This window comes from Pantoea sp. X-Soil-YNGN-785, from assembly GCF_059730585.1.
This window is the reverse complement of record NZ_AP035942.1, coordinates 230,685-288,355: the sequence shown is the minus strand read 5'-3', so window position 1 is coordinate 288,355 and position 57,671 is coordinate 230,685. Positions and strand designations below refer to the sequence as shown.

Genomic DNA, 57,671 nt, shown 5'->3' with positions numbered 1-57,671 from the left:
CACTTTGCGCGCGCGGCAGGGCTGACGACAGCGGCGGCGGCCTACCACTGGGTAAGTGAGCTTTATAACCGCACACCGTTCGTTCCGGCGCGCGATCGTCATACCGACGCGCCGGACCTGCCGATTCAGTATGGTCATTTTTATTCTGACGATAGCTATCCTGACTCACATCTGTTTGAGGATGCAGAGAGCCTGCGGCTGCGTCACGATCCCGATTTCCTGCTGATCCACCCGATGAATATCGACGATGCCGGTCATAAGTCGGGGCTCTCCTCGCCGCAGTACCGCAACCGGGCGCGCATCGCTGACGGCCTGCTGTCGCAGTGGATGCCGCTGTGGCTGGCCGAAGGCTACCAGGTGATGGTGACGGCCGATCACGGCATGAATGACGATCGCTCCCACGGCGGAATTCTGCCGGAGGAGACAACGGTGCCGCTGTTTGTCTTTGGCCACGCTTTCTCGCTGCAGCCTGACCTTGCGCCGCAGCAGACGGATCTGTGCGGCACGCTGTGTGAACTGCTGGAAGTGGCGCATGACAAACCGGTCTGTCGCGGGCTGCTGGCGGAGCCGCAAAGATGAAGGGAAAAGGATTCGCGTTGCTGATGCTGTTGCCTTTCACCCTATTCTGGGTCGCCTTTCAGCTGGCCCCACTGCTGTGGATCGCCATCAACAGCTTCTGGAGTGACATGAACAGCCAGTGGGGCTGGGATAACTATCACGACATCATCACCTCACCGTTCTACCAGCAGGCATTTCGCTTCTCACTGGATATCTCGCTCTGGTCCAGCGTCTGGGGACTGCTGATTGCGCTGATCACCGGCTATTCATTGCATCAGCTCGGCGGCGGACGACTGCAGCGCTTCCTTATCTCTTTTACCAACATGACCAGCAACTTTGCCGGTGTCCCGCTGGCGTTTGCCTTTGTGATTCTGCTGGGGCTGAACGGCTGCCTGACGCTGCTGCTGCGCCATTATGGTGTGATTGAGAGCTTCCGACTCTTCTCGCGCAACGGGATGGTGCTGGTTTACACCTGGTTTCAGATCCCGCTGGGTGTGCTGCTGCTCTACCCGGCGTTCGACGGGCTGAAAAAAGAGTGGCAGGAGTCTGCTGCGCTGCTGGGTGCCAGCCGCTGGCGCTACGTCTGGCACATCGCCCTGCCGATTCTGTTCCCGGCACTGCTCGGAACCTTTGTGATCCTGCTGGCGAATGCGCTGGGGGCTTACGCCACGATTTACGCGCTGACCACCGGTAATTTCAACGTGGTGCCGGTGCGCATCGCAGCGCTGGTCTCCGGAGATATTTCGCTCGATCCCAACACCGGCAGCGCGCTGGCGATGCTGCTGGTGGCAATCATGGCGCTGATCACCCTGGTGCAGCAGTATCTGGTGCGCCGCAGCTATCTCAATGCGAAACAGCCATGAAAGGAGCCGTCATGTCACGTGCTGAGCATCTCTATCACCGGATCATGGTCGGGTTACTCTTTACTCTGCTGGCGCTGCCGTTGCTGGCGACGCTGCTCTATGCGATTTCGTCCGACTGGAGCAATACCATTCTGCCGCAGGGATATAGCCTGAAGTGGTTCATTCAGCTCTGGAGCGATTCACGTTTTCTGACAGCGCTGGGCCATTCGCTGCTGATTTGCTTCGGTGCGCTGCTCTTCTCTCTGGTGCTGGTGCTGCCTGCCATGTTTGTAATCGCTTACTACTTTCCCCGACTGGATGCGGTGATGAACATCCTGATCCTGATGCCTTTTGCCGTGCCGCCGGTGGTGTCATCTGTGGGATTACTCCAGCTCTACTCTTCGTCACCGCTGATGCTCACCGGCACGCCGTGGATCTTAATCGGCTGCTACTTCACTATCGCACTGCCCTTTATCTATCGGGCGCTGGCGAACAATATGCAGGCGATCAACCTTAAAGAGCTGATTGATGCTGCACAGCTGCTGGGTGCCAGCACCTGGCAGGCGGCGCTGTGGGTGGTGCTGCCTAACCTGCGTAAAGGGATGCTGATCGCCGTGCTGCTCTCGTTCTCCTTTCTGATTGGTGAGTTTGTCTTCGCTAACCTGCTGGTCGGCAACCGCTATGAAACCCTGCAGGTTTACCTCTTCAACATGCGTAACGGCAGCGGTCACTTCACCAGCGCGCTGGTGATCTCCTACTTCTTTGTGGTGTTGCTGGTCACCTGGCTGGCCAATGCCCTGAATCCTGAACGAGGCTGAATATGAGTTACCTTGAGGTCAGAGAGCTGAACAAGTCTTATGGACCGACGCCGATTTTTGAGCAGATCGATTTCAGCGCCGCCGAAGGAGAGTTTGTCACCCTGCTCGGCCCCAGCGGCTGCGGCAAATCGACGCTGCTGCGCTGTCTGGCGGGATTAACCGGCGTCGACAGCGGTGAAATCAGGCTGGAGGGCAAGGATATCGTGCCGCTGGCCCCGCAGAAACGCGCCATTGGCATGGTGTTCCAGAGCTATGCGCTGTTTCCCAACATGACGGTGGAGAAGAACGTCGCGTTTGGCCTGAAGATGCAGAAGCTGCCCGAGGCACAGATCCGCCAGCGGGTGCTGGAGGTGCTGGAACTGGTGGAACTCAGTGACTATGCGCGTCGTTATCCGCATCAGCTGTCAGGCGGCCAGTGTCAGCGCGTGGCGCTGGCGCGTTCGCTGGTGACGCGTCCGCGTCTGCTGCTGCTGGATGAGCCGCTGTCGGCGCTGGATGCGCGCATCCGTCGCCATCTGCGCGATCAAATCCGGCGCATTCAGCGCGAGCTGAATCTCACCACCCTCTTCGTCACCCACGATCAGGAGGAGGCGCTGACGCTCTCCGACCGCATTGTGCTGATGAACCGGGGCAAAATTGTGCAGAACGGCGATGCCGAAGCGCTCTATACCCAGCCGGTCGATCTCTTTGCTGCCGGATTTATCGGCAACTACAACTTGCTGAGTGCCGAGCAGGCGACGCGGCTGACCGGCCAGCCTTTCCACAGCCAGGTCGCCATTCGCCCGGAATCAATGCTGTTTACCGCGCCGGGCCAGGGGATTCCTGCAGAAATCCTCAGCCACAGCCTGCTGGGTAACGTCATCCGCTACCGTATCCGGGCGCATGACGTGGAGCTTTCGGTCGATGTGCTGAACCGATCGGCGGCGGATTTGCACCCCACTGGCAGGCAGATTGGTCTACAATTAGAGCTGTCGACTTTGCGCCAGGTGGCTTAAAACACAGGAAAAAATCACGCATAGCACGGCAATCCCCTTCACAGATTGCTCTTGCTGTCAGGCTGGCAGTCTGTGCTGTTTGAAGCCTGACAAACGAGGAGCGATACCCCGTGTTAACTCTGCTTAATCTGCTTTCTGCAGTGGCCCTGCTGGTCTGGGGCACACATATCGTGCGAACCGGCATCATGCGGGTTTACGGTGCCGATCTGCGCCGCGTGCTGAGCCGCAGTATAGAAAAAAAACCGATGGCGTTTCTGGCGGGTCTCGGCGTGACTACGCTGGTACAGAGCAGCAATGCCACGACGTTGCTGGTCACCTCGTTTGTGGCACAGAATCTGGTCAGCCTGACGCCTGCGCTGGTGGTGATCCTGGGCGCGGATGTTGGTACCGCCATCATGGCGCGCATCCTGACCTTTGACCTCTCCTGGCTCTCACCGCTGTTTATCTTCTTTGGTGTGGTGTTCTTCCTCAGCCGCAAGCAGACCCGCGCCGGTCAGTTAGGCCGTGCCAGTATCGGCCTGGGCCTGATATTGCTGGCGCTGCAGCTGATTGTCGAAGCGGCGCGTCCGATTACTCAGGCCGCGGGCGTGCAGGTACTCTTCTCCAGCCTGACCGGCGACGTGATGCTTGATGCGCTGCTGGGCGCAGTGTTTGCCATTATCAGTTACTCCAGTCTGGCCGCGGTGCTGATCACCGCGACACTGACTGCCACCGGCGTGATTTCGTTCAAGGTCGCGCTCTGTCTGGTGATTGGTGCCAATCTCGGTAGCGGCCTGCTGGCGATGATCAACGCCAGCGGCTCGAATGCCGCCGGTAAGCGCGTTGCGCTCGGCAGCCTGCTGTTCAAGTTCATTGGCTGCGTCCTGATCCTGCCGTTTGTCGATATTGTGGCGACCTGGCTCGATAAGCTGCCGGTCAACGATGAAGAGTTAGTGATTTTCTTCCATGTGTTTTACAACCTGATCCGCTGCGTGGCGATGGTGCCGTTTGCGGACCTGATGGCGCGCCTTTGCCGTCGACTCATTGCTGACGACGTCGACAACGCGCTGCAGCTTAAGCCAAAGCATCTCGATCGCAGCGCGCTGGACACCCCGGCGCTGGCGCTGGTGAATGCCGCCCGCGAAGCGCTGCGCATGGGTGACGTGCTGGAACAGATGCTGGAGGCGTTTAATAAAGTCGTGCATGGTGAGTCCCGCGAGGAGCGCACGGTGCGTCGGCTGGATGATGATGTCGATGTGCTTTATACCGCCATCAAACTCTATCTGGCGCGGATGCCCAAAGAGGATTTGCCCGAAGAGGATTCGCGCCGCTGGGGCGAAATTATTGAGATGTCGCTGAATCTGGAGCAGGCCGGTGACATTATTGAGCGGATGAGCGGCGATGTCGCTGACAAGTCGCTGGCAGCGGGCCGCGCGTTTTCTGCCGAGGGATTAAAGGAGCTGCAGGAGTTGCAGGAATTGTTGATCGCCAACCTCAGAATGAGCCTGTCAGTCTTTCTTTCGCACGATGTCACCAGCGCCAGACGTCTGCGCCGCGCAAAACATCGCTTCCGCCTGATGATTCGTCGCTACTCTCACGCCCACGTTGATCGCCTGCATCAGCAGAATGTGCAGAGCATTGAAACCAGCTCGCTGCACCTCGGTTTACTCGGCGACATGAAGCGCCTGAATTCGCTGTTCTGCAGCGTGGCCTATACCGTGCTGGACCAGCCCGACGATGAACGGGATTATGAATAAGGGGTGTGAACAGACAGTTACGCCGGAGCACTCGTCCGGCGCAACAGCAGTGAGAAGCGGCGCATCGCAATAATGCGCCGCCACGGTTACTTCTTCTTAATCGGCTTTCCGGACCAGTAACCCGCCAGCAACGAACCTGACAGGTTGTGCCACACCGAGAAGAGTGCGCCCGGCAATGCCGCCAGCGGCGAGAAGTAGAGTTTGCCCAGCGTCGCCGCCAGACCGGAGTTCTGCATGCCGACCTCCAGCGCCAGCGTACGGCAGGTTGACTCATCAAAGCCAAACAGTTTGCCGCCCCAGTAGCCGCCAAGCAGACCAATCGCGTTATGCAGGATCACCGCCGCGATCACCATCAGACCCACCGACCCGATAAAGCCCTGACTGCCCGCCACTACCGCGCTGATGATCAGCAGAATGCAGACCATCGAAAACGCAGGCAGCCACGGCTCCACCCGGCGAACCACGCTGTTCATGCTGTGATGAATGATCAGTCCAAGACTAATCGGGATCACGACGATCTTCACGATGCTCAGCAGCATGCCCACCACATCAACCTGAATGTGGGTATCCACATAAAAGCGGGTTAACAGCGGCGTAGCGAACACGCCCACCAGCGCAGAGACGGAAGAAATGGTTACCGACAGCGCCACATCGCCTTTCGCCAGATAGATCATCACGTTGCTGGCGGTGCCGCTGGCAACTGAGCCGACCAGAATCATGCCGGCGGCCAGATCGGGCGGCATATGAAACAGTTTTGCCAGCCCCCAGGCAGCTAACGGCATCACCAGATAGTGCAGAAAAGTGCCGGCAATCACCGGCGCAGGCCGGGTCAGCACCCGTTTGAAATCGTCGATATTCAGGGTCACGCCCATGCCGAACATAATCAGCATCAGCAGATAAGTGACCCAGGGTCCGATGCCGAGAAAGGTACCTGGAGAGTAATAAGCGGCGACAGACAGCAGCACGGCCCAGAGCGGGAACAGGCGGGTTAACGTGGCGAGCATAGCCAGACTTCCTTATAAGAATGTTATGTTTAGTGCAGATTTGCCATAGAGCGTCATCATGCAGGAACGACTGTCGTGACGAGGCCGGGATCATAACATTTCATTATCATGGCGTAAGGCGAAGATGGGGCGAGGCAGGAAAATGCGGATCGACTGCTGCCGATCCGCTGAATATCGACGAAATTACGCTGCTTTATCCTCTAAACCGCGGTAGATCAAACCACCAATCACGGCGCCGATAATCGGCATCAACCAGAACATCCACAGCTGAGCGATCGCCCAGTCGCCCTGGAAGAGGGCTGCTGCGGTGCTGCGTGCCGGGTTAACAGAAGTGTTAGTCACCGGAATGCTGATCAGGTGGATTAGGGTTAACGCCAGCCCAATCGCGATCGGCGCAAAGCCTTTTGGCGCGCGTTCGCTGGTCGCGCCCATGATCACAATCAGGAAGATAGCCGTCATCACGACCTCAGTGATCATGCCTGCCTGCAAACTGAAGCCGCCCGGCGAGTGTTCGCCGTAGCCGTTCGCCGCAAAGCCGCTGGCCGCTGCGCTGAAGTCGCCTTTACCGCTGGCGATCAGATAAAGCACCGCGCCAGCAGCAATGCCGCCTACCAGTTGCGCGATGATGTAAGGAATGGCCTGCGAGGCGGAGAAACGTCCGCCTGCCACTAATCCCAGAGTGACCGCCGGATTAAAATGACCGCCTGAGATATGACCAACTGCATACGCCATGACCAGTACACTCAGACCGAAAGCCAGCGCGACGCCCATGAAGCCAATGCCCAGTTCCGGGAACGCCGCTGACAGTACGGCACTACCACAACCGCCTGCGACCAGTACAAAAGTCCCCAGCGCCTCTGCGACTAACCTTTTCATGATATTTCCTAAATTTGGGTGAATTGATTCAGCGGCGGGATTATAAATCTGAGGAAAGGGAGCGCAACGCCGGTACACGAAATGCGCAAAGAAAGGGGTTGCCATTTGGCAATAGTGGGCAATAAGTCGTTGGATTAATTTAATTATCTGAAAGAAGGAAACCAGCGGAGGATCAGAACGAAGTGAAGTTTTTTTGCCGCTGTTCAGGCCGCGCAGACGCGGCCTGAACAGCAGATAAATTTACTCGAACAGATTGCGGTGCAGCGTACGGACTACGCTTTCCGCGTCGTTGCCCGGCACCAGGAAGCAGAGATTGTAGCTGCTGGCCCCATAGCAAATCATCCGCAGGTTGAACGGGTCGAGCACACCAAACACCTCTTTGCCGACACCGCAGGCTTTTGACAGCTCATTGCCGATAATGGCCACCAGCGCCAGATCTTCCTCCACTTCTACCCGGCACAGCGACGAGAGTTCAGTCAGCAGCGCCTGCGTCAGCAGACTGGCGCTGGTTGAGGTCGATCCGGTGGTGTCCAGCGTCAGCGCCACGCTCACTTCGGAGGTGGTGATCAGGTCAACGGAGACGTTATGACGCGCCAGAATGTTAAACAGTTCGGCGAGGAAACCAAACGTATGCAGCATGTTAAGGCTGTGCAGCGTTAACAGCGTCTGCTTACGACGTAACGCCAGCGCCCGGAACAGCGGCGGATTGCGGGTTTCGTTGCAGACGCGGGTACCGCCTGCGGCCGGATCCTTGCTGGAACCGACGAAGACCGGAATACCCCGGCGCACGGCGGGCAGCAGCGTCGCCGGATGCAATACTTTGGCACCAAACGTCGCCATCTCAGCGGCTTCTTCGAAGGTGATTTCATCAATACGCTTCGCCGTCGGCACCACGCGTGGATCGGTGGTATAGATACCTGGCACATCCGTCCAGATATCGACTCGCGCCGCATTCAGCGCTTCGCCCAGCAGCGCGGCGGTGTAATCACTGCCGCCACGCCCTAAAGTGGTGGTACGCCCTTCGCTTTCACTGCCGATGAAGCCCTGGGTAATCACCAGCGCCTGCTCAATGCGCGGCTGCAACTGTGCCGTCGCCTGCTCCGCCAGCACCTGAACATCCGGGACTGCGCGGCCAAAATGATCGTCGGTGCGCATCACTTTACGAACATCAAACCACTCTGCATTCACCTGACGTTCACGCAGAATTTCAACAAACAGCAGTGAAGACATCAGCTCGCCGTGGCTGACCAGTTCATCGGTCAGGGCATTTGAGGTGGCGAGTGACGCCGCTTCTGAGAGCATGCTGATATTGTCGATCATCCGATCGATTTCATCGCGGATCACGTCCGGACGCTGCAGGCGATCGACGATGGCGTACTGGATACGGCGGATATCATCAAGCAGAGCAGCGCGCTGGGGTGCCTGCTGGCCTTCAGCCAGCGCAACCAGAAGATTGGTAATGCCTGCCGAGGCAGAGAGCACCACCAGACGCGTGCTGGCGTCCTGCAACACCACATCGGCGCTGCGGTTCATCGCTTCAAAATCGGCTACGCTGGTGCCGCCAAATTTTGCCACTATCAGAGTTTGAGACATGTAGGACCTCGTGTCAGGTTATCTTGTTCTCGCCGATGAAAGGGTCGAGAAACATGCTTTCAGCCAGGCACAAGGAAAGAGCAGAAACGGGCGGACAAGATCGGATAGACGAGTCACCCAGAAGCGCCCCACCTTGCAAAACGTCGACTGCAGACGTTTCTGGTGACAACCCAGAGGATTCAGCCCCTGTAGCCGACAGGCAACACACCGCATGCTGACCCACCTCGGCGTCGCTCCCCATGATGTGTTTTCACCGGATACGGTTCCTCCAACACACTGCCTGGGCGACGCGCCTCTTCTGGCTTGCACACAGGTGCGCAAGTAGGCGCATAGATCTAGCCTTTTCTGGACCTGCTGTCAATGTCAGCGATGGCCGGAGAGCCGCATCAGAAAACAAATGATCCTGCGCCGCAGCGACTACAGTGCTTAATGGGTTCAGCCCCTGCAACAATCCCTGACACGGCACAACGTTTTGCGCAGACTTTCGCGTCACACTTTAGCGCGTGATACTGCTGCCATCCGCAGGCTGTTCGCGCCAGTGAATGTTGACGTCAGATCGCAGCGTTCACCTCGCCTGCGCGGCGTACGCTGACAAAATTTTTCCTTTCAGTTACAAGTGTGGTCATACTGAAACGCTAAACGGGCATGATGTGCCTCCGATGGAATGACGGTTCTTAATATCAACAAGAGTGTTGCCATGAAAAATATCAATCCGACACAAACCGCAGCCTGGAAAGCGCTGCAACAGCATTTTGAGCAGATGAAATCGGTAGAAATTGCCGATCTGTTCGCTCAGGATGCCGATCGTTTTGCCAAATTCTCTGCCACCTTTGATGATCAGATGCTGGTGGATTTCTCCAAAAACCGCATCACCCAGGAAACCCTCGATAAGTTACAGGCGCTGGCCAAAGAGACCGATCTCAGCGGTGCCATTAAGTCTATGTTCTCGGGTGAGAAGATTAACCGTACCGAAGATCGTGCGGTGCTGCACGTCGCACTGCGTAACCGGAGTAACACGCCGATTCTGGTGGATGGCAAAGATGTGATGCCAGAGGTCAACGCGGTGCTGGACAAGATGAAAGGCTTCTCAGAGCGCATCATCAGCGGCGAATGGAAAGGCTATACCGGTAAAGCGATCACCGACGTAGTGAACATCGGTATCGGCGGCTCCGACCTTGGCCCGTTTATGGTGACGGAAGCGCTGCGCCCGTACAAAAATCATCTGAATATGCATTTTGTCTCCAACGTTGACGGCACTCACATCGCCGAAACGCTGAAAGATCTCAGCCCGGAAACCACCCTGTTCCTGGTTGCATCCAAGACCTTCACGACTCAGGAAACTATGACCAACGCCCACAGCGCGCGTGACTGGTTCCTGAAAACCGCAGACGATCAGCAGCATGTAGCGAAACACTTTGCTGCACTGTCGACCAATGCCAAAGCAGTGGGTGAATTCGGTATCGACACCAATAACATGTTTGAATTCTGGGACTGGGTTGGCGGCCGCTATTCACTGTGGTCAGCGATCGGCCTGTCGATCATTCTCTCGATTGGTTTCGATAACTTCGAGCAGCTGCTGAGCGGCGCACATGCCATGGACCAGCACTTCGCCTCCACCCCGGCTGAACAGAACCTGCCGGTGCTGCTGGCGCTGATTGGTATCTGGTACAACAATTTCTTTGGTGCCGAAACCGAAGCGATTCTGCCTTACGACCAGTACATGCACCGCTTTGCCGCCTATTTCCAGCAGGGAAATATGGAGTCAAACGGCAAGTATGTGGATCGCGACGGTCACCCGGTGGACTACCAGACTGGCCCTATTATCTGGGGCGAACCCGGCACTAACGGTCAGCATGCGTTTTATCAGCTGATCCATCAGGGTACTAAACTGGTTCCGTGTGACTTTATTGCGCCGGCTATTACTCATAACGCGCTGGCGGACCACCATCCAAAACTGCTCTCTAACTTCTTTGCCCAGACCGAAGCGCTGGCGTTTGGTAAGTCACGCGACGTCGTGGAGAAAGAGTTTACCGATGCCGGCAAATCTGCAGAATCTGTGGCCCACATTGTGCCGTTCAAGGTGTTTGAAGGTAATCGCCCGACTAACTCCATCCTGCTGCGTGAGATTACGCCGTACAGCCTGGGCGCGCTGATTGCGCTGTACGAGCACAAAATCTTCACGCAGGGTGCCATCCTGAATATCTTCACCTTTGATCAGTGGGGTGTGGAATTAGGTAAGCAGCTGGCGAACCGTATTCTGCCGGAACTGGAAAATGAGGACGAAATTACCTCTCATGACAGTTCCACTAATGCCTTAATTAACCGCTATAAATCCTGGCGTTAATCGGCGTTAATTTCATCGGGCGGCAACGTTGCCGCCCTTTTTTTGTCTCTTTTTCCATCCGGATGACCTGATTATCGATTCTGTCATTCACGCCAGCGCGGGAAAAGTCTTAAAATACCCTAAGATAATTCTGAACATCTGGTGATAAAACAGAGTGGCGTCCAGTATAAAATGGATCTGAAAACAGGCGGCACGCAGGGTTAACTATTGATTTATAGTCATATTTAATTTAAGCTCTTCTGAGTAAATTCTGATTATTCTTATTCCGTACCAGATATAACTAAAAAAGAACATTCCGCTTTGCAATTACCTCACCCGTAGCGAAATATAGGGTATCAACCAGAAAAACTCCGATTTAAAAAGTAGTTATCCCCAATCCAGCTGATTAAATCACGCAATCACCCCGCTATTTGCCCTGGTTTTTATGGCACTGAACTCTGATATTTTGTTGCCCTATAATGAACGCGCCCGCAATGGGACTGTCCGTCGCTCTGGTTGCAGCCTGTCTGTATAGCCCTTGTCGCCGGTCAGAGATCCTTCATTCACTCAATGCAGGAAACGTTGTTATGAAAAAAACTATGGTTGCCGGTGCAGCCCTGATCCTCGTTGCCGCTTCTTCCAGCGCATTTGCTGCGCCGCAGGAAGCAGGTGAAGCAGGTACTGCAGCTGGCGCGCAGGCGGGAGCAATCTCTGCTGGCACGTCCACGGCTGTGGGTATCGGCGCACTTGGCGCGCTGGTCGGGCTCGGCATTGCTGCTTCTGGCGGTGGTGACGGCGCAAATACCGGTACAACAACCACGACCACGACGAGCACCACTCGTTGATGGATGCCCGACTCCCGTCTGATTGCTGATGTGCAGCAAACGGGCCGAGGCTGAATCACTGACTTCGTTAAGTGATGACGCTGAGCCTTGTAACCTGTATCTCTGCAGCCAGCCGTGACGGGCAGAGCACCTTTAAACATAACCACACGCCTGTGTGGTTATTTTTTACTTTGGCATGACTTATCAGGGACACACAGTGCGCCGACTTCCTCTGCTGCTCGCTTGCCTGCTGCTGCAGGCCTGTACACAAACGCAAAAAGGTCTTGAACAGACCCTGCTGCTCGCGGTTAACGGTCCGGATGACGTGACCGTCACCGATCAACAGGTCAACAATCTTCCCTATGCCAGTCTCTATGCTCGTCTGAATGACGGTCCGCGCATTTTTGTGGTGCTGGGCTACAGCGAGAAGGGGCAGCAGAAATGGGTGACGCAGGATCAGGCGATGCTGGTGACACAGCACGGCCGCCTGGTTAAAACCCTGGGCTTACCGGATAACCTGCTGAGCGTCAGCAATCTGCAACAGGATCCGCTTGCTGACAGCCTGCATATCAGCAATGGCGCAGGCTGGACCCGCATCGTGCAGTGGACCGAGCAGGGCAAGGTTCGCGGCGCGACCGTGCGTTCCACCTTCCAGCGCGGCACCGACGAAGTGCTGACCGTGGCGGGCAACCGTATCCCGTGCCGTGTCTGGCATGAGCAGGTAAGCATCGACAGCAGTAACCGCGAGTGGGAAAACACCTTCTGGATCGACAACAGCAGCGGTGATGTGGTGCAGGCCCATCAGATGCTGGCGGCCGATGCCTTCCCTGTCGATATCACTATTCTGAAGCCGGCGAAATCATGAAAAAAATCACTATTTTGCTGGCCGGGCTGAGCCTGCTCAGCGCCGCAGAAGCGCAGGCGACTGCGCAGGTTATCGTTCATGCACCGCACAACGGCGGTCAGGCTGAGCTGAGCCAGATCGCGGATCTCTCACAGTTGGCGACACTGCCTCCGCTGCAGGCCAACACGGACTGGCGCCGTACCGTTATTGCCGAGCGCGGTGCCAGCGCCGTCGCACAGCAGCAATATCAACAGACGCTGGGTGCTTTACGTGCCTGGCGTGCTGACAGCAGCGGCGATCGGGCGGCGGCTATTGATGAGGTCATCCGCCAGATGAGCGCCATCAACGTGACAGGTCGTCAGTTCACCCCGCTTGACCCGGACTGGATCCGTCTCCATCCGGCGGACAACCGTCGACTTGAAGGCAGCTATGACCTCTGGCTGCAGACGCCATCCGATTCAGTGCTGCTGCTCGGCGCACTAAGCGGCGCAGGCAAAGTGAGCTGGCAGCCGGGTAAATCAGTACGCGACTATCTGGAGGGACACCCGTCACTCTCCGGCGCAGAACGCAATTTTGTCACGGTGATTGCGCCTTCCGGCGCCACACAGCAGGTGCCGGTTGCTTACTGGAATCATCGCCACGCGGAAGTGGAGCCAGGCAGCGTTATCTGGCTCGGCTTTTCCTCATGGAGCCTGCCAGGCAGCTATGAAGATCTGAACGATCGCATTCTTTCCGTACTGACTCACCGGATACCAGACTGATGAAAAAACGTTATCTCTTCAGCCTGTTGGCTGTTTCCGTGGCGGCAGCCTGTCAGGCGCAGGCCGACACCTTCCCCGCGCCGGTGGGCCCGTCACAATCTGATTTCGGTGGTGTGGGCCTGATGCAGGTGCCGACGGCGCGCATGGCCAAAGAAGGCGAGTTCAGCCTCAATGCGCGCGACAACGATCAGTACCGCTATTACTCTGCGTCACTGCAGCTCTTCCCCTGGCTGGAGACGACCGTGCGTTATACCGACGTGCGCACCCGGCAGTACAGTGCAGTGTCAGAATTCAGCGGCACGCAGAGCTATAAGGATAAAGCCTTCGACCTGAAACTGCGTCTGTGGCAGGAAGGCTTCTGGCTGCCGGAAGTGGCGGTGGGAACCCGCGATCTCGGCGGTACCGGCCTGTTTGACAGTGAATATGTGGTGGGAACCAAAGCCTGGGGACCGTTCGACTTCACCCTGGGCCTCGGCTGGGGCTATCTCGGCAACAGCGGCACTGTGAAGAACCCGTTCTGCTCCTATAGCGACAGCTATTGCCAGCGTCCACGGGTGGGCGAAGCGGGTTCCATCAATGGCTCGCAGATGTTCCACGGTCCGACAGCATTTTTCGGCGGCGTGGAGTATCAGACGCCCTGGCAGCCGCTGCGTCTCAAGATGGAGTATGAGGGCAACGACTACCAGAATGACTTTGCTGGCCGCCTTGATCAGCGCAGCAAGCTCAATGTCGGCGCGATTTATCGTGTGACCGACTGGGCTGACATCAACGCCAGCTACGAGCGCGGCAACACCTTTATGTTTGGTGTCACCATCCGTACCAACTTCAACGATCTGCGTCAGGCGCACATCGACAGCGAGAAGCCGGCCTACAATCCGCAGCCGCAGCCTCAGTTGCTGGAACCGACGGTAGTCGGGACTCAGCTGACCGATCTGAAATACAACGCTGGTCTTGATGGTCCGCGGATTCAGACTCAGGGCCACACGTTGTATGTGTCAGGCGAGCAGACGAAGTATCGTGATACCCGTGAAGGGGTGGATCGCGCTAACCGCATCATCATGAACCACTTGCCGGACGGCATCGACACCATCAATGTGACCGAGTCGCGCTTTAACATGCCGCAGGTGACCACTGAAACGAAAGTTGCCAGTCTGCGTAACGATCTGGAAGGCTACCCGCTCGGCCACGAACAGCCGCTGCAACAGACCCGCAAAGAACCGGTCGATCCGGGTAATACCGAGCAGGGGATGTTCATCCGCCAGGATCGCCTGAACTACAGCCTGTCACCAGTGCTGAATCAGTCGGTGGGCGGCCCCGAAAGCTTCTACATGTATCAGGTTGGCGTGATGGCCAGCGCGGATTACTGGCTGACGGATCACCTGCTGGTGGGCGGCAGTCTGTTTGGTAACCTCGCCAACAACTACGATAAGTTCAACTACAACGGCGCACCGGCGGACTCTTCGCTGCCGCGCGTGCGTACCCATATCCGCGACTACGTTGAGAACAACGTCTACGTCAACGATCTGCAGGCGAACTATATGGGCCACCTCGGTAACGGCTTCTATGGTCAGGTCTACGGCGGCTATCTGGAGACGATGTACGGCGGCGTGGGCGGCGAGTTGCTTTATCGTCCGGTCGATGCGAACTGGGCGGTGGGCGTCGATGCCAACTACGTCCGTCAGCGTGACTGGGACAATATGATGCAGTTTAACCGCTACAAAGCGTCAACGGGCAACCTGACCGGTTACTGGCGTCCGTGGTTCATGCAGGATGTGCTGGTGAAAACCAGCGTCGGTCAGTATCTGGCAAAAGATAAAGGCGTGACGGTCGATGTGTCGAAGCGCTTCGACAGCGGCGTGATGGTCGGTGTTTATGCCACCAAAACCAACGTGTCGTCTGAAGAGTATGGCGAAGGCGACTTCACCAAAGGCTTCTATATCTCTATCCCGATGGATCTGTTCACCGTGACGCCAACACGCGGTCGCGCGCAGGTGAACTGGGTGCCGCTGACGCGTGATGGCGGTCAGATGCTGGGTCGTAAGTACCAGCTGTATGATCTGACGTCGGATCGCGACGCTCGCTTCAACTAAGCAGAGGCGGCCTCCGGGCCGCTCAACGCTGTTTACAGAAGCAGGCTCAGGGAGCAAACGCCCTGCGTAAAGACGCAAAAACGCCATCCGCGGCATGCTCAGCGCGGGCCATCTGTGGCCCGCGATGCTTTACTCCTGGCGTATGCTCCCATCGCTTTGACTTTGGCACGCGTTTCAGGAAGTCACCTGTATGCATGAGTTGGCTGACAGGCCCGGTCAGGGTGACTCTCAGCAATGAAGAAGCCTGATGCGCAGGGAACACGGGCAGAAGAGGAAAGCGTCCCGCGCCAGGGACGGCGCGGGCCGAGCGGCCAGGGACTGGCTTTAGCGCCTTTCCGATCTGACCGTGTTTCCTGTGCTGGCTCGATATTACAGCTGACCAGTACGGTGCGGCTGATCTCCCTTCAGGCGGCCCTCAGGCCGCTTTTTTTATTTAGTCCGCATCGTAGCCGAGATTGGGTGCCAGCCAGCGCTCCACCTCACTCACCGACATCCCTTTGCGTGTCGCATAATCTTCCACCTGATCACGCTTAATCTGCGCCACGGCGAAATAGCGGCTGTCAGGATGGCTGAAATACCAGCCGGACACCGCCGCACCCGGCCACATGGCAAAGGATTCGGTCAGTTTCATGCCGGTCTGCTCTTCAACCGCCAGCAGACGCCAGATGGCAGCTTTTTCAGTGTGATCCGGGCAGGCCGGATAGCCTGGCGCCGGACGTATCCCCTGATAATTTTCGCGAATCAGCTCTTCATTGCTGAGGTTTTCGTTGGGCGCAAAGCCCCAGATCACCTTACGCACCCGCTCGTGCAGGTATTCAGCAAAGGCTTCCGCCAGACGGTCCGCCAGCGCTTTGACCATGATCTTGTTGTAGTCATCGTGCTGACGATCATAGGCCTCCGCCAGCGCATCCTCTTCCAGTCCGCCGGTCACCGCGAACGCGCCAAGGTAATCCGCTTTTCCCGCTGACTTCGGGGCAACGAAATCCGCCAGGCAGTAGTTGGCGAAGTCCGTTTTCTCGGTCTGCTGACGTAAGTGATGACTCACACACAAAATTTCATCGCGTCGCTCATCGCGGTAAACATGGATATCATCGCCAACCCGGTTAGCCGGGAAAATACCGACCACGCCACGCGGCTTCAGCAGCGACTCCTCACTTAATCTGTCGAGCATCGCACTGGCATCGGCAAACAGACGCTGCGCTTCTTCACCCACCACCTCATCTTCAAGAATGCGGGGATATTTACCCGCCAGCGACCAGGTCATAAAGAACGGCGTCCAGTCGATGTAGTTGCGTAGCGTCGCAATGCTGGCCTCCACCTGACTGACACCAGCGCGATGCGGTACCGGCGGCGTGTAGCTTTCCCAGTCAATTGAGGTGGCGTTGTGGCGCGCCGCCTGCAGCGGGACCGGCGGCGTGCGTGGCTTTTTACGCGCATGCTGGATGCGAACGGTTTCGTACTCTTTGCGCGTTCGGGCAACGAAGTCGTCTTTCAGCGTGGCGGAGAGCAGCGACGACACCACGCCGACGGTGCGTGAGGCGTTCTGCACATAGACCGTCGGGCCGCTGTAGTGCTGTTCAATTTTGACGGCAGTATGCGCCTTCGAGGTGGTCGCGCCGCCAATCAGCAGCGGTAAGGTAAAGCCCTGCCGCTCCATCTCTTTCGCCATATTGACCATCTCATCCAGCGACGGCGTAATCAGGCCAGACAAGCCGATGATGTCCGCCTTCACTTCACGCGCCGTTTTGAGGATTTTCTCGCCCGGCACCATCACGCCAAGGTCGATAATTTCGTAGTTATTACACTGCAGCACCACGCCGACGATATTCTTGCCGATGTCATGCACGTCGCCTTTAACCGTGGCCAGCACGATTTTACCGTTGCTGCGCCCCGCCTCTTTGCTGGCTTCGATAAACGGCTCCAGATACGCTACCGCCTGCTTCATCACGCGCGCCGATTTCACCACCTGTGGCAGGAACATTTTGCCTTCGCCGAACAGGTCGCCGACCACGTTCATCCCGGACATCAGCGGCCCTTCAATCACCTCTATCGGGCGTGGCACCTGCTGACGCGCCTCTTCGGTATCCTGCTCGATGAACTCCGTGATGCCTTTGACCAGCGAATATTCCAGCCGCTTCACCACGTCCCAGCTGCGCCACTCGGCGAGTTGCTTGTCCTGCGCACCATCACTTTTGCCGCCACGGTATTTTTCCGCCAGCGCCAGCAGCCGCTCAGTGCCATCATCCCGTCGGTTGAGGATCACATCCTCCACCGCCTCGCGCAGTTCTGCCGGTAGATCGTCATAGATGGCCAGCTGGCCTGCGTTGACGATGCCCATATCCATGCCGTTACGGATAGCGTAGTAGAGAAACACCGCATGTATCGCTTCACGCACCGGGTCGTTGCCACGGAAGGAAAACGACACGTTTGAGACGCCGCCGGAGATCAGCGCATGGGGCAGTTCACGCTTGATGTCTTCACAGGCACCGATGAAATCCATGGCGTAGTTGTTGTGCTCGTCGATGCCGGTGGCGACCGCAAAGATGTTGGGATCGAAAATGATATCTTCCGGCGGGAAGCCGACCTGTTCGGTCAGAATCCGGTAAGCGCGACGACAGATTTCGATTTTACGGGCGCGGGTATCTGCCTGGCCCACTTCGTCAAACGCCATGACCACCATCGCCGCGCCGTAACGCCGGACCTGGCGCGCATGATGGATAAAGGCCGCTTCCCCCTCTTTCATCGAAATCGAGTTCACAATCCCTTTGCCCTGAATGCACTGCAGCCCTTTCTCAATCACCGCCCATTTCGAGGAGTCGATCATAATCGGCACGCGGGCAATATCCGGTTCGCCCGCAATCAGATTCAGAAACCGCACCATCGCCGCTTCGGCGTCGAGCATTCCTTCATCCATGTTGATGTCGATGATCTGCGCGCCGCTCTGCACCTGCTGCAGTGCCACTTCCAGCGCGTCGTTGTACTTCTCTTCTTTGATCAGCCGCTTAAATTTTGCTGAGCCGGTGACGTTGGTGCGCTCACCGACGTTAACAAACAGCGACTCTGCGGTGACGTTCAGCGGCTCCAGACCGGAGAGGCGACAGGCCACCGGAATCACCGGCAACCTGCGCGGCGCGATGCCGTCAACCGCCGCGACCATGGCCGCAATATGTTGCGGCGTAGTGCCACAGCAGCCGCCAATAATGTTCAGGAAGCCCGAGGTGGCCCATTCACCAATCTGCTCCGCCATCAGTTCTGCATCGAGATCGTATTCGCCAAAGGCGTTCGGCAGTCCGGCGTTGGGATGGGCAGTGACGTAGCCCTCGGCGATGCGCGACAGCTCCGCCACATACTGACGCAGCTCATCCGGCCCCAGCGCGCAGTTCAAGCCAAAAGAGAGCGGTTCGGCATGACGCAACGAGTTGTAAAACGCTTCGGTGGTCTGGCCGGAGAGCGTCCGGCCGGACGCATCGGTGATGGTGCCGGAGATCATCAGCGGCAGTTTCACACCCAGCGCGTCCATCTCGGTCTTCACCGCATAGACAGCCGCTTTGGCATTCAGCGTATCGAACACCGTTTCGATCATGATGAGGTCAGCACCGCCCTCCACCAGCGCACGGGTCGATTCACGGTAGGCTTCCATCAGCTGATTAAAGGTGACGTTGCGATAAGCAGGATCGTTGACGTCGGGTGAGATCGAGCAGGTGCGGTTAGTCGGGCCGAGCACACCCGCAACGTAACGCGGACGATCCGGCGTTTTCGCCGTCCACGCATCGGCGCAGGCGCGCGCCAGCCGGGCTGCTTCGAAATTGATCTCCGCCGACAAGCTTTCCATCTGGTAATCTGCCATCGCAATCGACGTGGCGTTGAAGGTGTTGGTTTCGAGGATATCTGCACCGGCAGCCAGATAAGCGTCGTGGATCTCGCGGATCACCGACGGTTTGCTCAGCACCAGCAGATCGTTGTTGCCTTTGAGATCGCAGGGCCAGTCAGCAAAACGGCTGCCGCGATAATCCTCTTCCGCCAGTCGGTAGCTCTGGATCATGGTGCCCATGCCGCCATCCAACACCATAATGCGTTGTGCGAGCTGCTGATGTAGCGCGTCGATTTTAGTGCTCACTGTTGCCCCATTCACGTCAGTCTGCTGGCGGAAAACCCTGTTTTTCATTCTGGCACAAGCCTGTCTGGCGACAAAGTAACCTCTTCTGCGACAGGTTCCATCCATGGCCATACAGGTCTGACCAGAAAACCAGCGTTTGCAAACGGTGTGATTAAAACGAAAATGATTTCCACAATGCAAAAGGAGAGACAACGATGGCAACGCCCGTTCCTGTTAAGCGCGGTAAGAAACCCCGCGGCACCCCTGTCGCCGCACCGGCGGGCGGTCAGGTTCAATCGCTGACGCGCGGCCTGACGCTGCTGGAGCTGATTGCGGATTCACATGGCAGCGTGGCGCTGACCGAGCTGGCACAGCAGGCGGGCCTGCCTAACTCCACCACGCATCGCCTGCTCAGCACCATGCAACAGCAGGGCTTTGTCCGTCAGGTGGGCGATCTCGGGCTGTGGACAATTGGCGCACACGCCTTTGTGGTCGGCAGCAGTTTCCTGCAAAGCCGGAATCTGCTGGCGCTGGTCCACCCGGTGCTGCGCAGCCTGATGGAGCAGTCCGGTGAGACGGTGAATCTGGCGGTGCTGGATCTCAGCGACCACCAGGCGGTGATCATTGATCAGGTACAGTGCACCCAGCTGATGAGGATGTCTGCGCCGATTGGCGGCAAACTGCCGATGCACGCGTCAGGCGCAGGCAAAGCCTTTCTGGCCCATCTGGGTGATGAGCAGGTCACCGCCCTGCTGCATCAGAAAGGATTGCATTACTACACGCCGAAAACCCTGATGTCGCCACAGAGTCTGAAAGAGAATCTGGCGCAGGTGCGCAAAGCGGGTTTTTCGCTGGATGATGAAGAGCATGCGCTCGGACTGCGCTGTGTCGCCGCGCCCATTTATGATGAACATGGCGAGGCGTTTGCCGCTCTTTCGATTTCCGGCCCCATCGCGCGCATGACAGACGATCGGATTACGGAATTAGGTGCGCTGGTCATCCGCGAAGCGCGTCAGGTTACGCTGGCGTATAGCGGCCGTTGACCGTCTCCGCCGCATAGCAGACGCTGAAACGCTGCGTCTGCCGCCAGGCGATCACCTCCTCCACATGACCCAGGGCGAGGCGTTGCTGCTGCGCGCGCCACCAGCGGGCGTCGAATATCTCGGGATGCAGTTGCAGCAGCAAGGCACCGGTCGCGGCTTCACTGCATAACGCATAGCGGAAGGTTTCCGGGAAGACATCGTCCGGCCCGACGCTGTACCACGGTTCGGCGCTGAGTTCATCCTCCTCATAGCGCGCCGCGGGCACCTCGCGAAAATTCAGCTCCTGCATCGGGCGGATCTCATCGTAGTCGTAGAAAATCACGCGCCCATGGCGGGTTATGCCGAAGTTTTTAAACAGCATGTCGCCAGGAAAGATGTTGGCGGCTACCAGCTGTTTAATGGCATTACCATACTCCTCAATGGCGTGTCGTCGCTCAGCGTCGCTGGCCTGAGCCAGATAGAGATTAAGCGGCTGCATACGACGCTCCAGCCACAGGTGACGGATGACCAGGCGATCGCCTTCGATATGCAGCTTCTCTGCCACGCAGGCGTGAAGTTCCGCCAGCAGCGCCGGTGAGATACGCGACAGTGGCAGCGCAAACTGCTCGAACGCCTGCGTATCCGCCATCCGTCCCACGCGATCGTGCTCTTTGACCTGCTGATAACAGGCGCGGACCTGCGCTTCCGTCACCTCTTTTTGCGGTGCGAAGCGATCCTTTATTACCTTGAACACCCAGTCAAAGCCCGGCAGCGTGAAGACCAGCATCACCATGCCGCGCACGCCAGGCGCGATCTCAAAAGCGGTGTCACTCTCTGCCAGCGCCTGAAGATATTCACGATAGCTTTCAGTTTTACCGTGCTTCTGACAGCCAATCGCCATATAGCGCTCCGCCAGGGTTTTACCGGGCAGAATCGGTTGCAGCCAGGCGACCAGCGCTGCAGGCACCGGGGCATACACCATGAAATAGGCACGGGCAAAACCAAACACAATGCTGGCGTCATTCACATCAGTCAGGCAGGTGTCGATCCACAGTTCGCCAGCTTCCGTGCGCTGGATCGGCAGCAGACAGGGAAAAATGCCTTCCGGCAGCTGCAGGCGCGCCACCAGCCAGGCGGTTTTGTTGCGATAGAAGAGTTCACTGTTGACCTCCAGCCAGCCCTGATCAAGCCGGGGGAAATGCGACGCCAGATGGCGGATAATCCACCCGACATCACGCGCGCGGTGCTGCCAGGGCAGCGTCAGCGGTAAATCTCCCAGCACCTGATCCACCAATGCCTGCCAGCCCCGCTCCGGCTGATAATGGCGCGACAACGGTCGCAAAGGTGTCACCGGCGCAGTCTGGGCCTGAGAGCTGAAAATAAACAGCCGGTCCGGCTGCAGGTCGGTATGTCCATGCAACCGGCAGTAAACCGAGTTAAAGAAGCTTTCAGCAATTTCATGCCGGGGATAGCCGGGCAGCAGGCTTTGATAGTGTTCCTTGACCCGCAGCCAGAAAATCTCATCCCAGCTGGCCGCGCCATTCAGCACCCGCAGTTGATCGGCGACAAGACTGACGTGATGATCATAGAGATGAATGCGGGCCTTCATCGCATGCTGCACTGCCTGCCATTCTGCCTGCTCGAACCGCTGCTGCGCCCCGGCGGTAATATCCAGAAAACGGCCATACTGAGCATCAAAACCCTGCAGGATAGTGTGGGCGATCAGGGATTCACGTGGCGGCATAGTCAGCTCCGGTCAATGCCCGCCCGCGTGGTGCGGGCGGGGAATCCGTCATAGGAGAAGCGTCAGAACTGATGCTCTTCGGTCGAACCGGTGAGCGCGGTGACCGAAGACTTACCGCCCTGAATGATGTTGGTCACCTGATCGAAATAGCCGGTGCCCACTTCCTGCTGATGTGACGAGAAGCTGTAACCGCGATCGCGGGCGGCGAACTCAGGCTGCTGCACCTTTTCCACGTAGTGACGCATGCCTTCGCCCTGGGCATAGGCATGCGCCAGATCGAACATGTTGAACCACATGCTGTGGATGCCCGCCAGCGTGATGAACTGGAAGCGATAGCCCATGTCGCTGAGCGCCTGCTGGAACTTCGCGATGGTGCGGTCGTCGAGGTTCTTCTTCCAGTTGAACGATGGCGAGCAGTTGTAGGCCAACAGTTTGCCGGGGAAGCGCGCATGGATGGCATCGGCAAAGCGCTGCGCCATCGCCAGATCCGGCGTTGAGGTTTCACACCACAGGATGTCAGCATAAGGGGCATAAGCCAGCCCGCGACTGATCGCCTGTTCAATGCCAGCGTGTGTGCGGAAGAAGCCTTCTGCCGTCCGGTCGCCACGGATAAAGGGACGATCGTATTCATCGCAGTCTGAGGTAATCAGGTCCGCGGCGTCGGCATCGGTGCGGGCCAGCAGTACCGTTGGCACGCCCATGACATCCGCAGCCAGCCGCGCCGCCACCAGTTTCTGAATCGCTTCCTGAGTCGGTACCAGCACTTTGCCGCCCATGTGACCGCATTTTTTTACCGCCGCCAGCTGATCTTCGAAGTGAACCGCAGCCGCGCCCGCCTGAATCATCGCCTTCATCAGCTCATACGCATTGAGTACGCCGCCAAAACCGGCTTCCGCATCAGCGACAATCGGCAGAAAGAAATCGGTGTATCGGCTGTCACCCTTTTCGATACCGCTGGACCACTGAATCTGATCGGCGCGCTGAAAGGTCTGATTGATGCGCGTCACCACTTCCGGCACCGAGTTCACCGGGTAAAGCGACTGATCGGGATACATCTGCCCCGCTACGTTGGCATCCGCAGCCACCTGCCAGCCAGAAAGGTAAATTGCTTCAATGCCCGCTTTGGCCTGCTGCAGTGCCTGCCCGCCGCTGAGCGCCCCCAGACTGTTGATATACCCTTTCTTCGCTTCGCCGTTCAGCAGCGCCCATAACTTCTCCGCACCGCGCTCTGCCAGCGTACAGGCGGGCAGGACCGAGCCGCGCAGATTGACGACCTCTGCGGCGCTATAAGGACGGGTAATGCCCTCCCAGCGTGCGGTCTGCCAGAGTTGTTCCAGTTGATCGATCTGTTGAGTACGTGTCATGGCAATAGCTCCTCTGTTCAGGGGATCAGGCGGTAGCCTGGCAGGGTAAGAAAGGAAACCAGCTCGCGCTCGGTGGTGATCTGCGCCATCAGCTGCGCCGCGTCATCATAGCGACCGGCACTAAAGCGGGCTTCACCCAGCGCGTTTTGCAGCAGATGCAGCTCTTCGTTCAGCCAGCGCAGAAACAGTTCGGCCGTGACCCGCTGGCCACTGTTCAGCATTTGCTGGTGACGAATCCATTGCCAGATTGAGGTGCGTGCAATCTCAGCGGTAGCGGCATCCTCCATCAGCCCGTCAATCGGCACACAGCCGTTACCGCTGATCCAGGCTTCAAGGTATTGCAGGGCGACGCGGATGTTGGCGCGCATCCCCGCTTCGGTGCGCTCACCCTGACAGGGTGCGAGTAATTGCTCCGCCGTGATCGGGGCATCTTCTTCACGCATGACATGCAGCTGATTCGGCCGGTCGTCCAGCGCAGCATCGAAGACCGCCATAGCGGTATCTGCCAGGCCCGGATGCGCAATCCATGTGCCGTCATGCCCGTTGCCCGCCTCCCGTTGTTTATCTTCCGTCACGCGCTGCAGCACCCAGGCATTGCGCGTCGGATCTTTAGCGGGGATCAGCGCTGACATACCGCCCATCGCGAATGCTCCCCGGCGATGACAGGTTTTAATCAGCAGACGCGAGTAAGCATCCAGAAACGGCTGAGACATGGTGACGGACTGGCGATCCGGTAGTACGCGATCCGGATGCTGTTTCAGGGTTTTGATGTAGCTGAAGATGTAATCCCAGCGGCCACAGTTGAGTCCAACGATGTGATCGCGCAGATTCCACAGGATCTCATCCATCTGAAACACGGCGGGTAAGGTTTCAATCAGCACTGTTGCTTTGATCGTGCCGCGCGGCAGATCGAACTGATCCTCGCTGAAGCTGAAGATCTCACGCCACCATGCGATCTCCTGCCAGCTCTCGGTCTTAGGCAGATAGAAGTAAGGTCCGCTGCCCTTAGCCAGCAAAGGCCGGACGTTGTGGAAGAAATAGAGTGCGAAATCAAACAGCCCGCCCGGAATCGCCTCACCCTGCCAGCTGACATGTTTTTCTGACAGATGCAGGCCGCGAACCCGGCACATCAGCACCGCTGGATTAGCGCCGAGCTGATAAATTTTGCCCGTGTCGCTGGTGTAACTCAGGGTGCCCTGCACCGCTTCGCGCAGTGTCAGCTGCCCGTCAATCAGTTTTGACCACTCCGGTGACAGCGAATCCTCAAAGTCGGCCATAAAAACTTTTGCGTTTGCGTTCAGGGCATTAATCACCATTTTTCGCTCGGGTGGCCCCGTGATCTCGACCCGACGATCTTCTAAGTCTGCCGGAATGGATTGAATACGCCATTCGCTGGCTCTTATGGAAGCGGTTTCCATATCGAAGTCTGGCAGATAGCCCTGGTCATATTGCTGCTGACGCTGCTGGCGATCTGATAACAGCACGTCGCGTTGCGGTGCAAAGCGCGCAACCAGCGCCTCCAGAAAAGAGACGGCCTCGAGGGTTAATAACTGCTGTTCGGCATGGTTAAAGGGCTGGCTGAAAGAGAGGGTATGGCTGATCACTGAGTCTGTCATGCTGGTTTTCTCCTGTATTCAAAGGATCGAATGCAGCGGATCCACACGGTGTTCGTTTTGTGAGCGACAGGATCAGAGCATAAGCATTTATTTTTCTAAATCAAAAACTATTTCCATTTTTGTATATAAATTATTCTATCCCGATGTTTTACATGCAATTAAAGTTATTTTTATTAAAGGAACGGATTTCATTAGCGTTTTACAGACGAAAAAAAACCGTGTTGCCTTTGGCTAACACGGTTCAGTTGATCGTCAGGTGGGACTATTCCAGCGTTGGATTCATGCGGCGCAGATCGAACGGAGTGATCTGGTAAACATAGTAGTTGAGCCAGTTCGAGAACAGCAGATTGCCGTGACTTCGCCAGGTGGCGCGCGGTGGCAGAGCCGGATTATCCTGCGGGAAGTAGTTATACGGAACTTCCGGGCTGACTCCCGCTTCATAATCGCGATGATACTCACCCGACAACGTCAGCGCATCATACTCCGGGTGACCGGTAACAAACACCAGACGTTTGTCTTTACTCGCCATCAGATAGGCGCCGGTTTGTTCCGATTCAGCAAACAGCTCAAGATCGGTGTAATCCGTTATCAGCTGAGTAGGAAAATCAGCATAGCGTGAGTGTGGCGCAAGGAAATTATCATCAAAACCCCGGGTCAGTAACGCATGGGGATGCAGAATCTGGTGCTCATAGACGCCAGACAGCTTGTTATGCCGGGTTTGCTTGGGAATGCCATACAGAATATTAAGCGCAGCCTGCACGGCCCAGCAGACAAACAGGGTGGAGGTGACGTGCTCATTGGCCCAGTGCAGTACGCGCTGAATCTGGGGCCAGTAGGCGACATCATTAAAATCAACCAGTCCCAGTGGTGCACCTGTCACGATTAAGCCATCGTAGTTGTCGTGCTGGATATCTTCAAAATTGCAGTAGAAATTGTTGAGGTGCTCAGTGGGCGTATTACGTGACTCGCGGCTGTCGATGCGCAGCAGCTGAATATCGATCTGCAAGGGCGAGTTGGAAAGCAGACGCAGAAACTGATTCTCCGTTTCGATCTTTTTCGGCATCAGATTCAGTATGAGCACTTTAAGCGGTCGGATCTCCTGAACACTGGCGCGCGACGATGTCATGACAAAGACATTTTCGTCACGCAAAAAATTCACTGCCGGTAATTCGTCGGGAACCCTGATTGGCATAGCCTGCTCACCTCTCGCAACCATATAAACGTTTAGACATCTGGATGCCCAACATTAGCCTGATCGTTGTAAGATGTCGAGGTTTCATGCAGAAAATGAAAATGTTTCAGCTTAAAGTGGCAAACAACAGACGTAAAAGCCCCGCACTCGCGTGCGGGGCTTCTTCACTTATTTAATGCCTGGCAGTTCCCTACTCTCGCATGGGGAGGCCCCACACTACCATCGGCGCTACGGCGTTTCACTTCTGAGTTCGGCATGGGGTCAGGTGGGACCACCGCGCTAAAGCCGCCAGGCAAATTCTGTCTCCGCGCCGCCACAGGGGCCGCGCAGAATATCCGGTACAAGGCTGAAAATCGTGTCTCTCAAAAACGCCTCTGGCGTTGTAAGGTTAAGCCTCACGGGTCATTAGTACCGGTTAGCTCAACGCATCGCTGCGCTTACACACCCGGCCTATCAACGTCGTAGTCTTCAACGTCCCTTCAGGACCCTCAAGGGGTCAGGGAGAACTCATCTCGGGGCAAGTTTCGTGCTTAGATGCTTTCAGCACTTATCTTTTCCGCACTTAGCTACCGGGCAATGCCATTGGCATGACAACCCGAACACCAGTGGTGCGTTCACTCCGGTCCTCTCGTACTAGGAGCAACCCCCCTCAATTCTCCAGCGCCCACGGCAGATAGGGACCGAACTGTCTCACGACGTTCTAAACCCAGCTCGCGTACCACTTTAAACGGCGAACAGCCGTACCCTTGGGACCTACTTCAGCCCCAGGATGTGATGAGCCGACATCGAGGTGCCAAACACCGCCGTCGATATGAACTCTTGGGCGGTATCAGCCTGTTATCCCCGGAGTACCTTTTATCCGTTGAGCGATGGCCCTTCCATTCAGAACCACCGGATCACTATGACCTGCTTTCGCACCTGCTCGAGCCGTCACTCTCGCAGTCAAGCCAGCTTATGCCATTGCACTAACCTCACGATGTCCGACCGTGATTAGCTGACCTTCGTGCTCCTCCGTTACTCTTTAGGAGGAGACCGCCCCAGTCAAACTACCCACCAGACACTGTCCGCAGCCCGGATCACGGGCCTACGTTAGAACATCAAACATTAAAGGGTGGTATTTCAAGGTTGGCTCCACGCAGACTGGCGTCCGCGCTTCAAAGCCTCCCACCTATCCTACACATCAAGGCTCAATGTTCAGTGTCAAGCTGTAGTAAAGGTTCACGGGGTCTTTCCGTCTTGCCGCGGGTACACTGCATCTTCACAGCGAGTTCAATTTCACTGAGTCTCGGGTGGAGACAGCCTGGCCATCATTACGCCATTCGTGCAGGTCGGAACTTACCCGACAAGGAATTTCGCTACCTTAGGACCGTTATAGTTACGGCCGCCGTTTACCGGGGCTTCGATCAAGAGCTTCTCCTTGCGGATAACCCCATCAATTAACCTTCCGGCACCGGGCAGGCGTCACACCGTATACGTCCACTTTCGTGTTTGCACAGTGCTGTGTTTTTAATAAACAGTTGCAGCCAGCTGGTATCTTCGACTGGCTTCGGCTCGGGGAGTAAATCCCTCCACCTACGCGCCAGCGTGCCTTCTCCCGAAGTTACGGCACCATTTTGCCTAGTTCCTTCACCCGAGTTCTCTCAAGCGCCTTGGTATTCTCTACCTGACCACCTGTGTCGGTTTGGGGTACGATTCTGTGTTACCTGATGCTTAGAGGCTTTTCCTGGAAGCAGGGCATTTATCACTTCAGCACCGTAGTGCCTCGTCGTCACGCCTCAGCGTTAATAAGGGACCGGATTTACCTGGACCCTCCGCCTACACGCTTAAACCGGGACAACCGTCGCCCGGCTGATATAGCCTTCTCCGTCCCCCCTTCGCAGTAACACCGAGTACAGGAATATTAACCTGTTTCCCATCGACTACGCCTTTCGGCCTCGCCTTAGGGGTCGACTCACCCTGCTCCGATTAACGTTGAACAGGAACCCTTGGTCTTCCGGCGAGCGGGCTTTTCACCCGCTTTATCGTTACTTATGTCAGCATTCGCACTTCTGATACCTCCAGCATGCCTCACAGCACACCTTCAACGGCTTACAGAACGCTCCCCTACCCAACAACACATAGTGTCGCTGCCGCAGCTTCGGTGCATGGTTTAGCCCCGTTACATCTTCCGCGCAGGCCGACTCGACCAGTGAGCTATTACGCTTTCTTTAAATGATGGCTGCTTCTAAGCCAACATCCTGGCTGTCTGTGCCTTCCCACATCGTTTCCCACTTAACCATGACTTTGGGACCTTAGCTGGCGGTCTGGGTTGTTTCCCTCTTCACGACGGACGTTAGCACCCGCCGTGTGTCTCCCGTGATAACATTCTTCGGTATTCGCAGTTTGCATCGGGTTGGTAAGCCGGGATGGCCCCCTAGCCGAAACAGTGCTCTACCCCCGAAGATGAGTTCACGAGGCGCTACCTAAATAGCTTTCGGGGAGAACCAGCTATCTCCCGGTTTGATTGGCCTTTCACCCCCAGCCACAGGTCATCCGCTAATTTTTCAACATTAGTCGGTTCGGTCCTCCAGTTAGTGTTACCCAACCTTCAACCTGCCCATGGCTAGATCACCGGGTTTCGGGTCTATACCCTGCAACTTAACGCCCAGTTAAGACTCGGTTTCCCTGCGGCTCCCCTATACGGTTAACCTTGCTACAGAATATAAGTCGCTGACCCATTATACAAAAGGTACGCAGTCACCCCCATAAAGAAGGCTCCCACTGCTTGTACGTACACGGTTTCAGGTTCTGTTTCACTCCCCTCGCCGGGGTTCTTTTCGCCTTTCCCTCACGGTACTGGTTCACTATCGGTCAGTCAGGAGTATTTAGCCTTGGAGGATGGTCCCCCCATATTCAGACAGGATACCACGTGTCCCGCCTTACTCATCGAGCTCACAGCATATGCGCTTTTGTGTACGGGAGTATCACCCTGTACCCTGCGACTTTCCAGACGCTTCCACTAACACACATGCTGATTCAGGCTCTGGGCTGCTCCCCGTTCGCTCGCCGCTACTGGGGGAATCTCGGTTGATTTCTTTTCCTCGGGGTACTTAGATGTTTCAGTTCCCCCGGTTCGCCTTGCAGCACTATGTATTCATGCTGCAATGATGCACAGAGTGCACCGGGTTTCCCCATTCGGACATCGACGGCTGTAGCGGTTCATATCACCTTACCGTCGCTTTACGCAGATTAGCACGTCCTTCATCGCCTCTGACTGCCTGGGCATCCACCGTGTACGCTTAGTCGCTTAACCTCACAACCCACAGGCGTTTTTCAACGCTGCGAGCTGCAAGCATTTGAGAGACTCGAACGCATCGTATTTTTCATTCTTATTACGGAGAATGAAAACGACACGTCGTTTCAATTTTCAGCTTGTTCCGGATTGTTAAAGAGCAATATCTTAAACATGACTCGTAAGTCATCTTTAAGATATGTGGGTAACATCTTTCACCTGTCACCAAGCTTTGGCGTCCCCTAGGGGATTCGAACCCCTGTTACCGCCGTGAAAGGGCGGTGTCCTGGGCCTCTAGACGAAGGGGACAATTAAGTCTGTCTTCGAAAGACACTTTGCTCGTTATTTTCTATCAGACAATCTGTGTGGACACTGCGCCGGAAGGTATCTTCATGTAAGGAGGTGATCCAACCGCAGGTTCCCCTACGGTTACCTTGTTACGACTTCACCCCAGTCATGAATCACAAAGTGGTAAGCGCCCTCCCGAAGGTTAAGCTACCTACTTCTTTTGCAACCCACTCCCATGGTGTGACGGGCGGTGTGTACAAGGCCCGGGAACGTATTCACCGTGGCATTCTGATCCACGATTACTAGCGATTCCGACTTCACGGAGTCGAGTTGCAGACTCCGATCCGGACTACGACGCACTTTGTGAGGTCCGCTTGCTCTCGCGAGGTCGCTTCTCTTTGTATGCGCCATTGTAGCACGTGTGTAGCCCTACTCGTAAGGGCCATGATGACTTGACGTCATCCCCACCTTCCTCCGGTTTATCACCGGCAGTCTCCTTTGAGTTCCCGACCGAATCGCTGGCAACAAAGGATAAGGGTTGCGCTCGTTGCGGGACTTAACCCAACATTTCACAACACGAGCTGACGACAGCCATGCAGCACCTGTCTCAGAGTTCCCGAAGGCACCAATCCATCTCTGGAAAGTTCTCTGGATGTCAAGAGTAGGTAAGGTTCTTCGCGTTGCATCGAATTAAACCACATGCTCCACCGCTTGTGCGGGCCCCCGTCAATTCATTTGAGTTTTAACCTTGCGGCCGTACTCCCCAGGCGGTCGACTTAACGCGTTAGCTCCGGAAGCCACTCCTCAAGGGAACAACCTCCAAGTCGACATCGTTTACGGCGTGGACTACCAGGGTATCTAATCCTGTTTGCTCCCCACGCTTTCGCACCTGAGCGTCAGTCTTTGTCCAGGGGGCCGCCTTCGCCACCGGTATTCCTCCAGATCTCTACGCATTTCACCGCTACACCTGGAATTCTACCCCCCTCTACAAGACTCAAGCCTGCCAGTTTCAAATGCAGTTCCCAGGTTAAGCCCGGGGATTTCACATCTGACTTAACAGACCGCCTGCGTGCGCTTTACGCCCAGTAATTCCGATTAACGCTTGCACCCTCCGTATTACCGCGGCTGCTGGCACGGAGTTAGCCGGTGCTTCTTCTGCGGGTAACGTCAATCGACGCGGTTATTAACCGCACCGCCTTCCTCCCCGCTGAAAGTACTTTACAACCCGAAGGCCTTCTTCATACACGCGGCATGGCTGCATCAGGCTTGCGCCCATTGTGCAATATTCCCCACTGCTGCCTCCCGTAGGAGTCTGGACCGTGTCTCAGTTCCAGTGTGGCTGGTCATCCTCTCAGACCAGCTAGGGATCGTCGCCTAGGTGGGCCATTACCCCGCCTACTAGCTAATCCCATCTGGGTTCATCCGATAGTGAGAGGCCCGAAGGTCCCCCTCTTTGGTCTTGCGACGTTATGCGGTATTAGCCACCGTTTCCAGTGGTTATCCCCCTCTATCGGGCAGATCCCCAGACATTACTCACCCGTCCGCCACTCGTCACCCGAGAGCAAGCTCTCTGTGCTACCGTCCGACTTGCATGTGTTAGGCCTGCCGCCAGCGTTCAATCTGAGCCATGATCAAACTCTTCAATTTAAGTTTGATTTGCTTAAACAAGTTAAGCGGTGCTCATCTGTAAAACGTCATAATGAATTTCATTATGTGTTCACTCGTGAGGCTTTGATATTTTGTTGCGTCCTAAGACGCTGATATCAATCCTGCGAGTGCCCACACAGATTGTCTGATAAATTGTTAAAGAGCAGTGCGAACAGTGCGTTAGCGTCCTGTCGCGAGGTGGCGTATATTACGCTTTCCTCCTGCAGAGTCAACCTCTTTCTCAGAAGTTTTTCTCCGGCGGCGCAGTCTCCTGTGCCTCTCAACCCGTTTCCCGTTGCCGGTGTTCCGTGTTGATGGATGCGCATTATAGGGAGTTCGCACAGAGGCGCAACCCATAAAATGCATAAAAAAGCGCGTTCGCTGCATTCCACAGCAAAAGCCGCTGTTATACGCAGTTACGCACAATGTTATCCACACAGAGCGGGCTAATCAAATTTAGGCGAGCATCACGCAAACGTTTTCGCTACAATGCCGGGCAATATTCCGGACCCCCTTATCGGGGCGTTACCTGAGGTTTTTGATCTTTTCTTCTTATATAGAAGAGAAAACCGCGATAAAACCTGATGTAACGCTCTTATATACGCGAAACAAAGCCAAGGGATAAACCACCATGCAACAACCTCGTCCTGTACGCCGCGCATTGCTCAGTGTCTCTGACAAAGCCGGTATCCTCGAATTTGCTCAGGCGCTCTCCCATCGCGGTGTCGAACTGCTCTCCACAGGTGGAACCGCTCGCCTGCTGGCGGATGCGGGCCTGGCTGTCACTGAAGTCTCTGACTACACCGGTTTTCCGGAAATGATGGATGGACGCGTCAAAACCCTGCATCCGAAAGTGCATGGCGGCATTTTAGGTCGTCGCGGCCAGGATGATGCCATCATGGCACAGCACGACATCAGCCCAATCGACATGGTGGTCGTTAACCTCTATCCCTTTGCACAGACGGTCGCCCGTGAAGGATGTTCACTGGAAGATGCGGTGGAAAACATCGATATCGGTGGCCCGACCATGGTGCGCTCTGCTGCCAAGAACCATAAAGATGTCGCCATTGTGGTCAGCAGCGGCGACTACGACGCCATCATTGCTGAAATGGACGCTCACGAGAACGCGCTGACGCTTGAGACCCGTTTCGATCTGGCCATTAAAGCGTTCGAACACACCGCCGCGTATGACAGCATGATCGCTAACTACTTCGGTACCCTGGTGCCTGCCTATCACGGTGAACGCAACCAGCCCGCCGGCCGTTTCCCACGGACGCTCAATCTGAACTTCATCAAGAAGCAGGATATGCGTTACGGCGAGAACAGCCATCAGGATGCTGCCTTCTATATAGAAGAGAATATCACTGAAGCCTCAGTAGCGACCGCGCAGCAGGTTCAGGGCAAAGCGCTCTCCTATAACAATATTGCTGACACGGATGCGGCACTGGAGTGTGTGAAAGAGTTCAGTGAACCCGCGTGCGTCATCGTTAAGCATGCCAACCCTTGTGGTGTCGCAACCGGTGACGATCTGCTGGCAGCCTACGAGCGTGCTTACCAGACCGACCCCACTTCCGCGTTTGGCGGCATCATTGCCTTTAACCGCGAGCTGGATGAAGCAACGGCGCAGGCCATTATCAGCCGCCAGTTTGTTGAGGTGATCATCGCGCCCGCCGTTTCTGAAGCCGCGCTGAAAATTACCGCTGCGAAGCAGAATGTCCGTGTCCTGATCTGCGGCCAGTGGCAGAACCGTACCGCCGCGCTGGATTTCAAACGCGTCAACGGCGGCCTGCTGGTCCAAAATCGCGATCTTGGCATGGTGGAAGCCAGCCAGCTGCGTGTCGTCAGCAAGCGCCAGCCAACCGGGCAGGAACTGCGCGATGCACTGTTCTGCTGGAAAGTCGCGAAGTTCGTTAAGTCCAATGCCATTGTCTATGCACGCGACAACATGACTATCGGCATTGGTGCGGGTCAGATGAGCCGCGTCTACTCCGCAAAAATTGCAGGTATTAAAGCAGCTGATGAAGGTCTGGAAGTGAAAGGCTCAGCCATGGCGTCAGATGCCTTCTTCCCGTTCCGCGATGGTATTGATGCTGCCGCCGCGGCAGGCGTGAGCTGCGTTATCCAGCCAGGCGGCTCCATCCGCGATGAAGAAGTGATTGCGGCAGCGGATGAGCATGACATTGCGATGATCTTCACCGACATGCGTCACTTCCGCCATTAATCGATTCGGAGAGTAACAGATGAAAATTTTAGTAATCGGCAACGGCGGACGTGAACATGCTCTGGCCTGGAAAGCGGCCCAGTCACCACTGGCGGAAACCGTATTTGTCGCGCCGGGTAATGCGGGCACGGCATTAGAACCTGCGCTGCAGAATGTCGCAATCGGAGCCACCGACATCCCTGCTCTGCTTGAGTTTGCTCAGCGTGAAAAGATCGATCTGACGATTGTCGGACCGGAAGCGCCGCTGGTGATCGGCGTCGTAGATGCCTTCCGTGAAGCGGGGCTGGCTATCTTTGGTCCGACGCAGGCCGCGGCACAGCTGGAAGGCTCTAAAGCCTTTACCAAAGATTTCCTGGCGCGTCATCAGATCCCCAGCGCAGCGTATCAGAACTTTACCGACGTTGAGCCTGCTCTTGCGTATCTGCGTGAGAAAGGCGCGCCCATTGTTATCAAAGCCGACGGCCTGGCCGCAGGTAAAGGCGTCATTGTCGCGATGACGCTGCAGGAAGCTGAAGATGCGGTTCAGGATATGCTGGCCGGTAACGCCTTTGGCGATGCCGGACACCGTATTGTGATTGAAGAGTTTCTGGATGGCGAAGAAGCCAGCTTCATCGTGATGGTGGACGGCGAGAATGTGCTGCCTATGGCCACCAGCCAGGATCATAAACGTGTCGGCGATGGCGATACCGGTCCGAACACCGGTGGCATGGGCGCTTACTCGCCGGCACCGGTGGTCACCGATGAGATCCACCAGCGCGTGATGGATCAGGTTATCTGGCCGACCGTGCGTGGCATGGCCGCTGAAGGTAATGTCTACACCGGTTTTCTCTATGCCGGCCTGATGATCGATCACACCGGGCAGCCGAAAGTGATCGAATTCAACTGCCGCTTCGGCGATCCGGAAACGCAGCCGATCATGCTGCGCCTGCAGTCGGATCTGGTCGATCTTTGCCTGGCTGCCTGCGACGGCAAGCTGGATCAGAAAACGTCACAATGGGATCCCCGCCCTGCGCTGGGTGTGGTACTGGCGGCCGGCGGTTATCCGGGTGATTATGCTCAGGGCGATCAGATTCATGGGCTGCCACTGGAAGAAGTGGCTGACGGCAAGGTATTCCACGCCGGAACACGTCTGGAAGAGGATCGGGTACTGACGAACGGTGGCCGCGTGCTGTGCGTCACCGCGCTGGGTGACGATGTCGCTGCGGCACAAAAGCGGGCTTACGAGCTGACAAAGCCGATCTCATGGCAGGGCAGCTTCTGTCGCCGCGATATCGGCTATCGCGCTATTAATCGCAAATAAGCAAAGGGGGCACATGGTGCCCCCTCTTCAATTCACATATCGTCTTCTGTCGGCTGCTGTGAGCAGTCATCCTGCTGGCTGACCCGCAACAACTGTATCCCTTCAGGCGCTTCAAGCCATGACACCATCAGCGGTGCCGATGCGCTACGCTGCTGCTGTATCAGCATCTGCAGATCGTCAGCATCAAAAGCGGGTCTGGCCTGCCGGCCTTCACAACTCTCCAGCACATTATTTCCCAGCCAGTGCCCCTGTTTCAGAAACACCTGACCGCTTAACAGCGCATCGCTGAGGTTACGCATGCGCTGAGCATCAAACTTATAGAGTTCAATCGAATCCGGGCTGACCGCTTCACGCCGGCCTGCAAGCTGGCGCTGCATAAAGTTGAGACCACCGGCCTGGTCGAAGCGCAGGGTCACATCGTCAGGTTGCTTGCCCTTCACCTGTCGCTGAATGCTGATCAATGACTCTTCCAGCCAGACATAGTCAGTCACTTCACCTTCCCCGCCACTGAACGGCGTATAGAGGGTGCGAATATGAACCGACTGATGATCGCTATTTTTGCGCCAGATTCGCACAACACCACGATCGGCAAGATAGCCACTGGCAGAAAAGGGAGGAATATCCGGAGTCGAGCTACAGCCGAAAAGAAACAGAGAGAGAAACAGAACAGATAAACGCGGTAACAGCGAAGTCATGATGGCTGGCCTCTTAAAAACAAAAGGGGCGAAACGCCCCCTGTTTTAAAGCTTAACCGCAGTGCGACGTCTTACTTAACGGCGTCTTTCAGCGCTTTACCAGACACGAATGCCGGTACGTTTGCTGCAGCGATTTTGATCTCTTTGCCAGTCTGCGGGTTACGACCGGTACGCTCAGCGCGGTGGTTCACTTTAAAAGTACCAAAACCAACCAGTTGTACAGCATCACCATCTTTCAGAGACTCAGTGATCGCAGCCAGAGTAGATTCCAGCGCTGCCTTTGCCTGGGTTTTAGACAGGTCAGCTTTTTCTGCGATCACATCAATCAGTTGAGTCTTGTTCATAAGTTATCCTTAAAGTGTATTTATCGCTTGCTAAGCAACGAGTGCGAGGGAAAAGCCATATTCTGGCACTCTTCTGCCTGCACGCACCGATAGCCACAATTTTCAGCCCCCCAAATGTAGACCAGACAGGGGGCCAATGTGAAGCCTTCAGGCGCGCTAATTCGGGCCTGAAGTCACGTTTTATCGCCTTACTGCTGGAAATTTATACCGATGTTGCTAATTCCCGCTTCACGCAGGTCAGATCGCAGACCTTTAATCAATTCAAGGTCGCGCTCTTCACACTCCGCCAGCAGACGGAAAATCTCCCACTGGAGGTCCCACTCATCGATGATAGCCGGATTTTCACGCAGCTCTTCATCGGTCATTTCGCGTCCAGCCTGGGTCATCTCCAGCATAGCGACAGTGGTAATTGAGGTCTCGCTGACTTCAATAGCATGCTCAAGCGTTTCGCCGCTCAGCTGCGCATGGACGACTTCGCTTAATGCCACACAGGCATCGATAGCCGGATAAACGCCGTAAACCTCAAATGCATCGCCATCAGGAATGGCGGCTTCGAGTTTTTCCAGCTGGCTGTCGAAGTTAATCTTCGCATCTTTAACCGTCAGGTTTTCCCAGATCAGATCAAGAATCCGGCGATAGAGTGCCGGATCGGCAAATTCAGTCTGCTCGCAGAATGCGCGATAGTTGGGATACATGCGTTCGCACAGGCAGGCCATAAAAGTCAGGTGCTGCCAGCTTTCCAGCTTCGCCAGACGCAGATGCACGGGGTTCTGTAACATAATGGTGGCTCTTATTCGTTTCTCTGGCCGCAGTGTAACTGCAAAACCGCAGCACAAACAGTGTTAAAGCGCGTTTTGCCAGCGCTGGAAAGCGGTTCGGTTAGAGGCAACCGCATCGGCCCAGCGGGTGGGTTCCGGCAACCGGTAACCGCGCGTACAGTTTTCGACCCACTGCAGCGCCGTATCCAGGCTGACACGATGACCGGTGGCGACAAACAGCGGATTACAACGCAGCTTGCTGCGCCATACCCAACCTATCTGCTCACCTTTGTCGATCAGCGGCTGACGGCTGCCAGGCTGCGCATCCAGATCGTCAAAACGTCCGCAGAGACGACTTTTCGCAACGCCAATCGTGGGGACATCGACCAGCAGGCCAAAATGCGATGCGACGCCCAGCCGTCTTGGATGCGAAATACCGTGCCCATCCACAAACAGCAGATCAGGCTTTTGCTCCAGCATCTGCCAGGCAGCCATCAGAGCCGGATATTCACGGAAGGAGAGAAAGCCCGGAATATAGGGCATGGTGGTCTCAACGCGCGCGATGCGATGCTCCACCAGCGTTAACGAAGGATATTCCAGTATCACCATCGCCGCCCGCGTGATGGTGCCGTCCTGCTCAAATCCAACGTCTGCCCCGCCAATAAAGCGGGGAGGCAGCACGTCAAAGTCATCTTCACGCACCACGTCAGCGGCGCGTTGTAACTGCTCAGCGCGAAGTGCGGCAATGTCCATGATTACTCCTGATGCCAGGGACGTGATAAACGATGCACAGCGTCAACAAAAACACCGGCATTTTCGGGCGGAACATCCTGATGAATGCCATGCCCCAGATTAAAGACGTGACCAGTGCCTGAGCCAAAACGCTCCAGAATACCGGCCACCTCCTGTTCGATACGTTCAGGTGCCGCATAGAGCATAGAGGGATCCATGTTGCCCTGCAGCGCAACTTTGTCGCCTACGCGACGGCGCGCATCATCAATATCGGTGGTCCAGTCGAGACCCAGCGCATCACAACCGGTGGCTGCCATCGCTTCCAGCCACTGTCCACCGCCTTTGGTAAAGAGCGTCACCGGCACGCGGCGGCCGTCGTTTTCACGCAGCAGGCCATCGACAATCTTGTGCATGTAGTGCAGGGAGAATTCGCGATAGTCACGACCGGTCAGCACGCCGCCCCAGGTATCAAAGACCATGACGGACTGCGCACCGGCGCGGATCTGAGCGTTGAGATAGAGGATGACGCTGTCGGCCAGCTTATCCAGCATCGCGTGCAGCGTCGCCGGATCGGCATACATCATCTTCTTAATTTTGGTAAACGCCTTGCTGCTGCCGCCTTCCACCATGTAGGTGGCCAGCGTCCACGGACTGCCGGAGAAGCCAATCAGCGGCAGATCGCCATTCAGGTTTTTACGGATGGTGCGGACCGCATTCATCACATAGCCCAGCTCCATTTCAGGATCGGGCACCGGCAAACGCTCAACGTCGGCGCGACAGGTGACAGGGTTAGAGAAACGCGGGCCTTCGCCGGTTTCAAAGTAGAGACCCAGTCCCATCGCATCCGGAATGGTCAGGATGTCACTGAAGAGGATGGCGGCATCCAGCGGATAACGGCGCAGCGGCTGAAGGGTCACTTCACAGGCCAGCTCGGCGTTTTTACACAGCGACATAAAATCACCCGCCTGGGCGCGTGTCGCTTTGTACTCCGGCAAATAGCGCCCGGCTTGTCGCATCATCCATACCGGCGTGACATCGACCGGCTGACGTAGCAGGGCACGCAAATAACGATCGTTCTTCAGTTCACTCATCTCAACACTCTCTCAATAACAGGCGTGTAGTGTAGCACTTTCACGCTTCGGCGCGGCACAGGGCGACGGTATCTTCAATCAGGCGGCGTGCCACGGTGCCTGGCGGTGGCAGCAAAGGCAGCGCATCAAAACGGAACCAGGCGGCATCCAGCAGCTCTTTACCGTCGTGTTGCAGATCGCCACTGTCATATTCCGCCATAAAAGCGGTCATTAGCGATTGCGGGAAGGGCCACGGCTGGGAGGTCACGTAACGGACGTTTTTGACGCGGATATTGCTCTCTTCCATCACTTCCCGGGCAACGGCCTGCTCCAGCGTCTCGCCGACCTCCACAAAACCGGCCAGCACGGTGTAGACCTTGTTGCGATGGCGGGCATGATTCGCCAGCAGGATTTCATCGCCACGACGGATAGCCACAATGATGCAGGGCGCGATCTGCGGATAGTAACGCTCACGGCAATGGCTGCAGAGACAGGCAAATTCATGTTTGCTGTGGTGCATCTCATGGCCGCAATAGCCGCACCAGCGATGAGAACGGTAGAATTCCGCCAGCTGTACACCGCGACCCACCAGCTGAAACAGCTCCACATCCTGATCGATCAGCTGTCGCACGGAGAACATATCGGAAGAACGCGGCTCACAAATCAGCCAGACTTTTTCGCCCTGCCATTCACCAATGGTCCGGGCCTTACTGCCGGTTAAACCAAATTTTTCGGCGTTTCCGTGGGGTAAATCACCTTGTGGCAACCAAAGTTTCTGTTCATGGCTGACAATCCACCATCCAGCGTCTACGCTTGAGATTTCGCATTGCATTTATTTCGTCATCCTTAGCGTCAACCCGCACGCTGAAGCCCTGATGTTAAGTGTGTAGATAAACAACTATAACTCACATGGAGTTAGATATGCTTAACCAGTTAGACGTCCTGGCTGAACGCGTAGGTGGCAGTAATGAACTGGTCGATTCGTGGCTTGAAGCACGCCGCCAGCTACTGGTGACCTATTATCACCTGGTCGGTCTTAAACCTAAAAAAGAGGCGCTGACGCGTCTTGACGAGCAGGCGCTCGACAACTTCTGTCACGGCCTGGTCGACTATCTTTCTGCCGGTCACTTCAGTATCTATGAGCGCGTAATCAGCGAAATGAGTGGCGACAGCCCGATGATCGCTGCCGCGCAGATCTACCCTCCGCTGGAAGCGAATACTGAGCGTCTGATGCAGCTGTATGACGGTCACCTGCAGCAGGCGATTGACGATGAAAACTGCATGACCTTCCAGCAGGCACTCTCCGAAGTGGGCGAAGTGCTGGAATCACGCTTTACGCTGGAAGATAAGCTGATCCAGCTGGCCTGGGATAACCAGCTTGCTACGCCGCCAGTGGCGAATGACAGCCATATCGCGCGTCCGGCTTGATGGTTAACAACGGCAAAGGGCTTGAGATTATCCCGTAGCCCTTTTATGCTGAACAGGTTCTGAGGAGTACTCTCCAGAGAACCTTTGTTATTTTAGCGTTGAAATGTAAGGTTTTTACGCCCGGGTCTGTTATCAGACACCCGCGTAAAAACTGCTTCTTGTCGGAGTGCCCAGTTGGGCTGAGACCGTTAATTCGGGATCCGCGGAACCTGACCAGGTTAGAACCTGCGTAGGGAACAAGAGTAAAAATTCTCTGTATGCCAGCATGCCTGTGCTGTCTATACGGTTACTCCTTCCGAACTCCGGACAAGCATCGTTCCCCTTTAACAGGAAGATTGCTATGTCTGACCCAAAAATGACCCGTCGTGAACAACGTGCCCAGGCGCAGGAATTTATCGATTCCCTGCAAAGCGGCAGTGCTTTTCCCCAGTCCCGTCGCATCTGGATTACCGGCAGCCGGGAAGATATTCGCGTGCCGATGCGTGAAATCACCCTAAGCCCGACCCACATCGGCGGCACCAAAGAACAGCCTCTCTATGAGCAAAATGAAGCGGTGCCGGTCTATGACACGGCGGGTGCTTATGGTGATCCCGCGGCGCAGATCGATGTGCATCGTGGTCTGGAAAAGCTGCGCGCTCGCTGGATTGCTGAACGCGACGACAGTGAGCTTCTCGAACAGAACAGCTCGGGCTATACCCAGCAGCGGCTGGCTGACGAGGGGCTGGATCATCTGCGCTTCGATCACCTTCCGACACCGCGCCGCGCCCGTGCAGGCCGCCGTGTCACGCAACTGCACTATGCCCGTCAGGGCAGGATTACCCCGGAAATGGAGTTCATCGCCCTGCGGGAAAACATGGGCCGTGAGCGAATCCGCAGTGAGGTGCTGCTGCAACAGCATCCGGGACACAGTTTTGGCGCACATCTGCCCGCCGACATCACCCCCGAGTTTGTCCGTCAGGAGGTCGCTGCCGGACGCGCCATCATCCCTGCCAATATCAATCACCCGGAATCGGAGCCGATGATCATTGGTCGTAACTTCCTGGTTAAGGTCAACGCCAATATCGGTAACTCGGCAGTCACCTCTTCTATCGAGGAAGAAGTGGAAAAGCTGGTCTGGTCGACCCGCTGGGGTGCCGATACGGTGATGGATCTCTCTACCGGTCGCTATATTCATGAAACGCGAGAATGGATTTTGCGAAACAGCCCGGTGCCCATCGGTACCGTGCCGATCTATCAGGCGCTGGAAAAAGTGAATGGCGTGGCTGAGGCGCTGAACTGGGAAATATTCCGGGACACGCTGCTGGAGCAGGCGGAACAGGGCGTCGATTACTTCACTATCCACGCGGGCGTGCTGCTGCGTTATGTCCCGATGACGGCGAAACGTCTCACCGGGATCGTGTCGCGGGGGGGATCGATCATGGCCAAATGGTGCCTGTCGCATCATCAGGAGAGCTTCCTGTATGAGCACTTCCGGGAGATCTGTGAAATCTGCGCCGCTTACGATGTCTCCCTGTCGCTGGGCGATGGTCTGCGTCCGGGTTCGATTCAGGATGCCAACGATGAGGCGCAGTTTGCCGAACTGCGAACCCTGGGTGAACTGACGCGTATTGCCTGGGAGTATGACGTTCAGGTGATGATTGAAGGTCCGGGACATGTGCCGATGCATATGATCCGCCGTAATATGACCGAACAGCTCGACCTGTGCGATGAAGCCCCCTTCTACACGCTTGGCCCGCTGACCACTGACATCGCGCCCGGCTACGACCACTTCACCTCGGGTATCGGTGCCGCCATGATTGGCTGGTTTGGTTGCGCCATGCTGTGCTACGTCACGCCCAAAGAGCATCTGGGTCTGCCGAACAAAGAGGACGTGAAGCAGGGATTGATCACCTACAAAATCGCGGCGCATGCTGCCGATCTGGCGAAAGGCCACCCCGGTGCGCAGATCCGTGATAACGCCATGTCCAAAGCGCGCTTTGAATTCCGCTGGGAAGATCAGTTTAACCTGGCGCTGGATCCCCATACGGCAAGGGCGATGCATGATGAAACCCTGCCGCAGGAGTCGGGCAAGGTGGCCCATTTCTGCTCAATGTGCGGCCCCAAATTCTGCTCAATGAAAATTTCCCAGGAGGTGCGCGAGTTTGCGGCACGCCAGGATGCCCGTGCCGAGCCGGTTGAAGTTGGCATGGCGCAGATGTCAGATCGTTTCCGCAGCCGCGGCAGTGAGCTCTATCACCCTGCCGATGCCATTAAGGAGGAGTAAGGATGCCTGCATTTCCCGCTACCGCCCCGCGTCTGGGACTTTATCCGGTGGTTGATAGCCCCGAGTGGCTCGAACGCCTGCTGGAGATGGGCGTTCGCACGCTGCAGCTGCGTATCAAAGATCAGCCTGATGAGGCCGCCGAGCCCGCCATTGCTCAGGCAATTGCGTTGGGCAAACGCTACGACGCGCGTCTGTTTATCAATGATTACTGGCAGCTGGCGATTAAACATCATGCTTATGGCGTACATCTGGGTCAGGAGGATCTGGATGTCGCCGATCTTGCCCGCATTCATCAGGCCGGGTTACGACTGGGACTCTCTACCCACGACGATGCGGAACTGGATCGCGCTCTGGCAATCCAGCCCTCTTACATCGCACTTGGGCATATTTTCCCGACGCAGACCAAAGAGATGCCTTCTGCACCGCAGGGCATTGCACAGCTGAATCAACACCTGACACGTCTGTCGCATATTCCCACCGTGGCGATTGGCGGTATCTCGATTGCACGGGCACCTGAGGTGCTGGCCACCGGCGTCGGCAGCATTGCGGTGGTGAGTGCGATTACTCAGGCAGATGACTGGCGTGCCGCAACGCGCACGCTTCTGGCGCTGGCAGGACCAGGCGATTAAGCATTTATGGAACCTGCCGCGCATATTGGCTGCAAAATCGGTAACGCCAGCGTTCTTCCGGGAAAGCAGCGCGCAAAGTGGAATGTTGCCGCTGGCGTGCTGTGATCCAAAACCTTAACGTGGCATCCGTCAGGTTAAGGTTATCTGACCAGGGCCGGTTCCCTCCTCTTGCCGGCCCTGCTTCTTCTTTTCGCTATGCGGGCGTCGAGGTGGAAGTCTGCGTCTCATGCTGGCACGAGAGCATGGCACGTTCGACGGCCGCACCCACCAGCGCCAGCGCCTGTTCAGTCTGCTCGTTGATCGGCAGCCCGTAGTTTAAGCGCAGACAGTTACGATATTTACCCGACGCTGAAAACAGTGAGCCTACAGCAATCTGAATTTTTGACTCGCGCAGTTCCCGGTTAAGCCGGACCGCATCAAACGCTTCGGGGAGTTCAATCCACATCAGAAAGCCGCCCTGAGGACGGGAAACGCAGATACCGCAGGGAAAGTAGTGGCGTACCCAGCAGCTAAAGGTTTCATAGTTACGATGATAGATTTGCCGCATCCGGCGCAGATGGGGCTGATAATGTCCCTGGCGGATAAACTCAGAGACCGCATGCTGAGGCTGCGTCGCGGTTGAGCCTGTGACAATATATTTCATGTGCAGCACGCGATCGCGATAACGACCAGGTGCAACCCAGCCGACGCGCAGACCTGGCGCCAGCGTTTTGGAAAAGGAGCTGCACAGCAGAACCCGGCCATCGAGATCCAGCGCTTTAATTGTGGAGGGGCGCGGGTATTCCCAGGCTAACTCACCATAAACATCATCTTCAATCACGGCGGCATCAAACCGCTGCGCCAGCGCCAGCAATGCCCGCTTACGCTGTTCGGGCATGATGAATCCCAGCGGATTATTGCAGTTCGGCACCACGACCACCGCTTTGATCGGCCATTGATCAAAGGCCAGTTCCAGCGCTTCCAGACTGATGCCGGTGACCGCATCCGTCGGGATTTCAATGGCACGAATGCCAAAGCCGCGCAGGGTTTGCATGATGCCGTGAAACGACGGTGACTCAACAGCAATGATATCGCCCGGCTCACAGACCGCGCGTACGGCGACCGATAACGCTTCGTGGCAGCCAGTCGTAATGACAATGTCATCGGCCGTGAGCTGACAGCCGCTGTCTATCGCCAGCCGTGCAACCTGTTGCCGCAGCGCGAGCACACCATAAAGGTTGTCATAATTCAGCAGCGCCATGTCCTGCTTCTGCGCCTGGCGGCTGAAAGCTTTCCACAGCGGCTTAAGCGTCGGCTGGGTCAAATCGGGCATGCCACTGCCCAGCTGCAACACATCATCTTCCAGACGGCCGTTAATCAGTTCCAGCACCGCATCCCACTGTGTCACCTCAACCGGCCGCTGGGCGGGACGGGTCAGCGCAGGGATCGGCGGCGTTGCTTTGCGTGACGCCACAAAATAGCCGGAGCGCGACTGCGGTGTAATCATCTGCTTCTCTTCCAGCAGATGATAAGCCTGCTGCACGGTACTGATACTGACGCCATGCTCCGTACTCAGACTGCGTACTGAAGGCAGGCGCTCACCGCTGCGATATAAGCCTTGTTCGATACGCTGAGCCAGCAGCGTAGCCAGATGTTCATAGCGGGTCATTGTATCTCCACAGGCTCAGATGCTGAGCCGTAACCAGTACAGTTCCGTCTCTTTTTTACCATTCAGATCGTCATGACGGCAAACTGTATGTTAAATAAAAGTGATTTTTGCGTCTGTATCATACAGAGAAATCCACTGAAAATGGTCCTCAGACACTTCACTGAGGGCACTATCATGGGATATGACGAGAATCGCGCAGCTAAACCGTTTACAGGCACGCCTTACCACCTGGTTCGTTATCTGTGGCGCAGTTACAAACGCTGGCAACTGCGGCGTGAGACGCGCCTCATCCTGTCGAAGTTAAGCGACAGTCAGCTGAAAGATATTGGTATCAGCCGCAGTGACTGGAATGGCTGAATCTGAGACAAAAAAAACCCTGCCGAGGCAGGGTTTTTATCAGGCAAAGGACGATTAATCGTCTTTGTTGCCGCCGAGACCGGCGTTCAACAGTTCAGCCAGGCTGGCTGAGGCTTCATCCGCAGTCACCTGCGGTGCAACCGGAACTTCACCTGCCGCTTTGCGGCGCATACGATCCTGATGGTACGCATAACCGGTACCGGCCGGGATCAGACGACCCACGATCACGTTCTCTTTCAGGCCGCGCAGTTCGTCACGCTTGCCTGCTACTGCTGCTTCGGTCAGGACACGTGTGGTCTCCTGGAACGAGGCTGCAGAGATGAACGATTCGGTAGCCAGTGACGCTTTGGTAATACCCAGCAGGTCACGCATGAAGGTTGCGCCGACTTTTCCGTTCGCTTCCAGATCACGGTTAGAGATCTTGATGCGAGAGAATTCAGCCTGCTCACCTTCCAGGAAGTCTGCACTTCCTGCGCTCACGATGGTTGCTTTACGCAGCATCTGACGAACGATGACTTCGATGTGCTTATCGTTAATCTTAACGCCCTGCAGACGGTAAACTTCCTGCACTTCGTTAGTGATGTAACGGGTCACCGCATGCACGCCACGCAAGCGCAGGATGTCATGTGGAGACTCTGGGCCATCGGAAACCACGTCACCGCGCTCAACACGTTCACCTTCGAACACGTTCAGCTGACGCCATTTCGGAATCATCTCTTCGTATGGCTCACTGCCATCCAGCGGAGTAATGACCAGACGACGCTTACCTTTGGTCTCTTTACCGAAGGAGATGATGCCGCTGATCTCCGCCAGAATAGCTGGCTCTTTCGGACGACGCGCTTCGAACAGGTCAGCAACGCGTGGCAGACCACCGGTAATATCCTTGGTACCGCCAGATTCCTGCGGAACACGCGCTAACGTGTCACCAGCACTGATCTTAACGCCATCTTCCAGCTGAACAATCGCTTTACCTGGCAGGAAGTACTGAGCCGGCATATCGGTGCCTGGGATCAGAACGTCGTTGCCGTTGGCATCAACAATTTTCAGCGCAGGACGCAGATCTTTACCGCCTGCAGTACGTTCAGCACTGTCCAGAACCACCAGCGAAGACAGACCGGTTAAGTCATCTGTCTGACGAGTAATCGTCTGGCCATCAACCATATCCGTGAAGCGAATGAAACCGCCCACTTCGGTGATGACTGGCATGGTATGCGGATCCCAGTTTGCGACGGTTTCGCCCGCTGCAACCTGCTCACCATCACCTTTCGCCATGGTAGAACCGTAAGGAACTTTATAGCTCTCTTTGGTACGACCAAATTCGTCGATCATTTTCAGTTCAACGTTACGCGAGGTGATCACCAGCTTGCCTGCCGAGTTCGTTACCGACTTGGCGTTGGTCAGCTTGATGGTACCTTTGTTCTTCACCTGAATGCTGGATTCAGCAGCCGCACGTGATGCCGCACCACCGATGTGGAACGTACGCATCGTCAGCTGTGTACCTGGCTCACCGATGGACTGTGCCGCGATAACACCGATCGCTTCACCTTTATTGATGATGTGACCACGTGCCAGGTCGCGACCGTAGCAATGCGCACAAACACCAAAGTCGGTTTCACAACCTACTACCGAGCGGACTTTCAGGCTGTCGACTGAGTTCAGTTCCAGCACGTCACACCAGTGCTCATCGAGCAGCGTGTTGCGTGGGACCAGAATATCAGCAGTACCCGGCTTCAGAACGTCTTCAGCAGTCACACGACCCAGTACACGTTCACGCAGTGGCTCTTTAACGTCGCCACCTTCGATGACAGGCGTCATCATGATGCCTTCGTGTGTACCACAGTCATCTTCGGTAACCACCAGATCCTGGGCAACGTCAACCAGACGACGCGTCAGATAACCGGAGTTCGCTGTTTTCAGTGCGGTATCCGCAAGACCTTTACGTGCACCGTGGGTTGAGATGAAGTACTGGAGTACGTTCAACCCTTCACGGAAGTTCGCCGTGATTGGTGTTTCGATGATGGAGCCATCTGGCTTCGCCATCAGACCACGCATACCGGCCAGCTGACGAATCTGTGCAGCAGAACCACGCGCACCGGAGTCAGCCATCATAAAGATGCTGTTGAAGGAAACCTGGCGCTCTTCTTCGCCGTCACGGTTAATGACGACTTCGGTAGAGAGGTTTTCCATCATCGCCTTGGCAACACGTTCGTTGGCTGCAGCCCAGATATCGATGACTTTGTTATAACGTTCGCCTGCGGTTACCAGACCAGACTGGAACTGCTCCTGGATCTCAGCCACTTCCGCTTCCGCTTCAGTGATGATTTCCACTTTCTTCTCTGGAATAACCATGTCGTCGATGCCGACTGACGCGCCTGAACGGGCAGCATAAGCGAAACCGGTGTACATGGTCTGGTCAGCAAAGATAACGGTCGGCTTCAGGCCCAGAATGCGGTAACAGGTGTTCAGCATTTTGGAGATAGCTTTTTTGCCCAGCGCCTGGTTAACGATGGAGAAAGGCAGACCTTTTGGCACGATCATCCACAGGATGGCACGGCCAATCGTGGTATCGATGATGCTGGTTTTAGCAACCCACTCATCCTGCTCATTCTTCTCGTGTTCGGTGATACGCACCTTAACGCGAGCATGCAGAGAGGCGAGGCCGGCGCGATAAATACGCTCAGCTTCTTTCGGGCCAGTCAGCACCATGCCTTCGCCTTTGGCGTTAACACAGTCACGGGTCATGTAATACAGACCCAGTACAACGTCCTGAGAAGGAACGATGATTGGCTCGCCGTTCGCAGGTGACAGGATGTTGTTGGTCGACATCATCAGTGCACGCGCTTCCAGCTGGGCTTCCAGCGTCAGCGGTACGTGAACAGCCATCTGGTCACCATCGAAGTCGGCGTTATAAGCCGCACAAACCAGCGGGTGCAGCTGGATCGCTTTACCTTCGATCAGAACCGGTTCAAAGGCCTGAATACCCAGACGGTGCAGCGTAGGCGCACGGTTCAGCAGAACCGGGTGCTCACGGATCACTTCGTCGAGGATATCCCAGACAACCGCTTCTTCGCGCTCAACCATTTTCTTCGCGGCTTTGATGGTGGTGGCCAGGCCACGCAGTTCCAGCTTGCCGTAAATAAACGGTTTGAACAGTTCGAGTGCCATTTTCTTCGGCAGACCGCACTGATGCAGACGCAGGTATGGACCAACGGTGATAACCGAACGACCAGAATAGTCGACACGTTTACCCAGCAGGTTCTGACGGAAACGACCCTGCTTACCTTTGATCATGTCAGCCAGCGATTTCAGCGGACGCTTGTTAGAACCGGTGATCGCACGACCGCGACGACCGTTGTCCAGCAGTGCATCGACCGCTTCCTGCAACATACGCTTTTCGTTGCGCACGATGATGTCTGGCGCAGCCAGATCCAGCAGGCGCTTCAGACGGTTGTTACGGTTGATCACGCGACGATACAGATCGTTCAGATCCGACGTAGCGAAACGACCACCATCCAGCGGTACCAGCGGACGCAGATCCGGTGGCAGAACAGGCAGCACGGTCAGGATCATCCACTCTGGCTTGTTGCCAGACTGGACGAACGCTTCCAGCAGCTTGATGCGCTTGGTCAGTTTTTTACGTTTGGTTTCGGAGTTAGTTTCGTTCAGCTCTTCACGCAGCTGCTCGCACTCCTGCTCCAGATCCATGTTTTTCAACAGGGCCTGGATCGCTTCGGCGCCCATTTTGGCGTCGAACTCGTCACCGAACTCTTCCAGAGCGTCAAGGTACTGCTCTTCAGTCAGGATCTGACGCTTCTCGAGGTTGGTCATGCCACCTTCGATTACCACGTAAGATTCAAAGTAGAGCACGCGCTCGATGTCACGCAGTGGCATATCCAGCAGTAAGCCGATACGCGATGGCAGTGACTTCAGGAACCAGATGTGCGCAGTCGGCGACGCCAGTTCAATGTGGCCCATACGCTCACGGCGCACTTTAGTCTGGGTCACTTCAACGCCGCACTTCTCACAAATCACACCACGGTGTTTGAGGCGCTTATACTTGCCGCACAGGCACTCATAGTCTTTTACCGGCCCGAAGATACGGGCACAGAACAGACCATCGCGCTCTGGCTTAAAAGTACGGTAGTTAATGGTTTCTGGCTTTTTCACTTCACCAAAAGACCAGGAACGGATCATGTCTGGCGAAGCCAGCGCAATTTTGATCGCATCAAACTCTTCGGTCTTAGTTTGCGCTTTCAGAAACTTAAGTAAGTCTTTCACGGATTAGCTCCCGTCGGAGTGAGACTCAGGGGGCGTCCAACCGAAATTGAACGCCCCGTAACCAGTACAATTGCGAGCGCTTTAAACCCTGCGCTTTCAGGCGGCGGCAAGCCGCAGCCTGAAAAGGGGTTACTCGTCTTCCAGCTCGATGTTGATACCCAGCGAGCGAATCTCTTTCAACAGTACGTTGAAGGATTCCGGCATGCCCGGTTCCATCTGATGGTTACCGTCAACGATGTTTTTATACATCTTGGTACGGCCGTTGACGTCATCAGACTTAACGGTAAGCATTTCCTGCAGGGTATACGCGGCACCATATGCTTCCAGTGCCCATACTTCCATCTCACCAAAGCGCTGACCACCGAACTGCGCCTTACCACCCAGCGGCTGCTGAGTAACCAGGCTATAGGAACCGGTAGAACGTGCATGCATCTTGTCATCAACCAGGTGGTTAAGTTTCAGCATGTACATGTAGCCAACGGTTACCTGACGTTCGAACTGCTCACCGGTACGGCCGTCAAACAGGGTAATCTGACCGGAAGAAGGCAGGCCGCCGAGCTGCAGCAGCTCTTTGATCTCGCTCTCTTTCGCGCCATCAAACACCGGCGTGGCGATTGGCATACCTTTCTTCAGGTTCTCAGCCAGACGCAGTACTTCGTCATCAGAGAAGGTGTTCAGATCAACACGCTGACGCAGATCGGTACCCAGGTCATAGGCGCGCTGGATGAATTCGCGCAGTTTCGCGACTTCTTCCTGCTTCTTCAGCATGGCGTTGATTTTCTCGCCGATACCTTTCGCTGCCATACCCAGGTGCGTTTCCAGAATCTGACCGATGTTCATACGCGATGGTACGCCCAGCGGGTTCAGAACGATGTCAACCGGCGTGCCGTTTTCATCGTAAGGCATATCTTCGATCGGGTTGATCTTGGAGATAACACCTTTGTTACCGTGACGGCCTGCCATTTTGTCACCCGGCTGAATCTGACGCTTAACAGCCAGATAAACCTTAACGATTTTCAGCACGCCTGGTGCCAGATCATCGCCCTGGGTGATCTTACGACGCTTACCTTCGAGTTTTTTCTCAAACTCGTGCTTCAGTTCGTCGTACTGCTCTGCCAGCTGCTCCAGCTGGTTTTGCTTGGCTTCGTCAGTCAGACCCAGTTCCAGCCAGCGCTCGCGCGGCAGCTTGTCCAGTTTGTCTGCTTCAACGCCACCCGAAATCAGTACGTTCTGGATACGGCTGAACAGGCCCGCTTCCAGGATCTGCAGTTCTTCAGACAGGTCTTTTTTGGCCTGCTTCAGCTGCATCTCTTCGATTTCAAGCGCACGTTTGTCTTTTTCCACGCCATCGCGGGTAAAGACCTGAACGTCGATCACAGTACCTGACACGCCATTCGGCACGCGCAGTGACGAATCTTTCACGTCAGAGGCTTTTTCACCGAAGATAGCGCGCAGCAGTTTTTCTTCTGGCGTCAGCTGGGTTTCACCTTTAGGCGTTACCTTACCAACCAGAATGTCGCCACCGGTCACTTCAGCACCGATGTAGACGATGCCTGACTCATCCAGTTTAGAGAGTGCAGCTTCACCCACGTTCGGGATATCAGCAGTGATCTCTTCCGGCCCTAGTTTGGTGTCACGCGACACGCAAGCCAGTTCCTGAATGTGGATAGTCGTAAAGCGATCTTCCTGAACCACGCGCTCGGAGACCAGGATGGAGTCTTCGAAGTTGTAGCCGTTCCACGGCATGAACGCCACGCGCATGTTCTGGCCGAGAGCCAGTTCACCCAGATCGGTGGACGGGCCATCTGCCAGCACGTCGCCGCGCTCAACCGGCTCACCCAGAGAAACACATGGCATCTGGTTGATGCAGGTGTTCTGGTTAGAACGGGTATATTTGGTCAGGTTGTAAATGTCGATACCGGCTTCGCCAGCATGCATTTCGTCTTCGTTAACTTTGATAACGATACGTGATGCGTCAACGTACTGTACGGTACCGCCACGTTTCGCCACGGCTGTTACACCGGAGTCAACGGCAACAGCACGTTCCATACCGGTACCAACCAGCGGCTTATCAGCACGCAGAGTCGGAACGGCCTGACGTTGCATGTTCGCACCCATCAGGGCGCGGTTGGCGTCATCATGTTCCAGGAACGGGATCAGGGATGCACCGACAGAAACCACCTGCTGGGTGGAAACGTCCATGTAGTCAACCTGATCGCGGCTGAACAGACTCGATTCGCCTTTGCTACGGCAGGTGACCAGGTCATCAACAAACGCGCCGTTGTCATCCAGAGGGGCGTTCGCCTGAGCGATAACGTAGTTACCCTCTTCGATAGCAGAGAGGTAGTGAATCTCGTCAGAAACCAGACCGTCGATAACACGGCGATAAGGTGTTTCAAGGAAACCGTACTCATTGGTCTGTGCATAGACAGACAAGGAGTTGATCAGACCGATGTTCGGACCTTCAGGGGTTTCGATTGGGCAGACACGACCGTAGTGCGTTGGGTGTACGTCACGCACTTCGAAGCCGGCACGCTCACGCGTCAAACCACCCGGGCCGAGAGCAGAGATACGACGTTTGTGCGTAATCTCTGACAGCGGGTTGTTCTGATCCATAAACTGAGAAAGCTGGCTTGAACCAAAGAACTCTTTCACCGCAGCCGAAATCGGCTTCGCGTTGATCATGTCCTGTGGCATCAGCGTATCAAGGTCGCCCAGAGACAGACGCTCTTTAACCGCACGCTCAACACGGACCAGACCAACACGGAACTGGTTCTCAGCCATTTCACCCACTGAACGAATACGACGGTTACCGAGGTGGTCGATATCGTCCACTTCGCCTTTACCGTTACGGATGTCGATCAGTTTCTTCATCACTTCGATGATGTCATCTTTGCTCAGGATGCCTGAACCTTCGATTTCATCACGCAGCAATGAGCGGTTGAACTTCATACGACCGACCGCAGAAAGATCGTAACGATCTTCTGAGAAGAACAGGTTCTCAAACAGGTTCTCTGCAGCTTCGCGTGTTGGCGGCTCACCAGGACGCATCATGCGATAGATCTCAACCAGTGCGCTCAGGCGATCGCTGGTTGGGTCGACACGCAGGGTCTCGGACATATATGGACCGTGGTCCAGATCGTTGGTGAACAGCGTTTCGATGCGCTTGTGACCGGACTGGCTCAGTTTAGCCAGCAGATCCAGTGACAGTTCCATGTTCGCTGCAACAATCAGCTCACCGGTGCTCTCATCGATGTAATCTTTAGCGACCACTTTGCCCGCGATATATTCAACCGGGACTTCGATGTGCTGAATGCCATCTTTTTCCAGCTGACGAATATGGCGCGCAGTAATGCGGCGACCTTTTTCGACGTAGACGGTGCCGTTCGCTTCGATATCGAAGGTAGCGGTTTCACCGCGCAGGCGCTCAGGCACCAGCTCCATCTGCAGCTTGTTGTCACGGATTTCAAACACCACTTTCTCGAAGAAGATATCGAGGATCTGAGGTGTAGTGAACTGTAACGCGCGCAGGATGATAGTGGCCGGCAGCTTACGACGACGGTCAATACGGACAAACAGGTTATCTTTCGGGTCAAACTCAAAGTCGAGCCATGAACCGCGGTAAGGGATGATACGTGCGTTGTACAGCACTTTACCCGATGAGTGGGTTTTACCCTTATCGCTATCAAAGAACACGCCGGGACTACGGTGCAGCTGAGAAACGATAACGCGCTCGGTACCATTGATAACAAAGGTACCGTTGTCGGTCATGAGCGGAATCTCGCCCATGTAGACTTCTTGTTCTTTAATGTCTTTTACGGTGCCTTCTGGCGCTTCGCGCTCATAGATCACCAGACGCAGTTTCACGCGCAGCGGTGCCGAATAGGTCACGCCACGGATCTGACACTCTTTCACGTCAAAGACAGGTTCACCCAGGCGGTAGCTGACATACTGCAACTCAGAGTTGCCGCTGTAGCTCGCAATAGGGAATACAGAGCGGAATGCAGCTTCCAGTCCGTACTGACCTTCTGGATCTTGCTCGATAAACTTCTGGAACGAGTCGAGCTGGATGGAAAGGAGATAAGGTATGTCCAGTACTTGCGGACGTTTACCAAAATCCTTACGAATACGTTTTTTCTCGGTATAGGAGTAAACCATAGGGTTCCTCAGCTAGCTGACAAGTCGACCCACGCTGTCCGTCCTGACAGGACAGTTCATGCAACACGATTTTGTTTGATTCACTGGCTGCGCGGCAGCAGTGCAATACCTCTTTCTATCACGCTTAAATCATTTCATCGCTTTTGTGAAGGCAGGGAACCCGCACAGGAAAGCGGTATATTAAGTCGTCGATAGAGAAAGATATTGAAGAGCAACAATGGACAAACAGTGTGAAACCCCATTGAGACCCTGTAGCGCAAAAAGGCTGGTGACCAAAAAGTCACCAGCCATCAGTCTGAAACTACTCAGACTGCAACCCGAAGGCTGTCTTACTTAACTTCAACTTCAGCGCCAGCTTCTTTCAGAGCAGCTTCAAGTGCAGCTGCGTCATCTTTGCTGATGCCTTCTTTGATTACGCCAGTTGCTTCAACCAGGTCTTTGGCTTCTTTCAGGCCCAGACCAGTTGCAGTACGTACGGCTTTGATGACTGCTACTTTGTTCGCGCCAACAGCTTTCAGTACGACGTCGAATTCAGTTTTTTCTTCAACAGCTTCAGCCGGGCCCGCAGCAACAGCTACAGCAGCAGCAGCAGAAACGCCGAATTTTTCTTCCATAGCAGAAACCAGCTCAACAACTTCCATTACGGACATCGCTGCAACAGCTTCCAGAATTTGGTCTTTAGTGATAGACATGACAATTGTTCCTAAGAATCAGAAAAAGTTTATACGTAAGCAGGTACGAAGAAAAGAATAAGGCCTTAAGCCGCTTCTTTTGCATCGCGTACAGCAGCCAGAGTGCGGACCAGTTTGCCGGCAGCGGCTTCTTTCATGGTCGACATCAGACGTGCCAGTGCTTCTTCGTAGGTCGGCAGCGTTGCCAGACGGTCAATATTGGCCGCCGTGATCAGCTCACCTTCAAAGGCTGCAGCTTTGACCTCAAATTTTGCATTCGCTTTCGCGAAATCTTTGAACAGACGAGCAGCAGCGCCCGGGTGTTCCATAGAATATGCAATCAGGGTCGGACCAACAAACGTGTCTTTCAGGCACTCAAATTGAGTACCTTCAACGACGCGGCGCAGCAGGGTGTTACGAACAACACGCATGTAAACGCCAGCTTCACGGCCTGCTTTACGCAGTTCGGTCATTTTATCAACGGTAACGCCACGGGAATCCGCAACAACCGCTGAAAGCGCACCTTTGGCTACTTCGCTGACTTCAGCAACAATCGCTTGTTTGTCTTGAAGATTTAATGCCATTAGCTTTTGCTCCTGGATTTGACCGGGAAAGGATTTCCCCGGAACTCACTTCACTTACTCACCCCGAGGGGTAATAAGCGCTCGAACACGGTGAGCAGAATCCAGCTAAGAAAATATTCTTTTGGTTCTGTCACCGTCTACGCAGGGGATTAAGCGGAATATCCGGAGATAAACAGCGCCTGCGGTCTTGGACGGAGGCCAGGATAAGGCCTGGCTCCAACCTAAATTCTGTGCGACGCAGCAGAGTCAGAGGGAATGGCGATAAACGCAACAGTCGGTTCTGGCTCTCTGGTGTCCCGTTCTGCTAATAACAGAACAACGGGCGTAAGATTCTAGGTGAATTTTTCGCCCGTTTCAAGCAGCAATTAGTTTGCTGTTGCGTTCAGACCAGCCTGGTCAACGGCAACGCCGGCACCCATGGTGGTTGAAAGGCTGACTTTCTTGATGTACACGCCTTTGGCCTGTGATGGTTTAGCTTTTTTCAGCGCAACCAGCAGGGATTCCAGGTTTTCTTTCAGTTTGTCAGCGTCAAAGTCCACTTTACCGATGGTAGTGTGGATGATGCCGTTTTTGTCGTTACGATAACGAACCTGACCGGCTTTAGCGTTCTTAACCGCTTCAGCAACGTTAGGGGTTACAGTACCGACTTTCGGGTTTGGCATCAGGCCACGTGGACCCAGAATCTGGCCCAGCTGGCCAACAACGCGCATTGCATCCGGAGAAGCAATAACAACGTCAAAATTCATTTCGCCTTTCTTGATCTGATCAGCCAGGTCTTCCATGCCTACCAGCTCTGCGCCAGCTGCTTTAGCAGCTTCAGCGTTAGCGCCCTGGGCGAAGACAGCAACACGTACTGAACGACCAGTACCGTGTGGCAGAACGGTCGCGCCGCGAACGTTCTGATCAGATTTACGTGCATCAATGCCGAGGTTGACAGCAACGTCAACGCTTTCAACGAACTTGGCAGTTGCCAGTTCTTTCAGCAGAGCAACAGCTTCAGCAATGTCATACTGCTTGGTCGCGTCAACTTTGTCGCGAATTACGGTCATGCGCTTGGTCAGCTTAGCCATTTCTTAGTCCTCTACTACCAGGCCCATGGAACGAGCAGTACCTTCGATTGAGCGAGTCATCGCTTCAACGTCAGAACCAGTCATGTCCGCAGCTTTGGTTTCTGCGATTTCACGTACCTGAGCACGAGTCACTTTACCGACTTTATCTTTGTTCGGCTTACCAGAACCAGACTTGATGCCCGCTGCTTTTTTCAGCAGTACGGCAGCCGGAGGCGTTTTGGTAATGAAGGTGAAAGAACGGTCGCTGTATACGGTGATAACAACAGGAGTCGGCAGACCTTTTTCCAGAGATTCGGTCTTCGCGTTGAACGCTTTACAAAATTCCATGATGTTAACACCCTGCTGACCCAGAGCTGGACCAACCGGTGGACTTGGGTTCGCCATACCAGCTGCAACCTGCAGCTTGACGTAGGCTTGGACTTTCTTAGCCATGATATTTCCTCAATTGGGTTATAGCGCCTGTAAAGGCTCCCCGTGATAACGATTTATACGCTGTTGCCAGCGCATAAAAACAAAAGGCGCGAAATTGTAGTTAAATTTCGCGCCTGCTGCAACAGCTAATTTGTGAGCGGAAAGAGGTTAACCTTTCTCCACCTGACCGAAGTCGAGCTCAACCGGTGTTGCACGACCAAAGATGGAAACGGATACCGTCAGGCGGCTCTTCTCGTAATCCACATCTTCAACCACACCGTTAAAGTCAGCGAACGGACCGTCATTAACACGAACCATTTCACCTGGTTCAAACAGCGTTTTAGGACGAGGCTTGTCGCCGACCTGCTGCAGACGATTCATGATCGCATCAACTTCTTTATCACTGATAGGTGCAGGACGGTCAGAGGTACCGCCGATGAAACCCATCACGCGCGGGACGCTGCGTACTAAATGCCAGCTGGCGTCATTCATCACCATCTGAACCAGTACGTATCCCGGGAAAAACTTGCGCTCGCTCTTACGACGCTGGCCACCACGGATTTCAACGACTTCTTCAGTCGGAACCATGACTTCACCAAACAGCTCTTCCATGTTGTGCAATTTGATATGCTCGCGCAGCGATTGGGCTACGCGGCCTTCAAAACCGGAAAACGCCTGTACGACGTACCAGCGTTTCTTTGGAGCTTCAGACATCTCAGAACCTCAGGCCAGTGATAAACGATACCAGACGGACCAGAATACCATCCAGCCCCCACAAAATCAGTGACATCACGGCAGTAACCGCGGCAACGATTAACGTGGTGTGCAGCGTTTCCTGGCGGGTTGGCCAGATAACCTTACGCATTTCTGTTCTTGCTTCACGAGCAAAAGCCACGGTCGCTTTGCCTTTGGTCGTTAAAAGCGCAATGCCACCAGCCGCTGCAATCAGTACAACTACGGCTAATGCACGCAGTGGCAGTGACACATCACGATAGAGGTAGTTACCTACAATCGCTGCAAGCAGCAGTAATACAACACCTACCCACTTTACCGCTTCCAGGCCACGCCCGCTCCCTTGAGCTTCGGTATTCGCACTCATAAACCAACCTGCCACAATAATTCAGAAACTATTCTGCCCCGCAGTGCGAGGCGTCCAAACCGAATGAGCTTTTGGGGCGTAACTCGGTATCCAACGCCGCATAACAGAGCCTGTCTCAGCAATGATTATGATTCAAAAAATCACTGATGAGCCAGGTTCTATGAAACAGCGTGCAAAAAGGGCATCAAATGATGCCCTTTCCGTGTGCATTGCGTCAAACGTTATCGGTAATTATGCGATAACTTTAGCAACAACACCCGCGCCAACGGTACGGCCACCTTCGCGGATTGCGAAGCGCAGACCTTCGTCCATTGCGATTGGGTGGATCAGGGTAACAACCATTTTGATGTTGTCGCCTGGCATGACCATTTCAACGCCTTCTGGCAGCTCTACTGAGCCGGTTACGTCAGTTGTACGGAAGTAGAACTGTGGACGATAGCCTTTAAAGAAC

41 protein-coding genes, 1 tRNA gene, 3 rRNA genes and 2 riboswitches (2 of these 47 cut by a window edge) are annotated in these 57,671 nt (G+C 55.5%); of the genes, 17 read left to right on the top strand and 28 right to left on the bottom strand.

All coding sequences use genetic code 11. From position 1 onward, the window contains the following. The 5 genes from AC6I8E_RS01245 to AC6I8E_RS01225 form a co-directional block, all read left to right on the top strand. Nucleotides 1–579, top strand: the 3' portion of a protein-coding gene (locus AC6I8E_RS01245; RefSeq protein ID WP_033784463.1) for an alkaline phosphatase family protein. It extends 234 nt beyond the left edge of the window; the window shows 579 of its 813 coding nt (coding positions 235–813); its start codon lies off the left edge, out of view; the stop codon is at nucleotides 577–579. Continuing rightward, the gene (locus AC6I8E_RS01240; protein WP_033784462.1) at nucleotides 576–1,421 is read left to right on the top strand and encodes an ABC transporter permease; all 846 of its coding nucleotides are present in this window, start codon (nucleotides 576–578) and stop codon (nucleotides 1,419–1,421) included. The genes AC6I8E_RS01245 and AC6I8E_RS01240 overlap by 4 nt, the downstream gene beginning before the upstream one ends. An 11-nt stretch (nucleotides 1,422–1,432) precedes the next feature. Next, on the top strand, nucleotides 1,433–2,218 hold the full coding sequence (locus AC6I8E_RS01235) for an ABC transporter permease (RefSeq protein ID WP_013359764.1): 786 nt from the start codon (nucleotides 1,433–1,435) through the stop codon (nucleotides 2,216–2,218). A gap of 2 nt (nucleotides 2,219–2,220) precedes the next feature. After that, nucleotides 2,221–3,213 (top strand): ABC transporter ATP-binding protein, encoded by a 993-nt coding sequence (locus AC6I8E_RS01230; protein ID WP_497824336.1) that lies wholly within the window; start codon nucleotides 2,221–2,223, stop codon nucleotides 3,211–3,213. A gap of 110 nt (nucleotides 3,214–3,323) precedes the next feature. Continuing rightward, on the top strand, nucleotides 3,324–4,949 hold the full coding sequence (locus tag AC6I8E_RS01225) for a Na/Pi cotransporter family protein (protein WP_013359762.1): 1,626 nt from the start codon (nucleotides 3,324–3,326) through the stop codon (nucleotides 4,947–4,949). 86 nt (nucleotides 4,950–5,035) lie between these two features. Here AC6I8E_RS01225 and panS read toward each other — a convergent pair whose 3' ends face one another. The 3 genes from panS to lysC form a co-directional block, all read right to left on the bottom strand. Beyond that, entirely contained in the window at nucleotides 5,036–5,953 is a 918-nt protein-coding gene (panS, locus tag AC6I8E_RS01220) for a ketopantoate/pantoate/pantothenate transporter PanS (RefSeq protein WP_003855809.1), read from the bottom strand. A gap of 183 nt (nucleotides 5,954–6,136) precedes the next feature. Then, nucleotides 6,137–6,829, bottom strand: a complete 693-nt coding sequence (gene aqpZ / locus AC6I8E_RS01215; RefSeq protein WP_013359761.1) for an aquaporin Z — start codon at nucleotides 6,827–6,829, stop codon at nucleotides 6,137–6,139. 240 nt (nucleotides 6,830–7,069) lie between these two features. Then, nucleotides 7,070–8,422, bottom strand: a complete 1,353-nt coding sequence (gene lysC / locus AC6I8E_RS01210) for a lysine-sensitive aspartokinase 3 (protein ID WP_033734867.1) — start codon at nucleotides 8,420–8,422, stop codon at nucleotides 7,070–7,072. A gap of 113 nt (nucleotides 8,423–8,535) precedes the next feature. Then, nucleotides 8,536–8,728: riboswitch (Lysine riboswitch) on the bottom strand. A gap of 391 nt (nucleotides 8,729–9,119) precedes the next feature. Between lysC and pgi the strand changes: the two genes are divergently transcribed. The 5 genes from pgi (at nucleotide 9,120) to AC6I8E_RS01185 (ending at nucleotide 15,264) form a co-directional block, all read left to right on the top strand. Further along, nucleotides 9,120–10,766, top strand: coding sequence for a glucose-6-phosphate isomerase (gene pgi / locus AC6I8E_RS01205; protein ID WP_033784459.1), 1,647 nt, complete (start codon nucleotides 9,120–9,122; stop codon nucleotides 10,764–10,766). A 566-nt stretch (nucleotides 10,767–11,332) separates the two neighbouring features. Next, a complete protein-coding gene (gene yjbE, locus AC6I8E_RS01200) occupies nucleotides 11,333–11,590 on the top strand; it encodes an exopolysaccharide production protein YjbE (RefSeq protein ID WP_013359757.1) in 258 nt (85 codons plus the stop codon). Between the two features lie 196 nt (nucleotides 11,591–11,786). Next, nucleotides 11,787–12,434, top strand: a complete 648-nt coding sequence (locus AC6I8E_RS01195) for a YjbF family lipoprotein (protein ID WP_013359756.1) — start codon at nucleotides 11,787–11,789, stop codon at nucleotides 12,432–12,434. Next, nucleotides 12,431–13,174 (top strand): capsule biosynthesis GfcC family protein, encoded by a 744-nt coding sequence (locus tag AC6I8E_RS01190; RefSeq protein ID WP_095706371.1) that lies wholly within the window; start codon nucleotides 12,431–12,433, stop codon nucleotides 13,172–13,174. The genes AC6I8E_RS01195 and AC6I8E_RS01190 overlap by 4 nt, the downstream gene beginning before the upstream one ends. Next, nucleotides 13,174–15,264, top strand: a complete 2,091-nt coding sequence (locus AC6I8E_RS01185; RefSeq protein ID WP_013359754.1) for a YjbH domain-containing protein — start codon at nucleotides 13,174–13,176, stop codon at nucleotides 15,262–15,264. The genes AC6I8E_RS01190 and AC6I8E_RS01185 overlap by 1 nt, the downstream gene beginning before the upstream one ends. 433 nt (nucleotides 15,265–15,697) lie before the next feature. Here the strand turns inward: AC6I8E_RS01185 and metH are convergent, their stop codons facing one another. Next, nucleotides 15,698–19,333 (bottom strand): methionine synthase, encoded by a 3,636-nt coding sequence (gene metH / locus AC6I8E_RS01180; protein ID WP_418163125.1) that lies wholly within the window; start codon nucleotides 19,331–19,333, stop codon nucleotides 15,698–15,700. A gap of 242 nt (nucleotides 19,334–19,575) precedes the next feature. Between metH and iclR the strand changes: the two genes are divergently transcribed. Continuing rightward, nucleotides 19,576–20,403, top strand: a complete 828-nt coding sequence (iclR, locus tag AC6I8E_RS01175) for a glyoxylate bypass operon transcriptional repressor IclR (protein ID WP_033784456.1) — start codon at nucleotides 19,576–19,578, stop codon at nucleotides 20,401–20,403. Here the strand turns inward: iclR and aceK are convergent. The 8 genes from aceK to AC6I8E_RS01135 all read right to left on the bottom strand — a co-directional run bounded on the left by aceK (nucleotide 20,378) and on the right by AC6I8E_RS01135 (nucleotide 31,504). Next, nucleotides 20,378–22,126 carry a bifunctional isocitrate dehydrogenase kinase/phosphatase gene (gene aceK, locus AC6I8E_RS01170; protein ID WP_497824335.1) on the bottom strand — a complete coding sequence of 583 codons (1,749 nt, stop codon included), beginning with the start codon at nucleotides 22,124–22,126 and terminating at the stop codon, nucleotides 20,378–20,380. The two genes, iclR and aceK, sit on opposite strands and share 26 nt — an antisense overlap. A gap of 62 nt (nucleotides 22,127–22,188) precedes the next feature. After that, entirely contained in the window at nucleotides 22,189–23,490 is a 1,302-nt protein-coding gene (gene aceA, locus AC6I8E_RS01165) for an isocitrate lyase (RefSeq protein ID WP_013359750.1), read from the bottom strand. 17 nt (nucleotides 23,491–23,507) lie between these two features. Then, nucleotides 23,508–25,106, bottom strand: a complete 1,599-nt coding sequence (aceB, locus tag AC6I8E_RS01160; RefSeq protein ID WP_497824334.1) for a malate synthase A — start codon at nucleotides 25,104–25,106, stop codon at nucleotides 23,508–23,510. Between the two features lie 262 nt (nucleotides 25,107–25,368). Continuing rightward, nucleotides 25,369–26,298 carry a homoserine O-acetyltransferase MetA gene (gene metA / locus AC6I8E_RS01155; protein WP_013359748.1) on the bottom strand — a complete coding sequence of 310 codons (930 nt, stop codon included), beginning with the start codon at nucleotides 26,296–26,298 and terminating at the stop codon, nucleotides 25,369–25,371. A 177-nt stretch (nucleotides 26,299–26,475) separates the two neighbouring features. Next, nucleotides 26,476–26,591, bottom strand: a 5S ribosomal RNA gene (gene rrf / locus AC6I8E_RS01150). A 91-nt stretch (nucleotides 26,592–26,682) separates the two neighbouring features. Then, nucleotides 26,683–29,590: ribosomal RNA gene (locus tag AC6I8E_RS01145) — 23S ribosomal RNA — on the bottom strand. 212 nt (nucleotides 29,591–29,802) lie between these two features. Then, nucleotides 29,803–29,878, bottom strand: a tRNA-Glu gene (locus AC6I8E_RS01140). 86 nt (nucleotides 29,879–29,964) lie between these two features. Further along, a 16S ribosomal RNA gene (locus AC6I8E_RS01135) occupies nucleotides 29,965–31,504 on the bottom strand. The 16S, 23S and 5S rRNA genes sit together here with 1 tRNA gene alongside, the layout of an rRNA operon. 631 nt (nucleotides 31,505–32,135) lie before the next feature. Here AC6I8E_RS01135 and purH point away from each other — a divergent pair. Then, entirely contained in the window at nucleotides 32,136–33,725 is a 1,590-nt protein-coding gene (purH, locus tag AC6I8E_RS01130; protein ID WP_195857473.1) for a bifunctional phosphoribosylaminoimidazolecarboxamide formyltransferase/IMP cyclohydrolase, read from the top strand. Between the two features lie 19 nt (nucleotides 33,726–33,744). Continuing rightward, complete coding sequence (gene purD, locus AC6I8E_RS01125; RefSeq protein WP_013359746.1) at nucleotides 33,745–35,025, top strand: phosphoribosylamine--glycine ligase; 1,281 nt, start codon at nucleotides 33,745–33,747, stop codon at nucleotides 35,023–35,025. Nucleotides 35,026–35,057: 32 nt separating this feature from the next. Here purD and AC6I8E_RS01120 read toward each other — a convergent pair whose 3' ends face one another. The 6 genes from AC6I8E_RS01120 to nudC all read right to left on the bottom strand — a co-directional run bounded on the left by AC6I8E_RS01120 (nucleotide 35,058) and on the right by nudC (nucleotide 39,456). Then, complete coding sequence (locus tag AC6I8E_RS01120; RefSeq protein WP_195857474.1) at nucleotides 35,058–35,720, bottom strand: DUF1481 domain-containing protein; 663 nt, start codon at nucleotides 35,718–35,720, stop codon at nucleotides 35,058–35,060. 71 nt (nucleotides 35,721–35,791) lie between these two features. After that, on the bottom strand, nucleotides 35,792–36,064 hold the full coding sequence (gene hupA / locus AC6I8E_RS01115) for a nucleoid-associated protein HU-alpha (RefSeq protein WP_003850136.1): 273 nt from the start codon (nucleotides 36,062–36,064) through the stop codon (nucleotides 35,792–35,794). A gap of 188 nt (nucleotides 36,065–36,252) precedes the next feature. Next, nucleotides 36,253–36,843 (bottom strand): YjaG family protein, encoded by a 591-nt coding sequence (locus AC6I8E_RS01110; protein WP_013359744.1) that lies wholly within the window; start codon nucleotides 36,841–36,843, stop codon nucleotides 36,253–36,255. 63 nt (nucleotides 36,844–36,906) lie between these two features. Further along, entirely contained in the window at nucleotides 36,907–37,575 is a 669-nt protein-coding gene (nfi, locus tag AC6I8E_RS01105; protein WP_013359743.1) for a deoxyribonuclease V, read from the bottom strand. A 2-nt stretch (nucleotides 37,576–37,577) separates the two neighbouring features. Continuing rightward, a complete protein-coding gene (gene hemE, locus AC6I8E_RS01100; protein WP_013359742.1) occupies nucleotides 37,578–38,645 on the bottom strand; it encodes a uroporphyrinogen decarboxylase in 1,068 nt (355 codons plus the stop codon). Between the two features lie 40 nt (nucleotides 38,646–38,685). After that, nucleotides 38,686–39,456: an NAD(+) diphosphatase gene (gene nudC / locus AC6I8E_RS01095; RefSeq protein ID WP_013359741.1), complete on the bottom strand. Its 771-nt coding sequence runs from the start codon at nucleotides 39,454–39,456 to the stop codon at nucleotides 38,686–38,688. Between the two features lie 89 nt (nucleotides 39,457–39,545). On the opposite strand from nudC, the gene AC6I8E_RS01090 reads away from it, so the two are divergent. The 3 genes from AC6I8E_RS01090 (at nucleotide 39,546) to thiE (ending at nucleotide 42,944) form a co-directional block, all read left to right on the top strand. Next, nucleotides 39,546–40,052, top strand: coding sequence for an Rsd/AlgQ family anti-sigma factor (locus tag AC6I8E_RS01090; RefSeq protein ID WP_013359740.1), 507 nt, complete (start codon nucleotides 39,546–39,548; stop codon nucleotides 40,050–40,052). A gap of 152 nt (nucleotides 40,053–40,204) precedes the next feature. After that, nucleotides 40,205–40,305, top strand: a riboswitch (TPP riboswitch). Nucleotides 40,306–40,392: 87 nt separating this feature from the next. Continuing rightward, on the top strand, nucleotides 40,393–42,315 hold the full coding sequence (gene thiC / locus AC6I8E_RS01085; protein WP_304622257.1) for a phosphomethylpyrimidine synthase ThiC: 1,923 nt from the start codon (nucleotides 40,393–40,395) through the stop codon (nucleotides 42,313–42,315). Nucleotides 42,316–42,317: 2 nt separating this feature from the next. Beyond that, nucleotides 42,318–42,944, top strand: a complete 627-nt coding sequence (gene thiE, locus AC6I8E_RS01080; RefSeq protein WP_147790105.1) for a thiamine phosphate synthase — start codon at nucleotides 42,318–42,320, stop codon at nucleotides 42,942–42,944. A gap of 193 nt (nucleotides 42,945–43,137) precedes the next feature. Here the strand turns inward: thiE and AC6I8E_RS01075 are convergent, their stop codons facing one another. Then, complete coding sequence (locus AC6I8E_RS01075) at nucleotides 43,138–44,592, bottom strand: aminotransferase-like domain-containing protein (RefSeq protein ID WP_107319232.1); 1,455 nt, start codon at nucleotides 44,590–44,592, stop codon at nucleotides 43,138–43,140. 174 nt (nucleotides 44,593–44,766) lie between these two features. Between AC6I8E_RS01075 and AC6I8E_RS01070 the strand changes: the two genes are divergently transcribed. Continuing rightward, a complete protein-coding gene (locus tag AC6I8E_RS01070; RefSeq protein WP_033734941.1) occupies nucleotides 44,767–44,949 on the top strand; it encodes a DUF1127 domain-containing protein in 183 nt (60 codons plus the stop codon). Between the two features lie 54 nt (nucleotides 44,950–45,003). Here the strand turns inward: AC6I8E_RS01070 and rpoC are convergent, their stop codons facing one another. From rpoC to tuf, 9 genes are all read right to left on the bottom strand, one after another. Continuing rightward, the gene (rpoC, locus tag AC6I8E_RS01065) at nucleotides 45,004–49,227 is read right to left on the bottom strand and encodes a DNA-directed RNA polymerase subunit beta' (RefSeq protein WP_013359734.1); all 4,224 of its coding nucleotides are present in this window, start codon (nucleotides 49,225–49,227) and stop codon (nucleotides 45,004–45,006) included. A 129-nt stretch (nucleotides 49,228–49,356) separates the two neighbouring features. After that, on the bottom strand, nucleotides 49,357–53,385 hold the full coding sequence (gene rpoB, locus AC6I8E_RS01060) for a DNA-directed RNA polymerase subunit beta (RefSeq protein ID WP_013359733.1): 4,029 nt from the start codon (nucleotides 53,383–53,385) through the stop codon (nucleotides 49,357–49,359). 329 nt (nucleotides 53,386–53,714) lie between these two features. After that, nucleotides 53,715–54,077 carry a 50S ribosomal protein L7/L12 gene (gene rplL / locus AC6I8E_RS01055; protein ID WP_009092660.1) on the bottom strand — a complete coding sequence of 121 codons (363 nt, stop codon included), beginning with the start codon at nucleotides 54,075–54,077 and terminating at the stop codon, nucleotides 53,715–53,717. A 65-nt stretch (nucleotides 54,078–54,142) separates the two neighbouring features. After that, nucleotides 54,143–54,640 (bottom strand): 50S ribosomal protein L10, encoded by a 498-nt coding sequence (gene rplJ, locus AC6I8E_RS01050; protein ID WP_003848098.1) that lies wholly within the window; start codon nucleotides 54,638–54,640, stop codon nucleotides 54,143–54,145. A gap of 365 nt (nucleotides 54,641–55,005) precedes the next feature. Further along, the gene (gene rplA, locus AC6I8E_RS01045; protein WP_010261038.1) at nucleotides 55,006–55,710 is read right to left on the bottom strand and encodes a 50S ribosomal protein L1; all 705 of its coding nucleotides are present in this window, start codon (nucleotides 55,708–55,710) and stop codon (nucleotides 55,006–55,008) included. 3 nt (nucleotides 55,711–55,713) lie between these two features. Then, nucleotides 55,714–56,142, bottom strand: coding sequence for a 50S ribosomal protein L11 (rplK, locus tag AC6I8E_RS01040; protein WP_006121495.1), 429 nt, complete (start codon nucleotides 56,140–56,142; stop codon nucleotides 55,714–55,716). Between the two features lie 147 nt (nucleotides 56,143–56,289). Next, complete coding sequence (gene nusG, locus AC6I8E_RS01035; RefSeq protein ID WP_013359732.1) at nucleotides 56,290–56,835, bottom strand: transcription termination/antitermination protein NusG; 546 nt, start codon at nucleotides 56,833–56,835, stop codon at nucleotides 56,290–56,292. A gap of 1 nt (nucleotide 56,836) precedes the next feature. Next, nucleotides 56,837–57,220 (bottom strand): preprotein translocase subunit SecE, encoded by a 384-nt coding sequence (secE, locus tag AC6I8E_RS01030; RefSeq protein ID WP_013359731.1) that lies wholly within the window; start codon nucleotides 57,218–57,220, stop codon nucleotides 56,837–56,839. A gap of 231 nt (nucleotides 57,221–57,451) precedes the next feature. Next, nucleotides 57,452–57,671, bottom strand: partial view of an elongation factor Tu gene (tuf, locus tag AC6I8E_RS01025; protein WP_013359730.1) — the 3' portion only. It continues 965 nt past the right edge of the window; 220 of the gene's 1,185 nt are visible here — the last part of the coding sequence; its start codon lies off the right edge, out of view; the stop codon is at nucleotides 57,452–57,454.

Excerpts from the sequence above, each read along its gene's own strand:
- AC6I8E_RS01240 (WP_033784462.1), top strand. The coding sequence starts at position 576 with ATGAAGGGAAAAGGATTCGCGTTGCTGATGCTGTTGCCTTTCACCCTA.
- AC6I8E_RS01235 (WP_013359764.1), top strand. The coding sequence starts at position 1,433 with ATGTCACGTGCTGAGCATCTCTATCACCGGATCATGGTCGGGTTACTC.
- AC6I8E_RS01230 (WP_497824336.1), top strand. The coding sequence starts at position 2,221 with ATGAGTTACCTTGAGGTCAGAGAGCTGAACAAGTCTTATGGACCGACG.
- panS (WP_003855809.1), bottom strand. The coding sequence starts at position 5,953 with ATGCTCGCCACGTTAACCCGCCTGTTCCCGCTCTGGGCCGTGCTGCTG.
- aqpZ (WP_013359761.1), bottom strand. The coding sequence starts at position 6,829 with ATGAAAAGGTTAGTCGCAGAGGCGCTGGGGACTTTTGTACTGGTCGCA.
- lysC (WP_033734867.1), bottom strand. The coding sequence starts at position 8,422 with ATGTCTCAAACTCTGATAGTGGCAAAATTTGGCGGCACCAGCGTAGCC.
- pgi (WP_033784459.1), top strand. The coding sequence starts at position 9,120 with ATGAAAAATATCAATCCGACACAAACCGCAGCCTGGAAAGCGCTGCAA.
- yjbE (WP_013359757.1), top strand. The coding sequence starts at position 11,333 with ATGAAAAAAACTATGGTTGCCGGTGCAGCCCTGATCCTCGTTGCCGCT.
- AC6I8E_RS01190 (WP_095706371.1), top strand. The coding sequence starts at position 12,431 with ATGAAAAAAATCACTATTTTGCTGGCCGGGCTGAGCCTGCTCAGCGCC.
- AC6I8E_RS01185 (WP_013359754.1), top strand. The coding sequence starts at position 13,174 with ATGAAAAAACGTTATCTCTTCAGCCTGTTGGCTGTTTCCGTGGCGGCA.
- metH (WP_418163125.1), bottom strand. The coding sequence starts at position 19,333 with ATGGTGTTGGATGGCGGCATGGGCACCATGATCCAGAGCTACCGACTG.
- iclR (WP_033784456.1), top strand. The coding sequence starts at position 19,576 with ATGGCAACGCCCGTTCCTGTTAAGCGCGGTAAGAAACCCCGCGGCACC.
- aceK (WP_497824335.1), bottom strand. The coding sequence starts at position 22,126 with ATGCCGCCACGTGAATCCCTGATCGCCCACACTATCCTGCAGGGTTTT.
- aceA (WP_013359750.1), bottom strand. The coding sequence starts at position 23,490 with ATGACACGTACTCAACAGATCGATCAACTGGAACAACTCTGGCAGACC.
- aceB (WP_497824334.1), bottom strand. The coding sequence starts at position 25,106 with ATGACAGACTCAGTGATCAGCCATACCCTCTCTTTCAGCCAGCCCTTT.
- metA (WP_013359748.1), bottom strand. The coding sequence starts at position 26,298 with ATGCCAATCAGGGTTCCCGACGAATTACCGGCAGTGAATTTTTTGCGT.
- purH (WP_195857473.1), top strand. The coding sequence starts at position 32,136 with ATGCAACAACCTCGTCCTGTACGCCGCGCATTGCTCAGTGTCTCTGAC.
- purD (WP_013359746.1), top strand. The coding sequence starts at position 33,745 with ATGAAAATTTTAGTAATCGGCAACGGCGGACGTGAACATGCTCTGGCC.
- AC6I8E_RS01120 (WP_195857474.1), bottom strand. The coding sequence starts at position 35,720 with ATGACTTCGCTGTTACCGCGTTTATCTGTTCTGTTTCTCTCTCTGTTT.
- hupA (WP_003850136.1), bottom strand. The coding sequence starts at position 36,064 with ATGAACAAGACTCAACTGATTGATGTGATCGCAGAAAAAGCTGACCTG.
- AC6I8E_RS01110 (WP_013359744.1), bottom strand. The coding sequence starts at position 36,843 with ATGTTACAGAACCCCGTGCATCTGCGTCTGGCGAAGCTGGAAAGCTGG.
- nfi (WP_013359743.1), bottom strand. The coding sequence starts at position 37,575 with ATGGACATTGCCGCACTTCGCGCTGAGCAGTTACAACGCGCCGCTGAC.
- hemE (WP_013359742.1), bottom strand. The coding sequence starts at position 38,645 with ATGAGTGAACTGAAGAACGATCGTTATTTGCGTGCCCTGCTACGTCAG.
- nudC (WP_013359741.1), bottom strand. The coding sequence starts at position 39,456 with ATGCAATGCGAAATCTCAAGCGTAGACGCTGGATGGTGGATTGTCAGC.
- AC6I8E_RS01090 (WP_013359740.1), top strand. The coding sequence starts at position 39,546 with ATGCTTAACCAGTTAGACGTCCTGGCTGAACGCGTAGGTGGCAGTAAT.
- thiC (WP_304622257.1), top strand. The coding sequence starts at position 40,393 with ATGTCTGACCCAAAAATGACCCGTCGTGAACAACGTGCCCAGGCGCAG.
- thiE (WP_147790105.1), top strand. The coding sequence starts at position 42,318 with ATGCCTGCATTTCCCGCTACCGCCCCGCGTCTGGGACTTTATCCGGTG.
- AC6I8E_RS01075 (WP_107319232.1), bottom strand. The coding sequence starts at position 44,592 with ATGACCCGCTATGAACATCTGGCTACGCTGCTGGCTCAGCGTATCGAA.
- AC6I8E_RS01070 (WP_033734941.1), top strand. The coding sequence starts at position 44,767 with ATGGGATATGACGAGAATCGCGCAGCTAAACCGTTTACAGGCACGCCT.
- rpoB (WP_013359733.1), bottom strand. The coding sequence starts at position 53,385 with ATGGTTTACTCCTATACCGAGAAAAAACGTATTCGTAAGGATTTTGGT.
- rplL (WP_009092660.1), bottom strand. The coding sequence starts at position 54,077 with ATGTCTATCACTAAAGACCAAATTCTGGAAGCTGTTGCAGCGATGTCC.
- rplJ (WP_003848098.1), bottom strand. The coding sequence starts at position 54,640 with ATGGCATTAAATCTTCAAGACAAACAAGCGATTGTTGCTGAAGTCAGC.
- rplA (WP_010261038.1), bottom strand. The coding sequence starts at position 55,710 with ATGGCTAAGCTGACCAAGCGCATGACCGTAATTCGCGACAAAGTTGAC.
- rplK (WP_006121495.1), bottom strand. The coding sequence starts at position 56,142 with ATGGCTAAGAAAGTCCAAGCCTACGTCAAGCTGCAGGTTGCAGCTGGT.
- nusG (WP_013359732.1), bottom strand. The coding sequence starts at position 56,835 with ATGTCTGAAGCTCCAAAGAAACGCTGGTACGTCGTACAGGCGTTTTCC.
- secE (WP_013359731.1), bottom strand. The coding sequence starts at position 57,220 with ATGAGTGCGAATACCGAAGCTCAAGGGAGCGGGCGTGGCCTGGAAGCG.